The 55,162-nt window shown below is 63.1% G+C and carries 50 protein-coding genes and 9 pseudogenes (2 of these 59 running past the window's edge); 22 read left to right on the forward strand and 37 right to left on the reverse strand.

The genetic code is table 11. From position 1 onward, the window contains the following. Both LN139_RS05310 and LN139_RS05315 read right to left on the reverse strand, forming a co-directional pair. A pseudogene (locus LN139_RS05310) lies at positions 1–667 on the reverse strand (heavy metal sensor histidine kinase); it reaches 667 nt to the left of the window's first position. Further along, the gene (locus tag LN139_RS05315) at positions 664–1,344 is read right to left on the reverse strand and encodes a heavy metal response regulator transcription factor (protein ID WP_236359057.1); all 681 of its coding nucleotides are present in this window, start codon (positions 1,342–1,344) and stop codon (positions 664–666) included. The pseudogene LN139_RS05310 and the gene LN139_RS05315 overlap by 4 nt, the downstream one beginning before the upstream one ends. A gap of 83 nt (positions 1,345–1,427) precedes the next feature. On the opposite strand from LN139_RS05315, the pseudogene queF reads away from it, so the two are divergent. After that, positions 1,428–2,248 (forward strand): annotated as a pseudogene (gene queF / locus LN139_RS05320) (NADPH-dependent 7-cyano-7-deazaguanine reductase QueF). A gap of 3 nt (positions 2,249–2,251) precedes the next feature. On the opposite strand, the gene LN139_RS05325 reads toward queF, so the two are convergent. Beyond that, positions 2,252–2,518: a DUF4404 family protein gene (locus LN139_RS05325; protein WP_236359058.1), complete on the reverse strand. Its 267-nt coding sequence runs from the start codon at positions 2,516–2,518 to the stop codon at positions 2,252–2,254. 194 nt (positions 2,519–2,712) lie between these two features. Between LN139_RS05325 and LN139_RS05330 the strand changes: the two genes are divergently transcribed. Further along, entirely contained in the window at positions 2,713–3,360 is a 648-nt protein-coding gene (locus LN139_RS05330; protein ID WP_236360280.1) for an MlaA family lipoprotein, read from the forward strand. Between the two features lie 44 nt (positions 3,361–3,404). On the opposite strand, the gene LN139_RS05335 is transcribed toward LN139_RS05330, so the two are convergent. Next, complete coding sequence (locus LN139_RS05335; RefSeq protein ID WP_236359059.1) at positions 3,405–3,716, reverse strand: PilZ domain-containing protein; 312 nt, start codon at positions 3,714–3,716, stop codon at positions 3,405–3,407. A gap of 239 nt (positions 3,717–3,955) precedes the next feature. Here LN139_RS05335 and rssB point away from each other — a divergent pair, with 239 nt between their 5' ends. Both rssB and rssC read left to right on the forward strand, forming a co-directional pair. After that, on the forward strand, positions 3,956–5,140 hold the full coding sequence (rssB, locus tag LN139_RS05340) for a two-component system response regulator RssB (RefSeq protein WP_236359060.1): 1,185 nt from the start codon (positions 3,956–3,958) through the stop codon (positions 5,138–5,140). Next, a complete protein-coding gene (gene rssC / locus LN139_RS05345; RefSeq protein WP_236359061.1) occupies positions 5,137–5,619 on the forward strand; it encodes an anti-sigma factor antagonist RssC in 483 nt (160 codons plus the stop codon). Before rssB ends, rssC begins: the two co-directional genes overlap by 4 nt. 60 nt (positions 5,620–5,679) lie before the next feature. On the opposite strand, the gene tal is transcribed toward rssC, so the two are convergent. From tal to LN139_RS05415, 14 genes and pseudogenes are all read right to left on the reverse strand, one after another. After that, entirely contained in the window at positions 5,680–6,609 is a 930-nt protein-coding gene (gene tal, locus LN139_RS05350) for a transaldolase (protein ID WP_236359062.1), read from the reverse strand. 116 nt (positions 6,610–6,725) lie between these two features. Beyond that, entirely contained in the window at positions 6,726–7,721 is a 996-nt protein-coding gene (gene dusA, locus LN139_RS05355; protein WP_268944824.1) for a tRNA dihydrouridine(20/20a) synthase DusA, read from the reverse strand. 87 nt (positions 7,722–7,808) lie between these two features. Further along, positions 7,809–9,092: an efflux RND transporter periplasmic adaptor subunit gene (locus tag LN139_RS05360; protein ID WP_236359063.1), complete on the reverse strand. Its 1,284-nt coding sequence runs from the start codon at positions 9,090–9,092 to the stop codon at positions 7,809–7,811. Beyond that, complete coding sequence (locus tag LN139_RS05365; protein ID WP_236359064.1) at positions 9,085–10,569, reverse strand: TolC family protein; 1,485 nt, start codon at positions 10,567–10,569, stop codon at positions 9,085–9,087. The genes LN139_RS05360 and LN139_RS05365 overlap by 8 nt, the downstream gene beginning before the upstream one ends. Next, on the reverse strand, positions 10,562–11,812 hold the full coding sequence (locus LN139_RS05370) for an ABC transporter permease (RefSeq protein WP_236359065.1): 1,251 nt from the start codon (positions 11,810–11,812) through the stop codon (positions 10,562–10,564). Before LN139_RS05370 ends, LN139_RS05365 begins: the two co-directional genes overlap by 8 nt. Then, positions 11,805–12,507: pseudogene (locus LN139_RS05375) on the reverse strand (ABC transporter ATP-binding protein). Before LN139_RS05375 ends, LN139_RS05370 begins: the two are co-directional and overlap by 8 nt. Before the next feature lie 71 nt (positions 12,508–12,578). After that, positions 12,579–13,331: a hypothetical protein gene (locus tag LN139_RS05380; protein WP_236359066.1), complete on the reverse strand. Its 753-nt coding sequence runs from the start codon at positions 13,329–13,331 to the stop codon at positions 12,579–12,581. Positions 13,332–13,424: 93 nt separating this feature from the next. Beyond that, positions 13,425–13,691 (reverse strand): hypothetical protein, encoded by a 267-nt coding sequence (locus LN139_RS05385; RefSeq protein ID WP_236359067.1) that lies wholly within the window; start codon positions 13,689–13,691, stop codon positions 13,425–13,427. A 124-nt stretch (positions 13,692–13,815) separates the two neighbouring features. Further along, complete coding sequence (locus LN139_RS05390; RefSeq protein WP_236359068.1) at positions 13,816–14,229, reverse strand: hypothetical protein; 414 nt, start codon at positions 14,227–14,229, stop codon at positions 13,816–13,818. A 266-nt stretch (positions 14,230–14,495) separates the two neighbouring features. Continuing rightward, positions 14,496–15,101 (reverse strand): hypothetical protein, encoded by a 606-nt coding sequence (locus LN139_RS05395; RefSeq protein WP_236359069.1) that lies wholly within the window; start codon positions 15,099–15,101, stop codon positions 14,496–14,498. A 98-nt stretch (positions 15,102–15,199) separates the two neighbouring features. Further along, positions 15,200–15,652, reverse strand: coding sequence for a hypothetical protein (locus LN139_RS05400; RefSeq protein ID WP_236359070.1), 453 nt, complete (start codon positions 15,650–15,652; stop codon positions 15,200–15,202). Between the two features lie 1,117 nt (positions 15,653–16,769). Next, positions 16,770–17,549 (reverse strand): helix-turn-helix transcriptional regulator, encoded by a 780-nt coding sequence (locus LN139_RS05405; protein WP_236359071.1) that lies wholly within the window; start codon positions 17,547–17,549, stop codon positions 16,770–16,772. A gap of 57 nt (positions 17,550–17,606) precedes the next feature. Then, positions 17,607–18,188 carry an anthranilate synthase component II gene (locus tag LN139_RS05410; RefSeq protein WP_236359072.1) on the reverse strand — a complete coding sequence of 194 codons (582 nt, stop codon included), beginning with the start codon at positions 18,186–18,188 and terminating at the stop codon, positions 17,607–17,609. Next, positions 18,185–19,651 (reverse strand): anthranilate synthase component I family protein, encoded by a 1,467-nt coding sequence (locus LN139_RS05415; protein WP_236359073.1) that lies wholly within the window; start codon positions 19,649–19,651, stop codon positions 18,185–18,187. Before LN139_RS05415 ends, LN139_RS05410 begins: the two co-directional genes overlap by 4 nt. Positions 19,652–20,275: 624 nt before the next feature. Between LN139_RS05415 and LN139_RS05420 the strand changes: the two genes are divergently transcribed. The 6 genes from LN139_RS05420 to LN139_RS05445 are packed head-to-tail and all read left to right on the forward strand — an operon-like array spanning position 20,276 to position 25,313. After that, positions 20,276–21,628: a phenylacetate--CoA ligase family protein gene (locus LN139_RS05420; RefSeq protein ID WP_236359074.1), complete on the forward strand. Its 1,353-nt coding sequence runs from the start codon at positions 20,276–20,278 to the stop codon at positions 21,626–21,628. Between the two features lie 6 nt (positions 21,629–21,634). Further along, positions 21,635–22,180 carry an acetyltransferase gene (locus LN139_RS05425; RefSeq protein WP_236359075.1) on the forward strand — a complete coding sequence of 182 codons (546 nt, stop codon included), beginning with the start codon at positions 21,635–21,637 and terminating at the stop codon, positions 22,178–22,180. Between the two features lies 1 nt (position 22,181). Next, positions 22,182–22,865 carry an iron-containing redox enzyme family protein gene (locus LN139_RS05430; RefSeq protein WP_236359076.1) on the forward strand — a complete coding sequence of 228 codons (684 nt, stop codon included), beginning with the start codon at positions 22,182–22,184 and terminating at the stop codon, positions 22,863–22,865. 3 nt (positions 22,866–22,868) lie between these two features. Beyond that, entirely contained in the window at positions 22,869–23,486 is a 618-nt protein-coding gene (locus LN139_RS05435) for a flavodoxin family protein (protein ID WP_236359077.1), read from the forward strand. A 2-nt stretch (positions 23,487–23,488) separates the two neighbouring features. Then, entirely contained in the window at positions 23,489–24,397 is a 909-nt protein-coding gene (locus tag LN139_RS05440) for a DMT family transporter (RefSeq protein ID WP_236359078.1), read from the forward strand. Continuing rightward, complete coding sequence (locus LN139_RS05445; protein WP_236359079.1) at positions 24,384–25,313, forward strand: alpha/beta fold hydrolase; 930 nt, start codon at positions 24,384–24,386, stop codon at positions 25,311–25,313. The genes LN139_RS05440 and LN139_RS05445 overlap by 14 nt, the downstream gene beginning before the upstream one ends. Here LN139_RS05445 and LN139_RS05450 read toward each other — a convergent pair. Continuing rightward, positions 25,270–25,482 carry a hypothetical protein gene (locus LN139_RS05450; protein ID WP_236359080.1) on the reverse strand — a complete coding sequence of 71 codons (213 nt, stop codon included), beginning with the start codon at positions 25,480–25,482 and terminating at the stop codon, positions 25,270–25,272. The two genes, LN139_RS05445 and LN139_RS05450, sit on opposite strands and share 44 nt — an antisense overlap. Positions 25,483–25,610: 128 nt before the next feature. On the opposite strand from LN139_RS05450, the gene LN139_RS05455 reads away from it, so the two are divergent. Genes LN139_RS05455 through LN139_RS05470 form a run of 4 tightly spaced genes read left to right on the forward strand, consistent with a single transcriptional unit; the run spans position 25,611 to position 30,106 of the window. Beyond that, positions 25,611–26,282, forward strand: a complete 672-nt coding sequence (locus LN139_RS05455) for a hypothetical protein (RefSeq protein ID WP_236359081.1) — start codon at positions 25,611–25,613, stop codon at positions 26,280–26,282. 59 nt (positions 26,283–26,341) lie between these two features. Next, a complete protein-coding gene (locus tag LN139_RS05460; protein ID WP_236359082.1) occupies positions 26,342–27,949 on the forward strand; it encodes an NAD(P)/FAD-dependent oxidoreductase in 1,608 nt (535 codons plus the stop codon). Between the two features lie 25 nt (positions 27,950–27,974). Continuing rightward, a complete protein-coding gene (locus tag LN139_RS05465; RefSeq protein ID WP_236359083.1) occupies positions 27,975–29,801 on the forward strand; it encodes a M48 family metallopeptidase in 1,827 nt (608 codons plus the stop codon). Next, positions 29,744–30,106, forward strand: a complete 363-nt coding sequence (locus LN139_RS05470) for a peptidase M48, Ste24p (RefSeq protein ID WP_236359084.1) — start codon at positions 29,744–29,746, stop codon at positions 30,104–30,106. Before LN139_RS05465 ends, LN139_RS05470 begins: the two co-directional genes overlap by 58 nt. Positions 30,107–30,172: 66 nt before the next feature. Here the strand turns inward: LN139_RS05470 and pcsA are convergent, their stop codons facing one another. After that, positions 30,173–30,898, reverse strand: a complete 726-nt coding sequence (gene pcsA / locus LN139_RS05475) for a phosphatidylcholine synthase (protein ID WP_236359085.1) — start codon at positions 30,896–30,898, stop codon at positions 30,173–30,175. A gap of 205 nt (positions 30,899–31,103) precedes the next feature. Here pcsA and LN139_RS05480 point away from each other — a divergent pair, with 205 nt between their 5' ends. Then, positions 31,104–31,910, forward strand: a complete 807-nt coding sequence (locus tag LN139_RS05480; RefSeq protein ID WP_236359086.1) for an NAD-dependent epimerase/dehydratase family protein — start codon at positions 31,104–31,106, stop codon at positions 31,908–31,910. A gap of 3 nt (positions 31,911–31,913) precedes the next feature. Here the strand turns inward: LN139_RS05480 and LN139_RS05485 are convergent, their stop codons facing one another. Then, a complete protein-coding gene (locus tag LN139_RS05485; protein WP_236359087.1) occupies positions 31,914–32,810 on the reverse strand; it encodes a LysR family transcriptional regulator in 897 nt (298 codons plus the stop codon). A 111-nt stretch (positions 32,811–32,921) separates the two neighbouring features. Between LN139_RS05485 and LN139_RS05490 the strand changes: the two genes are divergently transcribed. Beyond that, complete coding sequence (locus tag LN139_RS05490) at positions 32,922–33,350, forward strand: VOC family protein (RefSeq protein ID WP_236359088.1); 429 nt, start codon at positions 32,922–32,924, stop codon at positions 33,348–33,350. Next, a complete protein-coding gene (locus LN139_RS05495; RefSeq protein ID WP_236359089.1) occupies positions 33,347–33,934 on the forward strand; it encodes a glutathione S-transferase family protein in 588 nt (195 codons plus the stop codon). Before LN139_RS05490 ends, LN139_RS05495 begins: the two co-directional genes overlap by 4 nt. Positions 33,935–33,980: 46 nt before the next feature. Here the strand turns inward: LN139_RS05495 and LN139_RS05500 are convergent, their stop codons facing one another. The 3 genes and pseudogenes from LN139_RS05500 to LN139_RS05510 all read right to left on the reverse strand — a co-directional run bounded on the left by LN139_RS05500 (position 33,981) and on the right by LN139_RS05510 (position 36,228). Beyond that, complete coding sequence (locus LN139_RS05500; protein ID WP_236359090.1) at positions 33,981–34,325, reverse strand: cupin domain-containing protein; 345 nt, start codon at positions 34,323–34,325, stop codon at positions 33,981–33,983. 113 nt (positions 34,326–34,438) lie between these two features. Further along, positions 34,439–34,887, reverse strand: a pseudogene (locus LN139_RS05505) (GNAT family N-acetyltransferase). Then, positions 34,844–36,228: pseudogene (locus tag LN139_RS05510) on the reverse strand (MFS transporter). Before LN139_RS05510 ends, LN139_RS05505 begins: the two co-directional pseudogenes overlap by 44 nt. 281 nt (positions 36,229–36,509) lie before the next feature. Here LN139_RS05510 and LN139_RS05515 point away from each other — a divergent pair. Genes LN139_RS05515 through LN139_RS25465 form a run of 3 tightly spaced genes read left to right on the forward strand, consistent with a single transcriptional unit; the run spans position 36,510 to position 37,506 of the window. Beyond that, the gene (locus LN139_RS05515) at positions 36,510–37,055 is read left to right on the forward strand and encodes a hypothetical protein (protein ID WP_236359091.1); all 546 of its coding nucleotides are present in this window, start codon (positions 36,510–36,512) and stop codon (positions 37,053–37,055) included. Then, positions 37,055–37,360 carry a hypothetical protein gene (locus LN139_RS05520; RefSeq protein ID WP_236359092.1) on the forward strand — a complete coding sequence of 102 codons (306 nt, stop codon included), beginning with the start codon at positions 37,055–37,057 and terminating at the stop codon, positions 37,358–37,360. Before LN139_RS05515 ends, LN139_RS05520 begins: the two co-directional genes overlap by 1 nt. Beyond that, on the forward strand, positions 37,291–37,506 hold the full coding sequence (locus tag LN139_RS25465; RefSeq protein ID WP_442964387.1) for a putative T6SS immunity periplasmic lipoprotein: 216 nt from the start codon (positions 37,291–37,293) through the stop codon (positions 37,504–37,506). The genes LN139_RS05520 and LN139_RS25465 overlap by 70 nt, the downstream gene beginning before the upstream one ends. Here the strand turns inward: LN139_RS25465 and LN139_RS05525 are convergent. The 7 genes and pseudogenes from LN139_RS05525 to gloB all read right to left on the reverse strand — a co-directional run bounded on the left by LN139_RS05525 (position 37,496) and on the right by gloB (position 47,258). Then, positions 37,496–39,092 (reverse strand): annotated as a pseudogene (locus LN139_RS05525) (ABC transporter ATP-binding protein). The gene LN139_RS25465 and the pseudogene LN139_RS05525 sit on opposite strands and share 11 nt — an antisense overlap. A 1-nt stretch (position 39,093) precedes the next feature. Then, entirely contained in the window at positions 39,094–40,083 is a 990-nt protein-coding gene (locus tag LN139_RS05530) for an ABC transporter permease (RefSeq protein WP_236360286.1), read from the reverse strand. A 27-nt stretch (positions 40,084–40,110) separates the two neighbouring features. Further along, positions 40,111–41,185, reverse strand: a pseudogene (locus LN139_RS05535) (microcin C ABC transporter permease YejB). Beyond that, positions 41,186–43,027, reverse strand: coding sequence for an extracellular solute-binding protein (locus LN139_RS05540; RefSeq protein WP_236359093.1), 1,842 nt, complete (start codon positions 43,025–43,027; stop codon positions 41,186–41,188). Then, positions 43,024–44,853, reverse strand: coding sequence for an extracellular solute-binding protein (locus LN139_RS05545; RefSeq protein ID WP_236359094.1), 1,830 nt, complete (start codon positions 44,851–44,853; stop codon positions 43,024–43,026). The genes LN139_RS05540 and LN139_RS05545 overlap by 4 nt, the downstream gene beginning before the upstream one ends. 105 nt (positions 44,854–44,958) lie before the next feature. Further along, positions 44,959–46,379: pseudogene (locus tag LN139_RS05550) on the reverse strand (LysM peptidoglycan-binding domain-containing protein). 99 nt (positions 46,380–46,478) lie between these two features. After that, complete coding sequence (gene gloB / locus LN139_RS05555) at positions 46,479–47,258, reverse strand: hydroxyacylglutathione hydrolase (RefSeq protein ID WP_236360288.1); 780 nt, start codon at positions 47,256–47,258, stop codon at positions 46,479–46,481. Between the two features lie 68 nt (positions 47,259–47,326). Here gloB and LN139_RS05560 point away from each other — a divergent pair. Together LN139_RS05560 and rnhA are read left to right on the forward strand one after the other, a co-directional pair. Beyond that, positions 47,327–48,109, forward strand: a pseudogene (locus LN139_RS05560) (class I SAM-dependent methyltransferase). Beyond that, positions 48,106–48,558 (forward strand): ribonuclease HI, encoded by a 453-nt coding sequence (gene rnhA, locus LN139_RS05565; protein ID WP_236359095.1) that lies wholly within the window; start codon positions 48,106–48,108, stop codon positions 48,556–48,558. Before LN139_RS05560 ends, rnhA begins: the two are co-directional and overlap by 4 nt. Here rnhA and LN139_RS05570 read toward each other — a convergent pair. The 6 genes from LN139_RS05570 to LN139_RS05595 all read right to left on the reverse strand — a co-directional run. Further along, on the reverse strand, positions 48,555–49,427 hold the full coding sequence (locus LN139_RS05570; protein WP_236359096.1) for a LysR substrate-binding domain-containing protein: 873 nt from the start codon (positions 49,425–49,427) through the stop codon (positions 48,555–48,557). The two genes, rnhA and LN139_RS05570, sit on opposite strands and share 4 nt — an antisense overlap. 20 nt (positions 49,428–49,447) lie before the next feature. Then, positions 49,448–50,887: a D-alanyl-D-alanine carboxypeptidase/D-alanyl-D-alanine endopeptidase gene (dacB, locus tag LN139_RS05575; RefSeq protein WP_236359097.1), complete on the reverse strand. Its 1,440-nt coding sequence runs from the start codon at positions 50,885–50,887 to the stop codon at positions 49,448–49,450. Between the two features lie 179 nt (positions 50,888–51,066). After that, positions 51,067–51,411 carry a YggL family protein gene (locus LN139_RS05580; RefSeq protein WP_236359098.1) on the reverse strand — a complete coding sequence of 115 codons (345 nt, stop codon included), beginning with the start codon at positions 51,409–51,411 and terminating at the stop codon, positions 51,067–51,069. A 77-nt stretch (positions 51,412–51,488) separates the two neighbouring features. Beyond that, positions 51,489–53,186, reverse strand: a complete 1,698-nt coding sequence (locus tag LN139_RS05585) for a cache domain-containing protein (protein ID WP_236359099.1) — start codon at positions 53,184–53,186, stop codon at positions 51,489–51,491. A gap of 56 nt (positions 53,187–53,242) precedes the next feature. Then, complete coding sequence (locus LN139_RS05590; RefSeq protein ID WP_236359100.1) at positions 53,243–53,590, reverse strand: Hpt domain-containing protein; 348 nt, start codon at positions 53,588–53,590, stop codon at positions 53,243–53,245. Next, positions 53,524–55,162: the 3' portion of a hybrid sensor histidine kinase/response regulator gene (locus LN139_RS05595; protein WP_236359101.1), read on the reverse strand. The gene runs 5 nt beyond the window's last position; 1,639 of the gene's 1,644 nt are visible here — the last part of the coding sequence; the start codon falls outside the window, past its right edge; its stop codon occupies positions 53,524–53,526. Before LN139_RS05595 ends, LN139_RS05590 begins: the two co-directional genes overlap by 67 nt.

A 55,162-nucleotide genomic window follows, 5' to 3' on the forward strand; every position in this document is an offset into this window, starting at 1 on the left:
CCCTCCAGGCGCGCCAGCATCGCATTGAACGCCTTGGCCACTTCCGCCAGCTCCGCCGGCAGGGCCTGCTCCGGCAGGCGGGTTGTCAGCGAGTGTGCCGAAACGCTGGCGGCGACTTCACCCATACGCCGCAGCGGCCGCAGCCCGCGCCGGGCGGCCCACGCGCCGAGCAGCGCGGTGGCCAGCGCAGAGAACGCCATGGTCAGCCAGATCAGCTGCTGAACCCGCGCCAGGAAGTGCTGGTGGTGGGTGATGTCGAGCCACAGCTGGGCAGTGGCGCCCTGAGTGCCGATGGGTTGTTGCAGGACGCGGTAGTCGGTGCCGTTATCCTGCACGCGCTGCAACCGGGTGGCGGGCGTGGCATGGGGTAGGTCGGGCCGCTCATCGAACCAGTGCTCATCGCCGGGGCCCAGCACGCGCAGGCTGAGGTCGCCCTGGTGGCCGAGGGCGGCTTGCAGGCTTGAGCGCAGTTGCAGGAGGTTGCCTTGGCCTGCGCCAGCCAGCAGCGGTTCGAGCGCCTCGAACCGGGCGCTGAGCAGTTGTTCATCCAGTTCCAGAAAGTGCGTTCGCTGGCCCGGGTGAACAGCACCCCTGCCAGCAGTGACACCAGCGCGGTGCAGGCGGCGAACAGCAGCGCCAGCCGGGTGCTCAACGGCTGGCGCATCACACGCCCCGCGCTTCAAGCACGTAGCCCATGCCGCGCACGGTGTGGATCAGGCGCTCCGGGTAGGCGTCATCGACCTTGGCGCGCAGCCGGCGGATAGCGACTTCGATGACGTTGCTGTCGCTGTCGAAGTTCATGTCCCAGACTTGCGAGGCGATCAGCGATTTGGGCAGCACTTCGCCCTGGCGGCGCAGCAGCAATTCCAGCAAAGCGAATTCGCGGGCGGTGAGGTCGAGCCGCTGGCCGGCGCGCTCGGCCCGGCGGCGCAGGCGGTCCAGGCGCAGGTCGCCGGCCTGCAGCAGCGCCTCTTGCGCTGGCGCACTGCTGCGGCGCAGCAACGTGCGCACGCGCGCCAGCAGTTCGGAGAAGGCGAAGGGCTTGACCAGGTAGTCGTCGGCGCCCAGCTCCAGGCCGTGTACCCGGTCTGCCACTGCGTCGCGCGCGGTGAGGAACAACACCGGCGTTGCCAGCCCGGCAGCGCGGACGCTCTTGAGGATGTCCCAGCCGCTGCGCCCCGGCAGCATCACGTCGAGGATCAGCAGTGCATGCTCGCCTGACAGCGCCAGTTGCTCGCCGCCCAGGCCTTCGCTTGCCCATTCCACCGTGAAGCCGGCCTCGGCCAGCCCCTGGCGCAGGTAATGGCCGGTGCGGGCCTGGTCTTCGACGAGCAGCAGTTTCATGGGAATGTCCGTTGAGTCACGCGGGCCTATTCTACCCACGCCGGGGCGGTACAATGGCCGGGTTTTTTCAATCAGGTTTTCTCATGCACGCCGAACACTCGCCACTGGGCAAGGCCAGCGAATACATCGCGGTCTACACCCCAGCCTGCTTTTCCCCATCCCGCGCGCGGGCAAATGGGCCGAGCTGGGCCTCACCGCCAGCACCTTGCCGTATCAGGGTGTGGACTACTGGAATTGCTACGAGCTGTCGTGGCTGCTGCCGTCCGGCAAGCCGGTGGTGGCCATCGGTGAGTTTGCGATCCCGGCCGATTCGCCCAACATCATCGAGTCCAAGTCGTTCAAGCTGTACCTGAACTCGCTCAACCAGACGCCCTTCGCCGATTGGGCGGCAGTGCGCGAGTGCCTGGAGAAGGACCTGTCGGCAACGGCTGGCGCACCTGTACAGGTGCGGCTGAAAACCCTCGCGCAGGCACAGGCCGAGGGTGTTTGGGCACTGCCGGGGCAATGCATCGATGATCTGGATGTGCAGATCGACCGCTATGCCGAGCCGGGCATCGGCCTGCTCGAAGCAGCGGCAGGGGAGGGTGAGGCGATCCTGCACAGTCACTTGCTCAAATCCAACTGCCCTGTTACCGGCCAGCCAGACTGGGGTTCGGTGGTGGTGGATTACAAGGGCAACGCACTCGAGCCTGGCAGCTTGCTGCGCTACCTGGTGAGCTTCCGCCAGCACTCCGACTTCCATGAGCAGTGCGTCGAGCGCATCTTCGTCGACCTCAGCCGATTGCTGGCGCCCGAGCGGCTTACGGTCTATGCGCGCTATGTGCGCCGCGGTGGGCTGGACATCAACCCTTACCGCAGCACCCATCCGTTGGTGCTCACAAACGCCCGCCTGGCTCGCCAGTAGAGGTCAAACGCCGATGTTGCCCAAGTGTTGCACGATGTTGCGCAGCACCCCGGCAACCTTGGGGTATTCGACTTCCAATCGCTCCACGGCGAGGTTCAGCCCGTCCGTGAGGCTGTCGGGCTGCTGAGTCGCGTTCTCCAGTTCTATGCGGGCTTCGACCTGCTGCATCAGCTCGCGCAGGTGCTCACGCTCCTCCAGCGACAGGGGCGGCTGTTGTTCCAGCTCATCGCGCAGGGCGGTCAATTGGGCTTGCAGTTCGCGTACGGGCATTAGGTTTCTCCTTCAAAAGCAGGCACTTCCATGGACCGCGCCAGCGCCCGAAAGGTTCTGGCAACTGCTGCGGATCAACCCCTATACTAGGCCGGTTTTCCGCTGCCACCTGGCCTTTGGCCGCTTCGAGGAGAAAGTTCATGCGCAACGACAGCGCGCGCCGCTTCGCCCATTGGGGCTCCGCCTGCCTGGCCATGGGCCTGGCACTGGCACCGTTCGCGGCACAGGCCGCTGAAAGCGACCCGTGGGAGGGCGTCAACCGCGCCGTGTTCCGCTTCAACGACACGGTCGATGCCTGGACCCTCAAGCCGATCGCCAAGGGCTATCAGTACATCACCCCGCAGTTTCTGCAGGACGGTGTGCATAACATGTTCAGTAACGCAGGCGACGTGACCAACCTTGCCAACAACCTGTTGCAGGCCAAGCCGGCCGCTGCGGGCAAGGACGTTGCGCGGTTGATCTTCAACACCACGTTCGGGCTGGCAGGTTTCTTCGATGTGGGTACCAAGATGGGCCTGCAACGCAGCGACGAAGACTTCGGGCAAACGCTGGGCTACTGGGGGGTGCCGTCCGGCCCGTATGTAATGCTGCCGCTGCTGGGCCCAAGCACGGTGCGTGACGCGCTGGCGAAATACCCCGACACCTACACCTATCCCTATCGCTACATCGACCACGTGCCGACCCGCAACACGATCTTCGGCATCGGCCTGGTCGACACCCGTGCCAGCCTGCTCCCTGCCGAAAAACTGATCAGTGGCGACAAGTACACGTTCCTGCGCAACGCCTACCTGCAGAACCGTGAGTTCAAGGTCAAGGACGGGCAGGTCGAAGACGACTTCTGACAGCGCTGCGCCGCAAGCCGGTTGCCTGGCTTGCGGCGCAGGCCTCAGGCGATCTTGATGCCGTCCATCTCGCGAATGCGCAGCCCCAGCAGCCACTGCCCGGGTTGCTGCGACTGATCAGCGCGGATCACTTCGCACAGGGCATTGAGGTCGGCAAGCTCCGGGTGGCGCGAGGGCACCAGCACGCTGAGCATCTCGCCTACCGGCACGTGGCAGCGAGTTTCCACCTGCATGCCGTTGCTGGAGAGGTCGCGGCAGATGCCGGTGTGCTTGCCACCAAGGGCGCTCAAGGTCACTTCGGAATCCATTGCCATGCGGATGAAGTCGCGTTTTTCAGAAAAATCTAATCGGCTCATACGGTCGTCCTGAAAATAGGGTTTTGCCACTGCGCTCTTATAACTCTGCGTCATTTGGGCTGTAAAGTCGGCCGGCGACCATCGGAGCATGCTTGAAACGGCCTTCGGATGGGAGTACCGTCAGCGCCTTGAAGGGTAGCCCGGCCGCGTTCGGGATTCCTGGCGCCAGACCACTCGGCGAGTTTTGCCCAGGCCCACCTTTCCTCTGCCAACCCATTGCTCCGGCGCCGTTTGCCCACATGCCCAACACCAGTGCAACGCTGCTTCTGATTGACGACGACGAGGTCGTGCGCGCAAGCCTTGCCGCTTACCTCGAAGACAGCGGTTTCAACGTGCTGCAAGCCAACAATGGCCTGCAGGGGCTGGCCGTGTTCGAAAGCCGCCAACCAGATCTCATCATCTGCGACCTGCGCATGCCACAGATGGGCGGCCTTGAGCTGATTCGCAAGGTCAACGAGCAATCCCAGGAAACCCCGGTGATCGTGCTTTCGGGCGCAGGTGTCATGAGCGATGCCGTCGAGGCCTTGCGCCTGGGCGCGGCCGACTACCTGATCAAGCCCCTGGAAGACCTTGCAGTGCTCGAGCATTCGGTTGCCCGCGCACTCGAGCGTGCGCGCCTGGTGCGCGAGAACATGCGCTATCGGGAAAAGCTCGAAACCGCCAACCGCGAACTGGAGGCCAGCCTGCACTTGCTGCAGGAAGACCAGAACGCCGGCCGCCAGGTGCAGATGAACATGCTGCCGGTGAACCCCTGGGTGGCCGACGGTTATCGCTTCGAGCACCAGATCATTCCTTCGCTGTACCTGTCGGGCGATTTCGTCGACTGCTTCAAGGTCGACGAGCACCGGTTGGCGTTCTACCTGGCCGACGTGTCGGGCCATGGCGCCTCGTCGGCATTCGTCACGGTGCTGCTCAAGTTCATGACCACGCGGCTGATGTTCGAATCGCGGCGCAACGGCATCCTGCCGGATTTCAAGCCGTCGCAGGTGCTCTCGCACATCAACCGCGGCCTGCTCAACTGCAAGCTGGGCAAGCACGTCACCATGGTCGGTGGTGTGATCGACCAGCAGGCCGGCACGCTCACCTACAGCATTGGTGGCCACCTGCCGTTGCCGGTGCTCTACACTGAAGGCCAGGCACGCTACCTCAACGGCCGCGGCTTGCCCGTCGGCCTGTTCGACGAGGCGAGCTACACGGACCTTGTGATTGAAATACCCGAGCGTTTCAGCCTGACAATGTTCTCTGATGGCATTCTGGACCTTTTGCCAGGGGATACGCTCAAAGACAAAGAGGCAGCGCTGCCGGAGATCGTCTCGGCCGCGGGTGGCAGCCTGGATGGCTTACGCCGAAAGTTTGGATTGGCCACCTTGGGCGAGATGCCGGATGATATCGCGCTCATGGTGCTAAGCAGGAATCTTGAATGAGTACCGGTAGAATCCAGTTCGCCGAACAGGGTGGCACCTTCGTTCTGAAGTTCATTGGCGAGGTGCGGCTGACGCTGTGCTCTGCGCTGGACGCGACGATCGAAAAGATCTTCACTGCGCTGGACTTCACGGCCATCGTCATCGACCTGACCGAAACCCGCAGTGTCGACAGCACCACGCTGGGCCTGCTGGCCAAGCTGTCGATCCTGTCGCGGCAGAAGGTCGGCCTGTTGCCTACCGTGGTCACCACCCACGAAGACATCACACGCCTGTTGCAGTCGATGGGTTTCGATCAGGTGTTCAACATCGTCGAAACACCGATCCCGTGCCCAGACTGCCTGACCGACCTGCCGTCGCAGGATCAGGACGAAGACGTGGTCAAATCCAAGGTGCTGGAAGCGCACAAGATTCTCATGGGGCTGAACGAGTCCAACCGCGAAGCGTTTCATGATCTGGTCAACGCGCTCGAACGCAGCTGATCAAACCGCACAAATGAAAAGGGCGGCCTGAAGAGGCCGCCCTTTTTCGTTCCGCTGCAATCAGCCTTTGTATTCGCTGATCAGCTTCTCGAGTTTCTCCTGGTCGCGAGCGAACTGGCGAATGCCTTCGGCGAGTTTCTCGGTGGCCATGGCGTCTTCGTTGTTCAGCCAACGGAAGTTTGCCTCGTCCATCGCAAGCTTTGGCTCGCCGTTCTGGTTCGGCGACAGCGCACGCTCAAGCTTGCCTTCGTCGGCAGCGAGTTTATCCAGCAGGTCGGGGCTGATGGTCAGGCGGTCGCAGCCGGCCAGGTGCTCGATCTGGCTGGTATTGCGGAAGCTTGCGCCCATTACCACGGTTTTGTAGCCGTGGGTCTTGTAGTAGTTGTAGATGCGGGTCACCGACTGCACGCCCGGGTCTTCAGCGCCGGTGTAGTCGGTGTTGTTGGCCTTCTTGTACCAGTCGTAGATGCGGCCCACGAACGGCGAAATCAGGAACACACCGGCCTCGGCGCAGGCAGCGGCCTGGGCGAAGGAGAACAACAGGGTCAGGTTGCACTGGATGCCGTCCTTTTCCAGCTGCTCGGCGGTGCGAATGCCTTCCCAGGTCGAGGCCAGCTTGATCAGCACGCGGTCTTTGCTGACGCCGTTTTTTTCGTACAGGTCGATCAGCGTATTGGCTTTGCGCAGCATCGCCTTGCTGTCGAACGACAGGCGGGCATCCACCTCGGTGGAGATGCGGCCAGGGATAGCCTTGAGAATCTCGCCGCCCACCGCCACTGCCAAGTGGTCGCTTGCCAGTTGCACGTCACCCTTGGAGCCGGCGATCACCTGCTTGAGCAGCTCGGCGTAGCCAGGCAGCGAGGCGGCCTTGAGCAGCAGGGAAGGGTTGGTGGTGGCGTCCTGAGGCTTGAGGCGCTTGATCGCGTCCAGGTCACCGGTGTCGGCGACCACAGTGGTGAAGGGCTTGAGTTGTTCCAGCTTGGAAGTCATGAGCGTTCTCGATCCTGTGGGAATTGCGACATTAACCCAGCGCCGCGCCGGGCCTCAATGACCCAGGCAGCGCTACCTTGAAGATATGCCGTTGGAGTGCCGCCGGGTGCAGATGTTCAACGGCCATCCAGCAGTTGCGCGGCCTGATCGTAGACGGTCAGCGGGTCGGCTGCCTTGTGCACGTCCACCGACAGCAACTGGCGAAAACGCCGCGCCCCGGGGAAGCCCTGCGCCAGGCCGAGCATGTGCCGGGTGATGTGGTGCATCACTCCACCCTCGGCGATGTGCGCCTCGATATAAGGGCGCATCTGCGCCAGCGCTTCGGCACGGGTGACCGCCGGCCCGTCATGGGCGAACAGCGCCGCATCCACCTGCGCCAGCAGGTAGGGGTTCTGATAGGCCTCGCGGCCCAGCATCACACCGTCGAAAGTGCGCAGGTGCTCAAGGCATTCGGCCAGGGTCTTGATACCGCCATTGAGCACGATCTCAAGCTCGGGGAAATCCTGCTTGAGCTGCGCGGCGACGTCGTAACGCAGCGGCGGCACCTCGCGGTTCTCCTTGGGCGACAGGCCTTCGAGAATGGCGATGCGCGCGTGCACGGTGAAACTGCGGCAGCCCGCCTCACGCACCTGCCCGACGAAGTCGCACAACTGTGCGTAGCTGTCGCGGCCATTGATGCCGATACGGTGCTTGACCGTGACCGGCACCTGCACCGCGTCACGCATGGCCTTCACGCAATCGGCCACCAGCGCCGGGTGCGCCATCAGGCAGGCGCCGATCATGTTGTTCTGCACCCGGTCGCTGGGACAGCCGACGTTGAGGTTCACCTCGTCGTAGCCGGCCTGCTCGGCGAGCCGGGCGCAGGCTGCCAGCGCCTGCGGGTCGCTGCCACCCAGTTGCAGCGCCAAGGGGTGCTCGCTGTCGTTGTAGCGCAGGTGGCGGGCGGCATCGCCGTGCAGCAGGGCGCCGGTGGTGACCATTTCGGTGTAGAGCAGGGCGTGCCGGCTGAGGATGCGATGGAAGTGGCGGCAGTGGCGGTCTGTCCAGTCCATCATCGGGGCAACGGAAAAGCGCCGGCTGGGGCCTGTAGAAGTCGATGCGTTAAGGGTCACGGGTTTACGGCCATCAGTGCAGAGGAGCGGGGCGCAAGTATAGCGTTTGTGGGCAGCTGGCAATACAAAGGCGCCCTTGCGCCATCGTCAGCCACTCGGCACCCACACATACCCAGCCCGCACCCCCTGTATCTCGACCCCTTGCGCGACGACCCGCCCCGGCTTCACGCTTTGCCTCACCGGCGCAGCCTCCAGGGAGGCGCGATACATGACATACGTCTTGCCGTCATCGTCCGCCTCCAGCGCCTCAGGCGGTACCACGATGCCTTGATCATTTTCATACAGAATGATGGCCAGCCGGGCGCTCATGCCCAGCCTCGCCTGCCGGGCCGCTTCGGCCTGCGGCGCATCGACCGACACCACCACGTCATAGTGAGCGGCGGCGCCCAGCGCATCTGTCGCGTTGCCCTGCACGGCAATCCCCGTGATATGCCCGTTCAGCGTTTGCCCGGCGAATCCATCGCCGGTGATGTGTACCGGCATCTGTTCATGCAATTGGTGCAGGTCCGCTTCTTCCACACGGGCCAGCACCTGGAGGCGGCCCAGCCCGATCACCGACAGCAGCGGTGCGCCTTGCGTCACCTGCACACCTGGCTGGGCGAGGGCGGCCTTGCTGGTGCCTTCCACCTGCGGGCGAACCACAACGCCTGCGAACGGGGCCTTGAGCGTTTGCCGTTCGCTTTGCCGGGCCACGGCCTCAAAGCGTGCCTGCGCATTGGCCAGCTCCATCTCGGCAATGTGCCGTTCCTCGCCGTCGCCACGGGCGCTGAGGGTGCGTAATTCGTCTTCAGCGCTGGTGAGCTCCTGGCGTTGCGCCTGCACTTGCTGCGCGAGCGTATCGACTTCCATGCGGGCGACAATGCCGCGCTCGAACAGCGCGCGCGTGTCACGCAGGTTGGCCTGGGTGGCTTGCAGGGCGGAGCCTGCGGTTTGCACGGTGCGCCGGGCGCGGGCCACTTCCGGGCTGTTGCGCCAGTGGCGGAGTTGGTGGGCTTCTCGCTCGGCCTTGAGCAATTGCGCCTGAGCCTGGCGCAGCTGGATGTGGATCTGCGCCGGGTCAAGGCGTAACAGCGGCTGGCCTGCTTCGACCACCTGGCCCTCCTGCACCAGCACTTCGCGGATCACCCCCTCGAACGGGGCGGCGAGCGTTTGCTGCCGCGCAGCCTGAATGCGCCCCACTAGCCCCAGTTGCTGTTCAATCCGTTGGGGCTCGATGAGCATCCAGCGGGCCTGTTCGGTGAGTGACGGTGCTGCGGCATTGGAAGGGCCGAATGCCCAATACGCGCTAGCCGCAACCAGCGGCACCGCCAGCTTCCAGGTGTGGCGGCGGATAAGGGCCAGGAGGCAGCCTGGCGGGCGACGTCTAGCCATTGAGCGTTATGTCCCAGCTTTGCAGTGTGGTGCCCAGGGTCTGGTCCAGTTCAGCCTGGGCGTTGAGGTAGCTGATCAAGGCATTGATGCGCGCATTTTCGACATTGCGCAGGTCGTTTTCGAAGCTCAGCACCTGGAAGTTGCTGGAGCGGCCCACGGTGAGTTTTTCGCGTTCAAGGGCCAGCTTGCGCAGGGAGAGGTCACGCGCACGCTGGGCAATTTCATACTGCCGCCAGCGGCTGTGGATATCGCGTACGGCGTTGGTCACGTCCTGCTCCAGTTGCTGGCGGGCCTGCGCCAGCTGGATTTCCTGGGTGCTCACGTTCACTTGCGCCTGCACCTGGGCCTGCCGTGTGCTCAGGTCGCCGATGGGGATTTCAACCTGCATCCCGGCATAGTTTTCCCAGCCGTGTGCCGAGCCTGCGTACGCATTGCGGTCGCGGACCTGGCTCGCACCGGCCACCAGCGAGACATCCCAGAGGCGGTCGTTGCTCGCCACTTTCAGGTTGATGTCGGCCTGTTCGCTGGCGATGAGTTGCGTGAGATAGGCTGGTTGAGACGCCTGCGCCTGGGCCAGGGCCTGCGCGGCATCCACATTCACCTGCTGCGCTTGCAGGGCCTCCGTCGCCACGAGGGGTGCGTGAAGGTTGAGGGCGAGCAACTGCAACAGCGCCAGCCGCGCCGTATCGAGCTGGTTGCGCGACTCTTCATAGGCCAGCTCTTGGGTGGCGACATCGGCCTGGGTTTGCACGATCTCGAATTCGGCCATGCGCCCGGCTTCGATCATGGCGCGATTGACCTCGATCAGTTGGCGCGCACGTTCCAGCGATTCCCGGGCGATCCTCAATTGCTCCTGCGCCTGCAGCAGCGTGCGATAGGCCGCGATCACCTGAGTGATGGCCTGCGAAACGGTCGATTTCAGCGCGAGCCGGTTGGCTTGTTCCGACAGGCGTGCAAGGCGCACCGGCGCTGTCGCAATGTCCCTGCCCGCGCCACGCAGCAGTGGCTGGATCAGCGAGATGTCTGCCCCGTCCTGCCGGGACAGCCCCGCCAGGCCGGCCCGGGTATGGCGATAGGCCCAGCCCAGGCTGACGCGGGTGCCGTAGGGTGTCAGCCAAAGTGCCTGCGGCGTGACGGTGCCTTGCCGGTACTGGTCATCCTGGCTGCGGTCGGCCATGTAGCTGCCGCTGAGCATCAGTTTGGGCGTGAACCGGTCTTCGGCCACGCGCAGGTCGAATTTCTGCGCGATGCGGTTCAGGTAGGCGCTGCGGATCGCGCGGTTGTCGCGCAGCGCCAGGTAGATGGCATCGCTGAGCGTCAGCTCGATGGCCTGGGCGTTGAGTGAGATGCTGGCGGCAGCCGGCGTCGGGTAGCCTGGCCGCGTGGCCTGGGAGGGATGCAACAGCGTTTGCGTGGCGGCACATGCCGCCATCGGTGCTGCCAGCATGAGCGCGATCAGCGCGGCGGCCTTAAGCATCGCGCAAGGCCTGCACAGGTGTGAGTCGCGCGGCTGCCATCGCAGGCGCCAGGCCAAAGAACAGGCCGGTCGCAAGCGCGCTGCCGATCCCCAGGGGCAAGGCCGTTGGCGACCAGGCAAACGCGGCCTCTCCCGAAACCTGGACGAACGCCCAGGCTGCGATCAGGCCCGCCGTGGCGCCAACACCTGCCCCGGCCGCCGCCAGCACCACCGCTTCGAGCAGAAACAGGATCGCGATGTCCTTGGGGCGAGCGCCCAGGGCCATGCGCACACCGATTTCCCTGCGCCGCTCGGCGACGTTCATCACCATCACATTCATGACGCCGATGCCACCGACCAGCAGCGCAAGGCTGCCCAGGCCCGCCAGCAGCCAGGAAAACAGGCGCGATTGCTGCGCCATGCCTTCGAGCAGTTGCCGCGGAATCTGCACATCCACCTCGTAGCCCGGCATCCTGGCGGCCAGCCATTGCTGCAAGGCGGGGGAGAGCTCTGCCAGCGATGCGCTGCTCGGGCTGCGCGCCAGGACACTGCTGATTTGCGGGTTCGGAACGATCCGCCGCATGCTCTCGGCGGGCAGCAAGATCGCGTCGTCCAGCGGTACCGGAAGCAACGGGTTCTGGCCTGCCGGCTGCAGGATGCCGATGACCTGAAACAGATAGCCAGCGATTTGGACACGATCACCAGGCCCTGCATGAATACCCGCGCGGTCCCACTCGGCGGCCACGTTCGCGCCCAGCACGGCATGGGTGGCCTTGGAATCGAACCGGCTCAGAAAACGCCCCTGTGCCAGCTGCAGAGCCAGCACGCGGTGCAGCTCAGCGTTACTGCCCAAAAGCGATGTGCTCAGGGCATGGCCTTTGAGCCGGGCGTCGGCGCTGGTGATGATCAGCGGGGCGGCGGCTGCGATGTCCGGGATGGCGGTGCGCAGTGCATCAGCCTCCAGGGCCGGGGCGGCGAGGGGCGCAGCGTTGCGGCCGTGGTCAGGGATGTGCAGGTTTGCCACGAGCAGGTCGCTGCCCATGCCCTTGAACACGTTCATGGCTTGCTGTTCGGCGTTGTGCCCGATCGTCAGCAGCGCAACCACGGCCATGCAGCCAACGGCGATACCCAGCAGCGCCAAGGCCGCGCGCCGGCCCAGTTGGCGCAGATTGTCCACCGGCTCGCGTAGCCGCTGCAGCCAGGAAGGGCCATAGCCCGGCTGTGCCAACGCAGGATGCGAGGGATCAAGAACGAGCTCAGCCATGCCGCGTGTCCAACACCCGGCCGTCGGTGACTTCAATGCAACGCGCCATGCGATCGGCGATGCCGCCGTCGTGCAGTGACCACCACCAGGGTGGCGCCGCACTCACGGTTCAGTGAAAGGAGCAGGCTGATGATGCCCTGTGCGGTGTGGCTGTCCAGGTTGCCAGTCGGTTCGTCCGCCAGCAGTAGCGACGGCTCGGCCACCAGGGCCCTGGCGATCGCAACGCGCTGGCGCTGCCCGCCCGACAGGTCGGCAGGGCGGTGGTGGCCGCGCGCGGTGAGGCCCACTCGCTTGAGTTGCTGGCGTGCCGCCTCCCGGGCCTGGTGTTGGGGAATGCCGCGATACAGAAGCGGCAACGCGACGTTGTCCAGGGCATTGAGCCGCGGCAGCAGGTTGAAGCTCTGGAAGACGAAACCGATGATCCGGTTGCGCGCGATAGCGCGGGATGCGGCACCCGCGCGGGTCATGTCCTGGCCGGCGAGCACTACGCGCCCTGAAGTCGGCTCGTCCAGCAGCCCGATGAGATTGAGCAGCGTGCTTTTGCCAGAGCCCGAGGCCCCGACAATGGCGCAACTTTGGCCGGCGGGGATGGACAGTGAAACGTCATGTAGAACGGCGTGGTGGGATGCGCCGGTTGCGTAGGCGTGGGTGATGTGTTCGAGGCGAATGAAGTGGGTGTTGTGGGGCGTGTGCATTCGCTTTCCAGAATAGGTGTTGTTGTTTTTTCTACATGTGTGGGGCGTAAGGATTTTCAGGAATGTGCTTTTTATATTGGTCTATCATTCAAGCGTTTTATCAACAGGTCGAATATTGATTCCAAGGTGTCACTGCCTTGGGAAACGTCAGCGCTGTTCTGGTCTATCAGAGTTTGCAACTGGACGTCGTATCCTTCCGAAATCTGAGCTTCTTCTATGGGAGGTAGCGCCTTGCAATAGTCGAGTATTTCTTGATAGGTGTTTGAGGAAACTCTCCCTTTACAGTTGTAATCGTCCATCATTTTTGCACATATTGCGCGTCTCCACACCTGATCTTGTGAGTATGATTCGCTCCAGGCTGCGTTGCGTTCATTCGTAGTGAAAGTTCCGCTTTCATCATAGGCGATCAGAGCAAGTTGATCCGGGGGTAAGCCTTTGAATGGATTGTTCCCTTTGCCATTCGTCCAATTCGTTGCTTGTCGAGCCTGGGCCAAGCGTTGGGGGTCTTCGGGGTTGGGGAGCTCAATGTCATAAGCAGCTTTGTTTTTCTTCTGGTCACTGCCAATAATCACTTTGTCAATAGTTGCCTGGGCGATTCTGGCAAGGTCATTGCGACTTGAGTTTGCATCTCTTTCAGCAGCACGGCTCGCCACATCACTCAATGCTCGGGAGAAAGAAGAAATTTGGTTTTCAGTGGTTGTAGATGATTGTGTAACGGAATTTTTGAGTGCGCGGTCTGGTGAAGTCGTTTTGTTGATTTCGCCTTGGCTGCTGATTCGTGGCTGCAATGCAGCTGGAGACGGAAGAGAGTTTATGCCGTTCATAAGTCGGTCCGTGATCAAGGATTGTTTTGTTGTTGGAGATTGAGAATGCAAACTGCACCGTAGATAGTGCACTCGATCATCACGTCCAGACTATTATTCACCACCGTTGCCTGCATGACTGGAGGCATGCGGGTTCAGTAGCGCCATATGTTTTTCCGTACGGTCATTCAAGCGTTTCATTATCAGGTCGAAAACGGATTCCAGCTCGTCCCCATTCTGGGAAGAATCGGGACCGTTCTGATCTATCAGGTTTTGCAACTGGACATCGTACCCTTCGGAAATTTGAGCTTTTTCTATGGGAGGTAGCGATTTGTAATGGTCAAGTAATTCTTGATAGCTTCCCGAGGAGATTTTGCCCATGCGATGATAATCGTTCATCATTTTTCACATATTGCCGTTCTCCATGCCAGGTCCTGCAAATACGACTCGTGCCTGGCTGCACGACGTTCATTGACAGTGAAGTTACCGCTTTCGTCGTAGATAATCAGGGCGAGTTGATCAGAGGGCATGCCTTCAAACGGGTTGTTTCCTTTGCCGTTTGAGAAATCAGTTGCTTGTCGAGCTTGCGCCAGACGTTGGGGATCATCGGAGGCTGGTAGCTCGATATCGTTAGCAGCTTTGTTTTTTGATAGCTGTCGCCACAAAGCTTCTCGAATGTGGCGTGCGCGATTTCGGCAAGTTCCTGGCGACTCGAGTTGGCATCCCTTTCTGCCGCTCGAGTTGCCGTATCACTCAAGGCTTTTGAGAATGAGGAAATTTGGCTTTCAGCGCCAGCGAATGATCTGGGAGAGGCAGCCTTGGGTGCGCTGTCTGATGAAGTGATTTTATTAATTTCGCCTTGGTCGCCGATTTGGGGCTGCTGTACGGTTGGCGCACAAAGATTATTGATGCCAATCATAGGTTGATCCGTTAAGAATAGCTTGCTTGAAATTTATCGGACGGTGCATTCGAACATCATGTTGGATTATTTGCTGTCTCCTTAGCCGAATGTGTTGCAGGCTATTTTGAGAGTGCCTCATGTTCTTTGTGGCAGGTAGTTCAAACGCTTCAATAATAAGTCGAATGCGGACTCCAGCTTATCGCTGTTCGGGCGCGGATCCGAACCGTTTTGACCTATTTCTGCCTGTAAGTCAGTCTCGTATCCTTCCAGGATTTGGGATTCTTCTATCGGGGGAGGGATTTATAGTAGTTTAATATTTCTTGGCAGAGTTCTGAAGAGGTTTTTCTGGTGCGATGGTATTCATCCATTACTTTTGCGCATACAGCTGTTTGCCATGCGAAATGTTGTGAATAGGATTCATCATAGGCCGCGCGTCGTTCATTAGTTGTGAATGACCCGCCTTCATCATAGATAATCAGAGAAAGTTGATCAGGGGGCATTCCCTTAAATGGGTTTTCGCCTTTGTTGTGAAGATAATCGGTTGCTTGTCGAGCTTGAAATATTCTTTGGGCATTGTCAGAACTAGGAACCTCAGCATCATCAACAGCCTTGTTTTTTTGATAGCTATCGCTAGATAGCTTTTCAATAGTGGTTCGCGCAATCTTTGCAAGTTCAGAACGGTTTGTGTTGGCATCTCTTTCAGCTGCGCGAATTGCCGCATCACTTAATGCTTGGGAGAAAGATGAAATCTGGTTTTCAGAGCCAGCAACCGGCCCATTTGGGGCGGTTTTTGGCGTGCGATCTGAAAAAAAATCATTATTGATTTCGCTTTTTCCAACAGCTTGGGGCTGCCGTACTGGTGCCTGAAAGAGAGGATTGATGCCGCTCATAGGTGTGCCCGTTATGAATAGCTGCCTAGTATTCTATAAATCAAATGCCTTTCGCGAACTGCAAAAGGCACTCGAATGTTTTTATTTCATCGTAAATTCTACGGCCCATGAAAAATCTGAAAAATTTTGCGATTTGATAGTGGCGTTACAGACTGCGCCACCGCTGGAAGTCGCATTTTTATTCCATTTTGGAATCTTCGTTGGGCCGCCAGGAAACAGCCCCCCGGAGCGACCTGGTTCACAAATGTAGTCATGAATACACAAGTCTTGTTACCCATGGTGTAACGCACATTCGCTGCGTTGGCATCAGGGTTAATGGGGATCTGCACGTAGTATTTATCGGTCTCACCTGCTCCTAACTCAGTCTTAGGCCGACCTGTCGCATGAGCATAGGTGAGGGCCTCGTTCTGGGTGATAACTTGATAGGTGGCCTTTTGCGTACCAAGATTTTTGAACGTGACCTCCACAGGCGGGCCAGCAAATGCAGCACCCGCAGCACACATCGTTGCGGCAGCGAGAGCAGCCATCATCATATTTTTTCGGATTTTCATTTAGAGCCTTCTTTGTGAAAGTTGAAGTCAACCCCGGCAGGGTTTTACGCGTTGCCTGTAAATCGCCGCCCAACCCCTCAGCAATACTTTCCCGTTGCCCACACGGGAGCAATGCACTAGTAATAGTCGCCCCGCGCAGGTATGAAAAAGCAGCGGATTAGTACCCGTCTGAACTCAAGGTTTATGCGTTAAAACGATCTCTTTTATTAAGAGGTACAGTTTTGTCTATGGCGTAGTGACGACAATCCAACCGTTGAAGCAGGTAAAAACTGTCGAAAAAGGCCTGTAGCCGCTACGGTGCTGGCCGACCGCTGAAGTGTAGTGACGGTGTTGATTTGAATATATTGATCCATGTCATCTTTCAGAAAGAAGTATGCTTTATAAAATCAAATCCATTACGTGCTTAATATAATAAAAGACTCTTTTCAAGCGGTTCTGGAAATAGCAGAAAAGGCTTAGTTTCACAGGGTATGCCTACTCCGAATCAGCGATTTTATAACCAGAATTTATATGCGCAGTGTTCGACCTTGTAATAACTCGATTTAAACCATCTCTACAAGTTCTGATCTTCAGTCGCTGATCTATCTACAGAAATCCCCCACAGCCACCGCCCTTAAGCCAGCGAGCGGCTCAGGCACAACTGCGTGTCCCACACTCCATATCAGATCAACAGCTCTCCACACGCTTTTTCGCAAACCAGCGTCCCGCAACAGGCCACACCCGTTCGATGAAGCTCTACCAAATGTCGGAAGGGCCTGCCATGCAGCCGAGCGCAATCCCGGCCTCGGCGTACGCCTAATCGCCAGGAGCAGAATCACAGGCTGCATGTGTAGCGGTCGCAGTACAGCCCTCGTTCATCGATGCGGACTTGCAAACGCTTGAGTCTCCGATCAAGCGTGACCTTGCTGCACCGATCACGAAAGCGTTGATAGGCCGTATATCAAGCCCGAAGCATCCAGGCTTGCCACGCCCGGCAGCGTTGTAACAGACAGAGCCCCGGAGTCGATCGGCGAGCAGGGGCCGATCATCTGCTGTGGGCTATCTCGACCATCGAGGCGCAACGTCGTAGAGCGCCTGAACGATCGCCTTGTGGCGCCAGCCCGGCGCTACAGGCTATTCAGTGAGCCAACCCGCCGGGCAGCAGCCCTCGCGCGGCGGCGGTACCGACCGCCTGCTGGCGGCTGGCCGAGCCGAGTTTGCGCCGGGCATTGAGCAGGTGGAAGTCGACCGTGCGCTCGGAGCGAGTGAGGATGTGGCTGATCTCCCAGGACGTTTTACCGGCGCTTGCCCAATACAGGCATTCCAGCTCGCGCGGGGTGAGGTCGTCGTTGCTCGGGCTCGCGGTTTGCAAGCGCCGGCCCAGGCCGGACACCAGGTAAGGCACCAGCATGAACAGCCGGGCCGCCGCCGGGTGAGCGAAACCATCATCTTCGTGAACACCGGTGCCATCGAAGGCCACACTCAGCGTGCCGCGCAGGCGTTCGTAGCGCAGCGGAATGCTCAAGCCGTGGCGCAGCCCGTGTTCTTCCCGGCGTTGCCAGAAGTGCCGGGTACGCCCACGGGCACGCCGGCCCTCCTGAGCCCAGAACATAGGCACCAGCTCTTGCCGGCAATGTTTGAGGATGGGGTCGATGTCGAGCAATCCGTCGCCGCAATAGCAGTCCAGCCAGGTGCGTGGAAAGGTCGTGATCACGCCCGCCAACGGGTTGCCTGTCCATGGCCGCGTCGGGCTCAGGCTGATCAGGTAGTGAGTGAACCCCAATTGGCGCAGCACCTTGCGCAGGTGGCGTTCCCAGTCGCAGGGATTATGTTCCCGGGCAAGCTCGTTGAACGCTTGCAACGGCGCCGACGATTCGCTGCGCCGGGCCGAAACACCCCGTGAGTCGTGCGTATCCATAACCGTGGTGTCGCTCCTGTTCGTTGCGAAAGAGGGGCTTTCGCCCCTCGGGTACGGCTATTGCACGTACTGTTTTATGAAGCTGCGAAACAGGTCCAGGCCGTTCTCGGTCAGGATGCTCTCGGGGTGGAACTGCACGCCCTCCACCGCCAGCTCCCGATGGCGCACACCCATGATGTAGCCGTCGCCCGCCGAGCGAGAGGTCACCTCCAGGCAATCGGGCATCGCCTGATCACTGATCATCAGCGAGTGATAGCGGGTTGCACGGATGGCATGGCCTTGGGTGTGGGCGTACACGCCCCGCCCATCGTTGCTGATTTCGCTGACCTTGCCGTGCATCACGTGTGGCGCCCGGCACACCTGCGCGCCGTAGGCCAACCCCAGCGCCTGGTGCCCCAGGCACACGCCCAGCAAGGGCAGGCGGCCTTCGAAATGGCGGATCACTTCGATATAGCCCACATCCGCAGGGTGCCCCGGCCCGGGGCCAAGCACGCAAAAGTCCGGAGCGAAAGCTTCGATACGCTCGATCAGGTCGGGCACGTCGTGCCGCTCGACCCGGGTTTCCAGGCCCAACTCTTCCAGGTACTGGCTGATGATGAAGACGAAGCTGTCGTAGGCATCGATCAAAAAGACTTTCACAGTGCGATCTCCTGGCCAGTCACCGCTCGATAGACCGAGCCCATTTTGTAAAGGGTTTCCTTCCACTCAAGCTCTGCGACCGAATCGGCGACCACCCCGGCAGAGGCGCGCAGGTGATAAGTGCCCTGATCGTGGACGGTGGAGCGGATGCACAGGGCGGTGTTGACGCTGCCGTCGAAGCCGATCAGGCCCAGGGCGCCGGCGTAGATGCCACGGCGGGTGTTTTCCATGCTTTCGATCAGCTCCATCGCCCTGACCTTGGGCGCACCGGACATGGTGCCGGCCGGGAACGAGGCCTTGATCACGTCGTAGGCATCCAGCCCCGGGCGCAGCAGGCCACGCACGTTCGAAACCATGTGGTAAAGGTGCGAGTACTCCTCCACCAGCATGAATTCGTCGACCTCCAGAGAACCAGCCTGGCAGACGCGGCCGATGTCGTTGCGGCACAGGTCGATCAGCATCAGGTGCTCGGCACGCTCTTTCTCGGAACGCGTGAGTTCAAGCACCAGCTCGGCAGGGTCGACGCCGGGCTTCTTGCCCACGGTGCCGGCGATCGGGCGCATCTCGATGAGGTTGTCCTTGATGCGTACGAACAGCTCCGGGCTTGCACCGATCAGGTCGATGCCGCCGACATGGGCCAGGTACATGTAGGGGAAGGGGTTGCGCTGGCGCAGGCTTTTGTAGACGTCGAAGGGTGCCACCTGCGAGTTGATGCAGATCTCGTGGCCCAACTGGATCTGGTACACATCGCCCGCGCGGATGTGCTCCATTGCAACCTCGACCCGCGCCTTGAATTGCTCGGGCGTTACGGTTCGGGTTTCCTCGAATACCTTGGGATAAACAGGCGCCGCCTGTTGCTCGTCACAGGCCTGTGCCAGGAACGGGTAATGCTCGGGTGTGCGCGCCGCCCACATCGGGTGGTTGTTGATCAGGGTTTCGACGGTGCCGTTGTTATGGAAGTACACCAGTGTCTGGTACACCGACAGCGCGATCAGCGGGTAGCTGTGGTTTTGCTCGGTCAATGCCGGCAAACGCTCGATCAGGCGCACGCAGTCGTAGGAAAAGTAACCGAAGAAGGCGAGGCTGGCCGGCGCATCCGGCGCCACCTTGAATGCAGCCTGGAGCTGTCGCAGCAGCGCCCACGCAGCCTCGCTGTCGGGCAATGGGACGGTAAAGTCAGCGCCCACTGCAACACCCTGGTCGCGCAGTACGCCGCTCAAGTGATCACACAGGGCCGCGTTGCCGCGCAGTTGTGCCTTGCCCTCGTCGATGCTCACTTCAAACAGCGGCTCCAGGCCTATGATGGTGGCGCGCCGGTCGCGGCTGGGGCCGGACAATGACTCGAGAATGAACACGGCCTCTCGGCCAAGTTGTTCGCAGGCGTTTGCATAGATGCTCAGTGCATCGGTAGAGCGGCGTTCTTCGAGGCGAAGAACATCCACGCACAGACTAGTGTTTTTCATCGGCAGTACCATTGTTCAGGGTGCGGCAGTACAGGCACTTCGAAAACAAGTGCCCACGAATATAAAGCGCTTGCACGCTTTGATGGAAAGTTTGGAATTACCCCGAGCAACTCTCAGGCACTGTCGAGTGCACATGAACTTCCAACCCACGGTCGGGCAGGCGAACACGGTTCGACATCGTGCGCGTTAGCGCCAGGAGAAATGGATCAGAGAAGTTGCCGGCAGGCGGCGAACGGACGCTGGCCCTCGCTGATTAGCGACGCCAGGTATTGCTTTTGAAGACGGCCAGGACGGCCCGGGAGCAGCTGTCGGGAGCGCTGAGCGAGGAGCGGATTGCACAGAGGTGATAGTACATTTCGAGACATCCCGGTCTTGATGAAACACTGGGGCTCAAGGCCACAGGCGGTCGAAACTACCAGCGTGCCTATAGAGTGTCAATCACCCTCTTTATGGAAAGGACGAATGGAACCGTTGCCGCCCGCAAGGGTGAGAAGCGATAACTTTCGCGCGTTAGCACTTTTTCACCTGCCCCGCAACTGAGGCATTCCACAGCTGGGCGCTGAGCACTTTGGCCATTAACTTGGCCGCCGCGCAATTGCAGCCCCCTCACTTGGAATGCCTGATATGAAAGAGCAACTAGACAGCTTCAAGAAACGTTATGACCCGGTTCACCGTGATTATTGGACGGACGTACTGACTGATTCGGCGCTCGCTCAATGGCAGCAACAGCAACTGCGCGATGTGGTCGACCACGTCAAGCGCACCTCGCCGTTCTATGGCAAGCACCTGGCACAGGTCGAGGCACACACCCTGACGCTGGATGACCTCGCCCGATTGCCGTTCACCACCAAGGACGACCTGCGTGAAGCAGGGTTCGATATTTTGTCCGGCCCTCTGGAAGACGCCATCTTCTATTACGAAACCACCGGCACCACCGGCCCGGCGACGCCGTGCCCGCGCGATGCCAAGGAGAGCCACGCCAGCAATCAGCAACTGGCAATGGCCTACCAGGCCGTGATCGAAAAGCACTTTCTCGGCGAGAAAACCGTCGTCGGCATCATGGGCCCGACCGAGGTGCATTCATTCGGCGACACGCTGGGTGATGTCTGCAAACAGCTGGGGGTGTGCAACGCCAAACTGTGGCCCCATTCGCCTGTCATTGGCTGGCCCAAGGCGCTGCAATTGCTCAAGGACTTGCGCATCGGTGTGCTCGCCTCGGCGCCTGGTCTGCTGCTGGCGATGGCCAAGGAAGCTGAGCGTCAAGGCCTCGACCCCCGCAAAGACCTCAACCTGCGCGCCTTCATGATGAGCGGCGAGCTGTGTACGCCGGCCCTCAAGAACAACCTGTTCAGCCTGTGGGGCGCCGAGGCTTACAACAGCCTTTATGGCTCTCAGGAAGCGATGATCATCGCAGCGTGCAACGCCAACGATCAGTTGATGCCCCACCGCCTGAACTACCTGATCGAGGTGATCGACCCTCAAACCGGGCAGAGCCTGGGCAGCACCGGTGACGGTGAGCTGTGCGTCACCATGCTCATCCCCGGCAGCAAGCCGTTGATCCGCTATCGCACCGGTGATCTCGTTTCGATTCAGTCACGCCCCGGCTACCCGCAGTCGATGCGCCAGACCATCAAGGTCGTCGGCCGGGTCAAGGATGCCGTACAGCTCAACGGCAAGCCGTTTTCCGCCGCACAGATCGAGCAGGCATTGCTCGAGGGCGTCGAGCAATGCCTGGGGTATCAGATCATCCTGAGCAACGCCAACCGCTGCGACACGGTGATCGCAAAACTGGAAATGTCGCGCTTTTTCGAGGGTGATCGCGCCCGCCTGGTGCTGTTGATCAAGGAGCGCCTGCGCGAGCGGCTGGGCGTCGAAGCCACTGTGATGGTGGTCGAGGACCTCGCTGACCACGTCAACCTAGGCAGCTGGTTCAGCTGGAAAGAGGCGCGCATCGTCGATCAGCGCCAGGTGGGGTGACTGGCCATGGGCTTTTCTGTGCGTGTGATCGACACCAGCAGTGAGCTGTTCAATGCGGTGCTGGCCCTGCGCAACCGCTACCTGGGGGAAAACCCCGCGCAAGAAGATGATTTCGAACGCCGTGAGCGCACCCGCGACGCCCTTTCGTACCACCTGGTCTACCTGGACCAGGGCCAGGTGGTGGGCACGATGCGTGCCACGCCTCTGGGCCACGGGCTGAGCTTCGTCGAGCGGGCAGTGAACGTGCCCGCGCATTTTGCCGAGCCAACCGACGCATTCGATGCCAATCGGCTGGTGATGGACGAGCGTTACCGCGGCGGCCGTCACCTGCGGGCGTTCTTGCTGGAAGCCGCGATCTGGCTCAAGGCCAATACCCACCTGCGCTTCATCTCGGCGCTGTGCCGTGGGCAACTGGCGGCCCTGTACGTAGGCATCGGCGGGCGCGTGCTGGTGGATGACCTGGCCTGGAACGGCGTGCTCAACGAACGCCGCTACAGCCTGGTGTACCTGGAACTCGAACATGTTTACCAAACTGTCAAAGGAGACAACTGAAATGGACGCATTTTTCAAAGAACTCGACGCCATCGTCGATGCCGGCTGGGCGCAGATCAAGCAGGGCAACTACTGGCAGCACAGCCTGGCCAACCCGACCTCCCCGTCGCTCTACCAGCAGATCATGCTGCAGGTGTACCACTACACCCGCTACAACTCGGTGAACCAGGCCGCCTGCGCGTTCAGCGCCGACCCTGAGCAGACCACGCTGCTGCGTTTCGTCTACAAACACGCGCTCGAAGAGCTGGGCCATGAGCGCATGGTGCTGCGTGACCTGGAGTCGGTCGGCCTGTTGCCGCAAGAGATGCCTGCGCCGCTGGCACCGACTCAGGCGCTGATCGCATTTCTCAACGATGTGGCCATCCGCAAAGGCCCGATCGCACGCCTGGGCTACAGCTATTGGGCCGAAGAGGTGTACGACCACATCCAGCCGATCCTGGATCGCTTCCGCCGCGACCTGAACCTCAAGGATGAACAGATGACGTTCTTCGTCGCCCATTCGAGCATCGATGAGAAGCACTCCGAGGAAGTGCGCCTGGCGATGCAGCGCGCCGTCAAGACCGAGGAGGACCGCCGCCAGATCAAGGAGGTTGCGCGGGTGACGCTGTGGCTGACCGGGCAGTTGATGGAAGAAGCGCTGCGCGCTCATCTGGCGAGCGAAGACGGCCTGCGAGAGGCCTGCTGAACCATGAAACTGACCGTCATTGTCGGCTCGAGCCGGCCATGCGGCGTCAGTGCTCGGGTGGTGGCGCTGGTGCGCCGCCACCTGGGGGCGCAGGCAGAGGTCGAGGAAATCTGGCTCAAGGATTACCGGATCGAATACTGCGACGCCGACAACGCCTGCGCCGCCGAGGACTGCGCTGTGCAGGACGATGTCGAGCCACTGGTGGCGCGCATCGCTTCGGCGGACGCGCTGCTCTACCTGCCGGTGATGCATGCCTATGGGTTGAACAGCCGTTTCCAGGCGTTTCTGGAGCGTGTGGGCTACGGCTTCATGCGCCCGCGGGAACGCCCACTGCGTGACAAGCTGGCCGCGATCGCCGTGGTCGGCCGGCGCTATGGCCACACCGCCGTGTTTTCCCAGGTCGTGCTCAACGTGCTGTTGAACAAGATGATCCTGGTCGGCTCGGGCTTCCCGCCTTGCTTTCAAACGCAGCTGGCGCATGACCCGGAGGCTGAGCAGGCACTGCGCGAAACCCTGGATCGGCTGGCCGAACACCATCAGCGCTTGCACCCCGCCTGGGCCCAGGCCGAGCCGCCCGCTCGGCCTTTGCGCCCGGTCCATATGCTCAAGGGAACTCGTTAGCCATGTCATTCAAAGATTCAATGTTGGCCCTGTTGGTCGCTTTCCTCTGGGGCGCGCAGGTCAGCGCCGTGAAAATCGGCGGCGCGGAGTTGCCACCGATCCTGATGGTTGCGATGCGTTACGCGATCATGGCCGTGGCGCTGCTGCCGTTGCTGCGCCGTTGCAAACGTGAACATCTGGGCACGATGACCCTGATCGCTTCGGTGACGGGCACGCTGCACTTCGGCCTGCTGTATTGCGGGATTGCCCGGGTGGACGCTTCGACCTCGGCGATCATCTACCAATTGGCGACGCCCTTCACCTTGATCCTGGCCTGCCTGGCCTTGGGCGAAGTGCTCAAGCTCAAGGTCGTGGCAGGCATCGCGCTGGCCTTCGCCGGTGTGTTGGTGTTGCTGTTCAACGGGGCAGCCATTGGCAGCCTGCCGGGCATGTTGCTGGTGGCGCTGGCAGCCCTGGCATTTGCCACAGGCTCGGTGCTTACCAAACGTTTGGGCCCGCTGGACCCACTGGCCTTGACTGCCTGGACGGCGGTGGTCGCTGCGCCGCAGTTGCTGTTGTGGTCGTACGTGCAGGAGCGTGATCAGTGGGGCAGTGTGCTGGTTGCCAGCAGCCAGGCCTGGTGGGCAATGCTCTACACGGCGCTGAGCGGCGGGTTGCTGGGCTTTGGCTTGTGGTTCTGGCTGTTGAGCCGCAACAGCATCCAGCAACTGAGCCCTTATCTGTTATCGGTGCCGCTGTTTGCCATCGGCGTGAGCCAGTTGTTGCTGGGCGATGGCTTTACTCCGCGCCTGTTGCTGGGCGGTGCGCTGACGCTTCTGGGCGTTGCTTTGTGCCAACTGCGCCTGCCGCAGCTCAGGGGGTGGGCACGCACTGCAAGGATGAGCGCGGGGGCAGCCGATGAGCGTCGTTGATCGCCTGCTCCTGGCCGGCTTGCGCTGGGTCAACCGCTTGCGCTTTGGCCTGAAGCTTCGGCGCCACGGGCGCCTGGCTTATCTGGAGAGCCAGCCTCGCAGCGGCCCGACGCTGGTCTGGCTCCACGGCCTGGGCGCCAGCAAGGATCAGTGGGGGCCGGCGATGTTCGGCCTGGCTCGCCAGCACCACTGCCTGTTCGTCGACCTGCCTGGCCATGGAGAGTCGCTCTACGATTGCGCGGCCGGGTATGGCCCGCAATCGCTGGTTGCGGAGCTTGAGCCGTTGCTGCAAGCCTTCGGTGATCGCCCGCTGGTGCTGATTGGCAGCTCGTTGGGAGGTTGCGTTGCGGCCTTGTACGCGGCGCGCCGGCGGCAAGCTGTCCAAAGCCTGGTGCTGCTGGCCCCGGCCGGGTTGGGCGAAGAGGCGCTGGGCCCGGCCCTGGCGGATGCCTTGAGCACCGGTGAGCCGTGCTTCGGCTACCGCAATGAAGAGGAGATGGGGCGTTTCTGGCGCCTGGTGTTTGCGCAACCTCCGAAGGTGGGCCCGCGGCTCGCTCGCGCTTTGGCTGCCTCCGGCGCACGCCGCTACGGCCAGGTGCAAAGAGTGGTCGATGATTTCAGGCAAGAAGGGTTAGGGCAGTTGGTCGAGCACCTGCCTGAGGTGAATTGCCGGGTTCAGCTGATCTGGGGAAGTTGCGACCAGGTGTTCCTTTCAAGTGCCCTCCCGCAGGCGCTTCGCCGCCTGCCGCACGCTACGGGACACCTGGTCGACGGCGCTGGCCACGTGGCTTACCTGGAGCGCGGCGACGAGGTAGCCTCGGCTATCAGGCGGCACTTGTCGGGGGCTGCCGGGATTAGGGAAACGCCGCTATCTAGCCCTCGAATTTCTTCAGCGCCAGGTCGCAGCGCGCCTTGAGCTGGTTCACGAACTCTGCATAACCCGCCTCATCCAGCTGCCCGGTGTCGCGCAGGGCGCCCAGGTAGCCTTGCGCGCTCCAGAACAGCTGGTGCACGGCGTCGAGGTGAAACGACTCGGTATCCACCCGGTCGATGGCATTGCGGGCGAGGGTGAGGGCGTCGGTCATGGCGGTGGCTCCTGGGTTTTCGTTCAATGAACAGCAGACCGCGAAGGCGCTGCATTGGTTTGAATTCACATCGCCTTCACGACCGCCTGTGCTACCGTGCCGGCTCGTTTTTCGGGAGCCCCCTGACCATGCTTCAACCCCGCTCATGGCTGTTGGCCGCGGCGCTGCCGCTGTTCGCCGGCTGCCAGTTGCTCGACTTCACATCCTCCTCCAGCACGCCACAGCCCCTGAGCGGGCAGAGCCGCATGCAAGGCAACCTCAGCGCTGAGGGCGGGCATCTGCTGTTCACCCCCTGCGACTCGCCGCGCACCTTTGTGGTCGCCGATAACGGCGACACCGGCATCACTCAGGAGGCCGCCACGCTGGCCAGCCTGAACAAGCCCCTCTTCGCCGACCTGCGTGGCCGTTTCGACGGCAACAAGGTCTCCGGCCAGCCCGGCGAACTCAACCTGCAGAAGCTCTATCGCATCGAGAGCTCAGCCACCGCCTGCCAGGACAGGAATTTCAAGCTGATGCAGTTCCAGGCCGATGGCCAGGGCTGGGAGGCCAGGGTCAACACCCAGGGCTTGCTGGTGGAGCGTGACGGCCAGGCGCCGTTCGCAGTGCCGTTCGTCGAGGAGCAAGGCCTGGACGGGGCAATCAACCTCACCAGCGATGCCAATCATCAGCACATCCAGCTATGGCTGGCACCGCAGCGCTGCGAGGCTGGCGCGCGGGTGAGCTTCATGGCCGCCGAACTGCGCGTGGGCGAGCAGGTGCTGCGTGGTTGCGCGTTCGTAGGCGGGGCGCGCGAGCAGTAACGCGCCGGGGCGCGTATACTCGCGCCCTTGTTTTTGCGCAGGCTTTTCTGGACCGCCCCATGCTACGAATCACCGAACTCAAGCTGCCTCTTGACCACTCCGACGACGCACTGCGCCCCGCCCTGGTGGCCCGGCTGGGTATCGCCGACAGCGAGCTGACCGGCTTCACCGTGTTCAAGCGCAGCTATGACGCGCGCAAGAAGAACAGCGAGATGCTGTTCATCTATACCCTGGATTTCACCGTGCGCGACGAGGCCGCGCTGCTGGCGCGGCTGGCCGATGATCCGAAGCTGGGCCCGGCGCCCGATACCACTTACCAGTTCGTCGGCCACGCCCCGGCGCCGCTGGCCGAGCGTCCGCTGGTGGTGGGCTTCGGCCCCTGCGGCATCTTCGCCGCACTGATCCTGGCGCAGATGGGCTTGCGCCCGATCGTGCTGGAGCGCGGCAAGGAAGTGCGCCAGCGCACCCAGGACACCTGGGGCCTGTGGCGCAAGAGCGTGCTCAACCCCGAGTCGAACGTGCAGTTCGGCGAGGGTGGGGCCGGCACCTTTTCCGACGGCAAGCTCTACAGCCAGATCCGCGACCCGCAGCACCATGGGCGCAAGGTGCTCGAAGAGTTCGTCAAGGCGGGCGCACCCGAGGAGATCCTCTACGTCAACAAGCCGCACATCGGCACCTTCCGCCTTACCAGCATGGTCGAGAACATGCGCGCCGACATCGTCGCCCTGGGCGGTGAGATCCGCTTCGAGCACAAGGTCAGCGACCTGTTGCTCGACGGCGAAAAACTGCAAGGCGTGATCCTGGAAAACGGCGAGCAGCTGCTCTCGCGCCATGTGGTGCTGGCGCTGGGGCACAGCGCCCGCGACACCTTCCGCATGCTCGACCGCCGCGGCATCTTCATGGAAGCCAAGCCGTTCTCGGTGGGCTTTCGCATCGAGCACCCGCAGTCGGTGATCGACAAGGCCCGCCTGGGCAAATACGCCGGGCACCCGAAGCTGGGCGCCGCCGACTACAAGCTGGTGTATCACGCCAGCAACGGCCGCTCGGTCTACAGCTTCTGCATGTGCCCAGGCGGCACGGTGGTTGCGGCCACCAGCGAGCCGGGCCGGGTGGTCACCAACGGCATGAGCCAGTATTCGCGCAACGAGCGCAATGCCAACTCGGGGCTGGTGGTGGGCATCGACCCCGAACGCGACTACCCGGGCCACCCGCTGGCAGGCATCGAGTTGCAGGAACGCCTCGAAACGCTGGCCTATGAGCTGGGCGGGCGCAACTACCAGGCGCCGGCGCAGCTGGTCGGGGATTTTCTCGCCGGCAAACCCAGCCCGGCGCTGGGTTCTGTGCAGCCGTCCTACAAGCCGGGCGTTACCCTGGTAGACCTCGCCCAGGCACTGCCCGAGTTCGCCATCACCGCCATCCGTGAGGCGCTGCCAGCGTTCGAGCGGCAACTGCGCGGCTATTCGATGCACGACGCGGTGCTCACCGGCCTTGAAACCCGAACCTCCTCGCCTGTGCGCATCACCCGGGGCGATGACTTCCAGAGCCTGAGCCTCAAGGGGCTTTACCCGGCTGGTGAAGGCGCAGGGTACGCCGGCGGCATCCTCTCCGCCGGTGTCGACGGCATCCGTGTGGCCGAGGCGGTAGGGCGCGCCATGCTCGGCGCCTGATCGCGCTTTCCAGGGAAGGATCCTCATGAAATTGTTGAAGCTGATCGCCATTCTGATCGTGCTGCCGTTGGCCTTGGCGGGCTACGGCGGCTGGCAGCTGCAGCGCGCCCACGAGCACGGGCAGCGCGACAGCTATGCCGCCTACCTGCAAAGTGTGGTGCCAGACCTCGAAAAGCTGGCCGCCGAGCCGGGGTTGCACTTCGTCGAGATGGGCGGCCAGCGCGAAACCGTCCAGATAGCCCTGGGCAAGATCAACTCCCTGCTCGACGACCTGAGCCTGCTGCACCGCATCGGCCAGGTGATGTCGGCCCTTGCCGTCGCGGAAGTTGCGCTGGGCGTACTTGCCGCCGCTGTCGGGCTGCTTGGGCTGTTCGCACTGGCCCGGGCCGGGCGGCAGGCGATGCATTCACGCGAACGGCTGCTGCAGAGTTTCCAGGGAGTGCGTGCCTGGCTGCCCTGGTTGCTGGTGTCGCACATGCTGTGCATGAGCCTGGCGGTGGCTGCGGGCATCAGCTTCGAGGGGCTGGGCATCTGGCACGAAGGGCGGATGTCGGCCGGTGAGTTCAAGGGCATGATGCTGCTGCTGGCCATGGCTGCCGGTTGCGTTTACTCGATGTGGCGCATGGGCAAGCATTTGAAGCTGATGCTGGCGATGTTCGAGCCAACGCCGATGGAAGTGCTGGGCGAGCGGGTGAGCGAAGCGCAGGCGCCAGTGCTGTGGGCCTGGGTGCGGGAGCTGGCTCAGCGGCTCGGCGCGCCGGTTCCGGATCACATCCTGGTGGGCCTGGAGCAGGGCTTTTACGTCACCTCCAGCGACATCGACCTGCGACCGGCCGGCACAACGCTGCAGGGCTGCACCTTGCATGTGCCCCTCAATTACCTGGGGTTGCTCGACCGCGATGAAGCCACCGCGGTCATCGGCCATGAGCTGGGGCATTTCGTCGGCGCCGATACCGAATACAGCCGCCACTTCATGCCTATCTACGATGGCATCGGCCGCAGCCTCGGCCTGATCGACCTGCATATTTCCGAAAGCGGCAAGCTCCAGCGCGTGCTGTTGCGCCCGGCATTGATGCTGGGTGAGCTGTTCATCGAACGCTTCGATCACGCGGTCAGCCATTGGAGCCGCGTGCGCGAGCTGGCGGCCGATGCCACCGGCGCGCAGCTGACCGGCGCGCCAGTGGCGGCCTCTGCGCTGCTGCGGGTAACACTGCTGGAGCCGCTGTTGTTTCAGGCTTTGCTGGAGCAGGTGCAGCACACGCTCAAGCATGGCGCTGCTGCCACACAGGACCTTGCGCGCGAACTCATCGCCAGCGTCAGCGCGCAGGCGCTGGTTGTGAGCGATGAGCAGATGGCGGTGCAACAGCCGCATCCCAGCGACACGCACCCCTCCAACGGCGAGCGGCTGGCAGCGCTGGGGGTGCCGGCCGAATCGACCATCGCCCAGGCGGCCCGCCCCATCGAGGCCGCTCAGGCATTGGCGCGGATGGACAGCTATTTCAGCGAACCCCAGGCCCTGCGGGCCAGGCTCACCTCGCACTACCTCGATCACCACGTGCGTGAGGACGCAGAGGCAACCGCCCATCTGCAAGAGCTGGCCAGCCTGGTGCAGGGTGAAGTGGTGCTCTGCGAGAACGCCCATGTACGCGGCTGGGTGTTCGCTGCACTCGGCTCAGGGCTGGCGCTGCTGGCCCTGGCGTTCCTGCTGGGGTGGATTACCAGCCACCGCGGGCAGGCAATGGAGTGGGTCGGGCTCGTGATCGCCTTTTTGCAGCCATCTGCCTGCTGGTCGGCGTGCAGGCGATCAACCGCTCCAGGCAACCGGCGCTGGTGCTGGGCGACGAGCACCTGAGGTTCCTTAACCTGAAGGCGCCGCTGCCGATCGCTGACATCGACGATTTTCGGATGAGCCTGCTTCACGGTGTGCGCCTCGAGTTCGTGCTGGCGGAGCAAGCCGCGTTGCCGGAATTGACCCAGCGGCGCTTGTTGCACGCCCAGGCGCGGCTGGATCGCAAGCGGCGCGTGCTGAGCTTGCAGCTGGCGAGGCTCTGCCGGGATGGCAAGGTGCTCAAGGCGCCTGAGCTGGCAGAGTTGGTCCTGCAATACCTCAACGCCGGCATGGCCCGGCGTGCTCTGGCCGAACGCGCGCAGCGCTGAGCGGGCCCATGAAAAAGGCGGCTACGTCATTCGACGTGCCGCCCTCGATGCTCTGGCAGGTGAGCCTCAGAAGCGCCGCGAAACCCCCAGCCGGCCCTTCCACTCAAGCGCCGTGCGCCATACGCAAACGCCCACGAAGTAAGCCGAGCAGGCCAGCCACAGGCTCAGCGGCACGGTGCCCAGCTCGGGGCGAATGATGATCAGCCACAGGCTCGTCAGCAGCCAGCCGAAGGTGACCGCAATGTTGATGGGCATGAAGCGGCGCACGCGGAAGGGGTGCAGGAACTTCATCGGGCTTACCGTCAGCACCGCCAGGCCCAGCACGGTGACCAGCGTCAGCCAGGCCGGTGGGGTGAGGATGTACAGGCACAGCGCGACGACGTTCCAGGCCGCAGGGAAGCCTACGAAATAGTTGTCGCTGCTTTTCATGTTGACGTTGCAGAAGCAGAACAGCGAAGAGATCAGGATCACCGTGGTGGTGAACAGCAGGGTGTACTGCGGCAACGGGATGTACTTGTAGATGAACAGCGCCGGAATGAAGACATAAGTGAGGAAGTCGATCACCAGGTCCAGCACGCTGCCGTCGAAGTGAGGCAGCACTTCACGCACATTCACCCGCCGGGCAAGGCTGCCGTCCACGCCGTCTACCAGCAGCGCCACACCCAGCCAGAGCAGGCAGGCCTGGGGTTTGTCTTCGAACAGGGCCAGGGTCGCCAGCAGCGCCGTGAACACGCCGGTCGCAGTGAAGGCGTGGGCGCTCCAGGCGGCGAAGGTGAGGCTGTGTCGGTTCAAGGTGGGTCTCCGGCAGGGTATTACAGTAGTGGCATATCGACCTGCCAGCGGGGGCAGGGTTCATCCGCGGCCCTGGCTATTTCACGATAGTGCAATATTCGTCGGGGCCACGGTTATTCGTCGGAGGCGATTCTAAGCCCCAAGAGCGGCTTGGGGCTACGCTGTCTGTTCAAACAGCCGTTTATCCACTCAAGGAACCCCGTCAATGGCCAAACCTTTCAAACGCCTGCTGATCACCGGCGCCGCCGGCCGCCTTGGCAGTGTATTGCGCCAGGCGCTGGCCACCCAGGCCGACACGCTGCGCCTTTCCGACATCGAAAGCCTGGGCCCACTGGCCGAACATGAAGAGGGTTGCCAGTGCGACCTGGGCGACTACGAGGCCGTGCTGCCACTGCTGGAGGGCGTGGATGCCGTAGTGCATGCCGGCGGTGTGCCGCTGGAAGACACCTTCGCCAAGCTGCTCAACGGCAACATCGTCGGCACCTACAACATCTACGAGGCGGCCCGCCGGCACGGTGTGAAGCGGGTGATCTACACCAGCTCCAACCATGCCATCGGCTTCTACGACCGCACCGAAGTGCTCGATGCCAGCGTGCCCCATCGCCCCGATACCCTCTATGGCCTGACCAAGTGTTTCGCCGAAGACCTGGGCCGGTATTACTGGGACAAGTTCGGCATCGAGTCGGTGAATATCCGCATTGGCTCTTCGTTCGAGCAACCGCTGGACCGGCGCATGCTGGCGACCTGGCTGTCGTTCGGCGACTTCGCCCAGCTGGTTGAGCGCGCCTTGCTGGCGCCGAGGGTGGCGCACATGATCGTCTACGGCATGTCGAACAACCGCGAAACGCTCTGGGACAATCATCAGGCGCGCTCGTTGGGTTTCGTGCCGCAGGACAGCGCCGAGGCCTACCGTGAACAGGTCGAAGCGCAGCACCCACCGCTGCGCCATGACGAGCCGGCGGCGCGCTTTCATGGCGGCAATTTTGCAGGTGCCGGGCACTTCGAGGATTGACTGTCAGCCTGGAGAGGGCAGGGCTGCCTGCAAGCGCGGTGCGGCCCAGTCCACAAATGCCTTGACCCGAGGCGCCAGCCCCAGCCCGTGTGGGTACACCAATTGCACTGGCAGGTCCTGCGGCTCGAATGCTTCCAGTACCCGCACCAGTTCACCAGTGGCCAGCGCCTCGGCGGCCTGATAATGCAACAGCCTCGCCACGCCCAACCCTTGCACGCATGCAAGCCGAACGGCGCGAATCTGGTTGCACCACAGCCGCGCCTCGACGGTTACCGCCTGGCTCTGGCCGGCCTGGCGGTAATACCACTGAGTGCCGTGGCCGGCGAAAGCGATGCAGGCATGCCGCGCCAGCTCGCTGGGGGCCACCAGGGGCGGTTGGCTGGCCAGGTAGGCCGGGCTGGCGCAGGTGAGCAAGCGTGTGGTGCCGAGGGCGCGGGCGACCAGGCCTGAATCCGGCAATTGGCCGATGCGCAGTGCCAGGTCCAGGCGCTCGTCGATCATCGGCACGATCTGGTCGTTCAGGATCAATTCCGCGCGCGCCTGCGGGTGTTCGGCGAGGAAGCCGTTCACCAGCGGCGCCAGGTAAAGCTGGCCGAACTCCACTGGGGCCGTGATGCGCAGCACACCGCGCACCTGGCCGTCGCGCCCCTCCAGTTCACGCTCCATGGCGTCGCACTCGGCCAGCATGCGTTGGCTGAAGGCAAGGTAACGCTGGCCTTCATCGGTCAGTGCCATGCGCCGGGTGCTGCGGTTGAGCAGGCGCACGCCCAGCTGGCGTTCCAGCGCCGCCAAAGAACGCACCAAGGACGCCACCGACTGCCCGCCGGCTTCGGCAGCGGCGCTGAGGCTGCCGTGCTCGACGATACGAACGAAGTGCGCCATTGCCTTGAGTTTGTCCATGCTCGCCTGGGGATCTGTGCCAAAAGTGCACAAGTATTGCCAGGTTCGGCCCATAGGTGAAGCCGCAACTGCGCGGCACACTGGGCGCCTCTTTCATGAAGGAGCCTACTCATGGCCCACACTTCGAATCCTGCCCGTTTGCTGGCCTACGACCATGTTGGCATTCGTGTCAGCGACAAGCGCCGCGCTGTAGCGTTCTACGAGGCCTTGGGCTTCACTGAAACCGCCAGCTTCCCGGTGCATGAGGCCAACGAGATGACCAGCGCCGACGGTGTGCGCATCAATCTGATCTTCAACGGGACTCGCTTGCCTCACGCTCACAACCCGTTGCTGGATGCGCCGGTCAAACTGCCGGGCATCACTCACCCGGCATTCGTGATCGACGACTTGCAAGCGCTGATCGCCTGGCTCGGCGAGCGGGGCATCGCCATCACCGAAGGCCCGCACCCCATCGGCCCGCGGCGGGTGGCGCTGTTCATCCGCGACCCCGATGGCAACGTACTGGAATTCAATCAACTCACAGAAGGGCACGCCCAATGAAACTCTACGACGCCACGCTTTCGGGCAACTGCTACAAGGTCCGCCTGTTCGCTGCCCTGGCCGGCATCGAGCTGGAACTGGCCCCGGTCGACCTGCCTTCCGGCGCTCACAAGCAGCCTGAGTTTCTGGCGCTCAACCCGCTCGGCCAGGTGCCAGTGCTGGCCGACGGCGAAACGGTAGTGCGTGATGCCCAGGCGATTCTGGTGTATCTGGCCGGGTTGTACGGTGGGTTGGCCTGGTGGCCGAGCCACCCGCAGGGCCAGGCCGACGTCATGCAGTGGCTGTCGTTCGCCAGCAATGAGGTGCAGCACGGGCTATGTGCGGCGCGCCTGGTGGACAAATTCGGTGTGGTGCTCGACAAACCCGCTGCGCTGGCCAAGGCCGCCTCGGCCCTGGAAGTGCTGGATCGGCACCTCGCCGAGCATCTCTGGCTGGCCATGGGCCGGCCAACCATCGCCGATTGCGCGGTGTACCCCTACGTGGTGTTGGCACCGGAGGGCGGGGTGGCGCTGGAGGGCTACAGGCATGTGCTGGAATGGGTGGAACGGGTCAAGGCCTTGCCGGGCTACCTCGCACAGCCCTGACCCCCTGGCGAACCGGCACGCACCCTTGGGGCGCGTGCTGGGGCGATCAGGCGAAAACGAAATACTTGCGGACCGTCTCGACCACTTCCCAGGTGCCTTTCATGCCCGGCTCGATCACGAATACATCGCCGGCCTTCAGGTGCATGGGCTGTTCGCCTTCCGGGGTGATGATGCAGTAGCCATCCAGGAAGTGGCAGAACTCCCATTTGTCGTAGTTGACCTCGAACTTGCCAGGCGTGCAGATCCAGGTGCCCATGATCTTGCTGCCGTCCTTGGAGAGGTAGGCATTGAGGTTGACGGTATGGGGGTCGCCGCCGATGCGCTTCCATTTGGTGGCGTCGACCACCGGGGTAGGGCAGGTGTTGCGCAGCACGGTGATGAAGTCGGACATGTTCGCTCCTCAAGGTGGGCCAAAGCCTTGCACCTTCAGGGGGCTGGCGCGTGGGGCAAGCGTCCAGCGGCGACTCGCACATGCTCGGCAGCGGCGCGGCCCGCCAGTACCGCTCAGGCCGGCTTGCGCATGTCCACGTGGGGGATGCCGTCTTCCAGATAGGTGTCGCCCTCGGCGACGAAGCCATAGCGCGCGTAGTAGCCGGTGAGGTGTGCCTGTGCCGAGAGGTAGAGGCCGCAGCTCGGCCAGCGCTGCTCCGCCTGTTCGAGCGCCTGGGCCATCAATTGGTGCCCAGGCCCCGGCCCCGCCCGGCGGGCGCGGTGATGACCCGGCCGATGGCGACTTCGCCCTGTTCGCGGGGCAGCAGGCGCAGGTAGGCGAGCATTTGCCCGCCTTCCTCACCCAGCAGGTGGTGGGTGTCACCGGCCAGGTCCTGGCCGTCGATGTCCAGGTAGGCGCATTGCTGCTCCACGATGAACACCTCGCAGCGCAGCTTCAGCAGGCTATGCAGCTGGGTTTTATCGAGCGCGCTGTGGTGCAGGCAGGTCCATGTCAGTGCCACGTTGGCTTCTCCGGCGATCAGGGTCGGGGATGATCGCACGGCCCGCCGCAGTGAGCGACAAGGCTTTTGTTTCAGGCGCCCAGGCGATCGAGATGATCGCACCCAGCAGCAGAATGGCCGCCAGCATGCCCATGGTCGGCATCAGCCCCAGCCCTGCCACGCTGATCGGCAGCAAAAAGGTGCTCAACCCCGAGCTCAGGCGGCTGCAGGCCGTGGCCAGGCCAATGCCGCTGGCACGCAGTTCGGTGGGGAAGCTCTCCGCCGGGTACACGCCCACCAGATTGCTCACCGCCGACAGCACCAGCGTGAACAGCCCGAACAGCCCCACCATCAACCAGGCAAGGTTCCCCGGCATGATCGTCAGCAGGAACAGCGACGCGGCAAGGATCAGGAACGAGTTGATCAAGAAGCCCCGGCGGCTGAACTTGATGGTGCAGCCAATGCCGATCAGTGCGCCGATCACCAGCAGAGCATTGAGCAGGATCTCGGTGCCCAGGCCCTCGGAGAGGTTCATGGTCTTGAGGATTACCGGCAGGAACGTGTAGATCGCAAAATACGGCATCACGATGCACACGAAGAACAGGCAGTTGAAGACCGTGCGAGTCAGGTACTCGCGGCTGAACAGCTGGCCGAAACCGGCATGCTCCGGCTCGCCGATCTCGTCGTCCAGCTCCACGTGCGGGCCCAGGTGCTTGTGCACGATGGCGCGCGCCTCCTCGATACGGCCGTGATGAACCAGCCAACGCGGTGACTCCGGCGTGCCGATCCGAAACACCAGCACCAGAAATGCCGGCACTGCCGAAGAGGCGAGCATCCAGCGCCAGGCGTCCGGCCCCCAACTGAGCATCAAGGTGCCCACGACGGTGGCCGCCACGTAGCCGAAGGTCCAGATCACGCTGAACGAGCCCAGCAACGTACCGCGATGGCGCTTGGGTGAGAACTCGGCGAGCATCGCGTGGCCGACGCAGAAATCCCGCCCAGGGCGATGCCCAGTAAAAGCCGGCAGATGAACAACTGCATGGGTGTGTCGGCGAAAAATTGCAGTGCCGAGGCCAGGGTGATGAGCGCGAAGCTTACGACGAAGATTTTCTGGCGGCCCATGCGGTCGGAGAGCCAGCCGAAGAACAGGCTGCCGGCGAACAGCCCGAACAGCGCTGAGGCTGCGACCAGGCCTTGCCAGGCGGGGGAGAGGTCCATTTGCGGGGTGATGAGGGTGAGTGCGATGCCGACCAGGCCGAGGATGTAGCCGTCTGTGAAGTGGGCGCCGAACGTAAGTGCGGCGATCTTGATGTGGAATCGGCCCACCGGTAAATCATCGATCTTGAGGGTTTGCCCCGCCATGCGAGTCTCCTGTTTTCTTGTTGTTATGCCTCAAGGCGTGGGCGGCACGCGTAATGCCCACAAGGCGTCCAAGGGTATGCAGGGGATGATCCCCCGCTCTGGCTCGGGCCTTCGGCCTGCACACGACGCGTTGGTGTCCGTGAGCGCCGTCTGCGCTTGAACAGGCTCGCAGGATGATTGGCTGCGAGCGCCTGGGGTGATGCCATTATTTTGCCTACTTGGAAGGCTTGCCCTGGGCCTGCTAGGGTGCGGCCCTCGTGAAGCAAGGAGAGGCACCTGTCATGTCAGGAAACAAGGAAGGCTCGCAACGGCGGATGACGCCGGGCGAAATCACCATGGCCCGAACAGTGTTCGGCCAGGTACTGCACTACAACAAGGTGTGGGTACACTGCGGCAGCTACCTGCCGTTCGGCCTGCAGGACAAGAACACCGGCATGACGCCCAACGGCGAGCTGTATTTCCGCGAAGAAACCTACCTGGCGGACTTCAGCGCGTCCCACCTCTACAACCAGCACTTCTTCATTCACGAGCTCACTCACGCCTGGCAGCACCAGCAGGGCATGTGGGTACGCACGCGTGGCCTGTTCAGTTGGGCCGCCAACTACCGCTACAACTTTGGCCAAGGCAAAGTGCTGCGCCAGTACAGCATGGAGCAGCAGGCCTCGATCGTGTCGGACTGGTTCCTGCTGGAAAAGGCCGGGTTCGCGACCTGGGCCAGTGAGATCGGCAATGTCGTCAATTATCAGGGCGCGGCGGAAGAGGCGTCGATCCGCAGCGAATTCGCCTCGGTGCTGGCAGAGTTCATGGCCTCGAGGAGTGCCGCTTGATGAAGAAATCGATTCTGCTGGCGGCGGTTGTGTTGGCCAGCGGCTGCCATGGGGGTGCCCACGCGCCGCAGGCTCACCGTGCCGCCGTCAGTGCTCAGGGCGGCCAGCTGTGCATTGCCCTGCCAGAGACGCGGCCCGGTGAATACCTGCGCTCGCTGAACGTGGAGGACGTGACCGGCGCCGTGCAACGACAAGTGCTGAGTTACCCTGGCAACCGAACCAGTACCAGCCCGCCGTGGCGGGACAGTGCGTACCCTTGCTGGGCTTTGCCTTCGCAGCAGGGCACCGTTACAACCTGGCAGTGACGGTGGCGGTGCCCGATGTTCATGCCGGCAACGGTGTTGACCGTGGGCGCTTCTTCAGTGCCTCGTTCCACGCTGCAGGGCAAACCCGGTGCCTGGCAGGTGGAAGCCCAGGGCCGCTGATCACGGCCATGTGCGTCACCCCTTGATGAACGCGGCCTCCAGCAGTTGCCGCGTGTAATCGGCCTGGGGTGCCTCGAAGATCTGCTGCGCTGGCCCTTGCTCCACCACCTTGCCGTGGTGCACCACCATCAACTGGTGGCTGAGCGCCTTGACCACCGCCAGGTCATGGCTGATGAACAGATAGGTCAGGTTGTGCTTCACCTGCAGGCTGCGCAGCAGTTCGACCACCTGGCGTTGTACGGTGCGGTCCAGCGCCGAGGTCGGCTCGTCGAGCAGGATCAGTTCGGGCTTGAGCACCAGGGCGCGGGCAATAGCGATGCGCTGGCGCTGGCCTCCGGAAAACTCGTGCGGGTAGCGGTGGCGAGTGGCCGGGTCCAGGCCCACTTCCTTCAACACCTCGATGATCGCCTGCTCCTGCTCTTCGGTGCTGCCGATGCCATGGATGCGCAGCCCTTCGCCGACGATCTGGCCCACGCTCATGCGCGGGCTGAGGCTGCCGAAGGGGTCCTGGAACACCACCTGCATCTGCCTGCGCAGCGGCCGCACTTGCGCAGGGTTCATTCCTTGCAGCGCTGCGCCGTTGAGCACGATGCTCCCTTCACTGCCCAGCAGCCGCAACAGAGCCAGGCCCAAGGTCGACTTGCCCGAACCACTTTCGCCAACAATGCCCAGCGTCTGCCCGCGCGGCAGGTCGAAGCTGATTCCATCGACCGCCTTGACGTGGTCGACGGTGCGGCGCAACAGGCCCTTGCGAATCGGGAACCACACTTTGAGGCCTTGCACCGCCAGCATCGTCGGCCCGGGCGGGTTCGCTGCCGGCGCGCCGCTGGGCTCGGCGCCGGAGCAGCTCGCGGGTGTAAGGGTGCTGCGGGGCGCTGAACAGTGCCTGGCAATCGCCTTGTTCGACAATGCTCCCGCGCTGCATCACGCACACCCGCTGCGCGACGCGCCGCACCAGGTTCAGGTCGTGGGTAATCAGCAGCAGCGCCATGCCCAGGCGCGCCTGCAGGGATTTGAGCAGCTCCAGGATCTTGAGCTGCACCGTCACATCCAGCGCTGTAGTGGGCTCGTCGGCGATCAGCAACTCCGGCTCGCAGGCCAGCGCCATGGCGATCATCACGCGCTGGCGCTGGCCACCGGAGAGCTCGTGGGGCAGGGCGCGCAGGCGTTTCTCCGGCTGGGGAATGCCCACCAGCTCCAGCAGCTCCAGCGTGCGCACCCGCGCCGCCTTGCCGCTCAGGCCCTTGTGCAGACCCAGCACCTCGCCGATCTGTTTCTCGACGTTGTGCAGCGGGTTGAGCGAGGTCATCGGCTCCTGGAAGATCATCGCAATGCGGTTGCCGCGAATCTTGCGCAAGGGGCGTTCACCCAGTGCCAGCAGGTTCTGCCCGGCATAAGTGATGCTGCCAGTGGGGTGGCTGGCCTGAGGATAGGGCAACAAACGCAGGATCGAATGCGCCGTCACCGACTTGCCCGAGCCGCTTTCGCCCACCAGCGCGAGGGTTTCGCCACGGCGGATCTGCAGGCTCACGCCTTGCACGGCCAGCGAACGCTGCTGGCCGTTGTCGAACGCCACCGACAGGTCGTGAATGTCGATCAGGGTGTCGTTCATGTCATTTCCTTGGGTCGAAGGCGTCGCGCGCCGATTCGCCGATGAACACCAGCAGGCTCAGCATCAGCGCCAGCACGCTGAAGGCGGTGATGCCCAGCCAGGGCGCCTGCAGGTTCGACTTGGCCTGGCCGACCAGCTCGCCGAGCGAGGGCGCGCCGGCGGGCAGGCCGAAGCCGAGGAAGTCCAGGGCGGTCAGGGTACCGATGGCGCCGGTGAGGATGAACGGCATGAAGGTCATGGTCGAAACCATGGCGTTGGGCAGGATGTGATGGAACATGATCGGCCCGTCGCGCATCCCCAGCGCCCGCGCAGCGCGCACGTATTCCAGGTTGCGCCCGCGCAGGAATTCGGCCCGCACCACGTCGACCAGGCTCATCCAGGAAAACAGCAGCATGATGCCCAGCAGCCACCAGAAGTTGGGCTGCACGAAGCTGGCCAGGATGATCAGCAGGTACAGCACCGGCAGGCCCGACCAGATCTCCAGAAAGCGCTGGCCGGCAAGGTCGACCCAGCCGCCATAAAAGCCCTGCAATGCACCGGCGATCACCCCGACGATGGAGCTGGCGATGGTCAGCACCAGGGCAAAGAGCACCGAGATGCGAAAGCCGTAGATCACTCGCGCCAGCACATCGCGGCCCTGGTCATCGGTGCCCAGCCAGTTCTGCGCCGACGGTGGCGCCGGGGCTGGTACGCGCAGGTCGTAGTTGATGCTCTGGTAGCCGAACGGTATCGGCGCCCAGATCACCGTGGCATCGTGGCTGGCCAGCAGCTCGCGCATGTACGGGCTTTTGTAGTTCGGCTCCAGCGGGAACTCGCCGCCGAAGTCGGTCTCCGGGTAACGCTCGAAGGCGGGGAAGAACCAGTGGTTGTCGTAGTGCACCAGCAAGGGTTTGTCGTTGGCCAGCAGCTCCGCGCCCAGGCTGATCACGAACAGCGCGCTGAACAGCCACAGCGACCACCAGCCGCGCTTGTTGGCCTTGAAGCGCTCCAGGCGCCGGCGGTTGAGGGGATAGCGTCATCAGTGTTTCCTGCTCTCGAAATCGATGCGCGGGTCGACCAGGGTGTAGGTCAGGTCGCCGATGAGTTTCACCAACAGGCCCACCAGGGTGAAGATGAACAGAGTGCCGAACACCACCGGGTAGTCACGGTTGATCGCCGCTTCGAAGCTCATCAGGCCCAGGCCATCTAGGGAAAAGATCACTTCCACCAGCAACGAGCCGGTGAAGAAGATGCCGATGAAGGCCGCCGGGAAGCCGGCGACCACCAGCAACATCGCATTGCGAAACACATGCCCGTACAGCACCCGCCGCGGGCTCAGGCCCTTGGCCTTGGCAGTGGTCACGTATTGCTTGCCGATCTCGTCCAGGAAGCTGTTCTTGGTGAGGAGCGTGAGGGTGGCGAAGTTGCCGATCACCAGCGCAGTGACCGGCAGTGCGAGGTGCCAGAAATACGTCGCCCACTTTTCCGGCCAGGCTCAGCTCGTCGAAGTTGTTGGAGGTGAGCCCGCGCAGCGGGAACCAGTCCAGATAACTACCGCCGGCGAACAGCACGATCAGCAGAATGGCGAACAGGAACGCCGGCACCGCGTAGCCGATGACGATCGCCGAGCTGGTCCACACGTCAAAGGCGCTGCCGTGGCGCATGGCCTTGGCGATGCCCAGCGGTATGGAAACCAGGTACATGATCAGCGTGCTCCACAGCCCCAGGCTGATCGACACCGGCATTTTTTCGAGAATCAGCCCGGTGACGCTGGCATTGCGAAAGAAGCTCTCGCCGAAGTCGAAACGGGCGTAGTTCTTGACCATGATCCACAGCCGTTCAGGTGCGGACTTGTCGAAGCCGTACTGGCGCTCGATCTCTTTGATCAGTTCGGGGTCAAGGCCTTGGGCACCGCGGTAGCTGGAGCCGGCGGTGGAGACCTCCGAGCCGCCGCCACCGATGCGCGCGGTGGCGCCTTCGAAGCCTTCGAGCTTGGCGATCATCTGTTCAACAGGCCCGCCGGGGGCAGCCTGCACGATGATGAAGTTGATCACCAGAATGCCGAACAGCGTGGGGATGATCAGCAGCAGCCGGCGCAGGATGTAGGCGAGCATCTAGGGGGCCTCCTTCTCGGCGGGCAGCGGCTGCTGTTCAGGCTCGGCGGCGCCCGGGCGGATCCACCAGGTCATCAGGCCGATGTCGTTGCTGGGCATCACCTTGGGGTGCTGCAGCTTGTTCCAGTAAGCCACGCGCCAATCGGTCACGGTCCAGTTGGGCACCACGATGTAGTTCCACAGCAATACACGGTCCAGCGCGTGGGCGTAGGTCACCAGGTTCTGCCGGGAGCCTGCGTTGATCAGGCCGTCGACCAGGGTGTCCACGGCCGGGTCTTTCAGGCCCATGGTATTGAAGGTGCCGGGGCGGTCGGCCGCTTCGCTGGTCCAGAACCCGCGTTGCTCGTTGCCGGGCGAGGACGACTGCGGCAGCGTGACGACGGTCATGTCGAAGTCCCGCGAGCGGCGGCGGTTGACGTATTGCGCGGGGTCCACACGGCGGATCACCAGGTCGATGCCCAGGTCCTTGAGGTTGCGCTTGAACGGTAGCAGGATGCGCTCGAACTCGGGCTGGGCCAGCAGGAATTCGATGGTCACCGGCTTGCCGCTGGCATCGGTCATGCGGTCGTCGACGACCTTCCAGCCGGCGCTTTGCAGCAACTGATAGGCCTGGCGTTGCTGGTCGCGGATAACCCCGCTGCCATCGCTGACCGGGTTCTTGTAGGGTTGTGTGAACACCCGCTCGGGGATCTTGCCGCGCAGCGGCTCCAGCAGCTTGAGTTCGTCGGCACTGGGCAGGCCGGTGGCAGCCAGCTCCGAGTTGCTGAAGAAACTGCCCGTGCGCTGGTAGGCGCCATTGAACAGCTGGCGGTTGGTCCACTCGAAGTCGAACATCAGGTTCAGTGCTTCGCGCACCCGAACATCCTGAAAAAGCGGCCGGCGCAGGTTGAAGGCAAAGCCTTGCATGCCGCCGGGGGAGCCGTTGGGGATGTTGTCCTTGATCAGCTTGCCTTGCTGCACTGCCGGTACGTCATAGGCGGTGGCCCAGTTCTTCGCACTGATTTCCTGGCGCCAGTCGATGGCCCCGGCCTTGAGCGCTTCCAGCTCCACGCCGCTGTCGCGATACACATCTGCGGTGATGGCGTCGAAGTTATACATGCCGCGGGTGACCGGCAGGTCCTTGGCCCAGTAGTCCTTCACCCGCTCCAGGCGCAACGAACGGCCGGGCTGTACATTGGCTACCTGATACGGGCCGCTGCCCAGCGGAATCTCCAGCCCACCCTTGGCGAAATCGCGGCTGGCCCAGAAGTGCTTGGGCAGCACCGGCAGTTGCCCGACGATCAGTGGCAACTCGCGGTTGCTGCCGGTCTTGAAATGGAAGATCACCTGCAGCGGGTTTTCGACCTGCACGTCTTTGACGTCGGCCCAGTAGTTGCGCCAGAACGGCGAGCCCTTCTGCATGAGTGTTTCGAAGGTGAAGGCAACGTCTTCGGCGCGCAGCGGGTGGCCGTCGTGGAAGCGCGCCTGCGGGCGCAGGTAAAAGCGCACCCAGGTGTTGTCCGGGGCTTTTTCGGCACGCTCGGCGATCAGGCCGTATTCGGTCAGCGGCTCATCGAGGCTTGAGTACATCAGGGTGTCGTAGACGTACATCACTTCGGCCGAGGGCACGCCTTTGTCCAACCAGGGGTTGAGGCTGTCGAAGCCTCCCACGTCGGCCAGGTGCAGGGTGCCGCCTTTGGGTGCATCAGGGTTCACGTAGTCGAAGTGCTGGAAGTTGGCCGGGTACTTGGCGGGCTCGTCGTACAGGGTCATGGCGTACTGCCCTGCGGCCTGGGCCGTGCCGGCGCAAGCCGCCAGCCAGAGGGTGCAGCCCTGCAGGAGCAGGGCACGCGCTGAAATCATGGGGTGTTCTCCGAGGCTTTGAGCCACCAGCTGTTGAGCCCCAGTGTGTAGGGGGGCGTTGCCAGGAAGGCGAAGCGGTTGCGGTAGGCCAGGCGGTGGTAGTCGATATACCAGTTGGGAATCATGTAGTGCTGCCACAGCAGGGTGCGGTCCAGGGCGCGAGCGGCGGCCACTTGTTGATCGCGGGTGTGGGCGCCGAGCAGGGCATCGAGTAGCTGATCCACTGCGGGATCGTGGATACCGGCGTAATTCTTGCCGCCCTTGACCGCCACCTGGCTTGAGTGAAAGTACTGCCACTGCTCCAGGCCCGGGCTGAGGGTCTGGTTCAGGGTCATCAGGATCATGTCGAAATCGTACTGGTCGAGGCGCTGTTTGTACTGAGCGCGGTCGACGGTGCGCAGGCTAGCCTGCACGCCGATTCGATTCAGGTTTTCCACATACGGCAGCAGAATGCGCTCCAGGCTCGGGTTCACCAACAGGATCTCAAGGTGCAGCGGCCGGCCTTGTGCATCGACCAGCTGATCGCCGCGGTAGCGCCAGCCGGCGCCCGCCAATAGACCGAGTGCGCGGCGCAGGGTTTCCCGCGGTACGCCGTTGCCGTCGGTGCGCGGCACGCTGAAGGGCTCGGTGAACAGACGCGCCGGCAGCCGCTCGCGCAGTGCCGAAAGCAGCAGCCATTCCTGGCCGCTGGGCAGGCCGGTGGCGGCGAACTCGCTGTTGGGGTACCAGGTGGTGGAGCGGCGGTAGGCACCGCTGAACAAGGCGCGGTTGGCCCACTCGAAATCGAACAGCATGCCCAGTGCTTCGCGGGTTTGCGCATCGCTGTAGGCGGCACGGCGAGTGTTGAAGAACAGGCCTTGAGTCTGGCTGGGAATCTGGTGCGGGATTTGTGCCTTGATCACATCGCCACGGCGTACCGCCGGGTAGTCATAGCCGCTGAGCCAGTTCTTGGCCTGGCTTTCGATGTACAGGTCGAACTCCCCGGCCTTGAAGGCTTCGAAGGCAACCTCTTTGTCCCTGTAGAACTCTACCTCGACCCGGTCGAAGTTATATTTGCCCCGGTTGGCGGGCAAGTCCTTGCCCCACCAGTTGCGCACGCGCTGGAACACCAGCCGCCGCCCTGGCACCACTTCAGTGATGCGGTAAGGCCCGCTGGTCACCGGTGCAGAGAAGGTGGTGGCCTGGAAGTCCCGCCCCTTCCAGTAGTGCCGGGGCAGTACCGGCATCTCGCCCAGGCGCAGGATCAGCAGGGGGTTGCCTGCGCGGCGCAGCACGAAGCGGATGCGATGGCGGCCGAGCACGTCCACCCGTTCCACCTCCTGGAGGGCCGTGCGGTAAAGCGGGTGGCCCTGCGTGAGCAGGGTGCGATAGGAGAACGCCACGTCTGCCGAGGTGATCGGCACGCCATCGTTGAAGCGCGCCTCGGGGCGCAGGTTGAACACCACCCAGCTGCGGTCGTCGGCGTACTCGACAGAAGCGGCGATCAGGCCGTAGCTGGAGGTTTCCTCATCGCCGGAAGGGTCGTAGGGGCCGGTGCCGACCATCAGCGGCTCGTTCAGCTCGCTCACGCCGTACTGCAGGAAGTTGGCCGTGGCGGTGGGGCTGGTGCCTTTGAAGGTGTAAGGGTTGAGCGTGTCGAAGGTGCCCAGGGCCATCAGGCGCAGCGTGCCGCCCTTGGGCGCTGCGGGATTGACCCAGTCGAAGTGGTTGAAACTGGCCGGATACTTGAGCGTGCCGAACTGTGCATAGCCATGGCTGACGGTAAGCTCGGCGTGAGCACCGCTGCAACAGGCAAGGCCAAGGGTGAGGAGAAAGGGCAGGCGCATCGAGGTGAAAGGGCGTCCGGGCAGTTGTACGACAAAACTGCCCGGTACAGTATCAGATACGCCGCAACTGAGCGATTTGACGAGATTTCAAAGTGTTCGGCTCGCTCAGCGATCCAGGTAGACGGTGAGCGTTTGCCCTGGCTTGAGCGCCTTGCTGGCGTCGGGGTTCCAACGTTTGAGGTGCTGGGTTTCGACATTGAAGCGCTTGGCGACCTGGTAAAGGGAATCGCCCTTGCGAACACGGTATTGGGTGGTGCGCTGTTTGGCCGGCTTGTTGGCCGCCAGCTTGCGCCCGCCGGTGGGGCGGTTGTCGCGCATGACCAGCGTTTGCCCGACCTTGAGCGTGTGGCCGGAAATCTTGTTCCAGCGCTGCAGGTCACGTACCGACACCTTGTTGGCGCGTGCGATCGAACCCAGGTTGTCGCCGCGGCGCACGGTGTAGGACGTGGCCCGGGCAGGTGCCGCGGTAGCGATGCGCTCGACGGCCGGGCGCATGGGGCGCAGGGCAACGAGCTGCCGGGGGTCGGCCAAAGTGGCCTTGACCAGCTGCGCTTTGGCCGTGGGCACCAGCAGGTGCAACGGGCGGTTGAGTGTTTCGCGTTTCTTCAGTGCGGGGTTGAGCTGGTACAGCTCGTCCTCGTCGATGTTGGCCATGGCTGCAACCCGCGACAGGTCGAGGCGCTGGTCGACATCGACCACCTGGAAGTACGGCTCGTTGGTAATCGGCTCCAGCTCCATCCCGTAGGCGGCTGGCGAGGACACCACTTCCGACAGCGCCAGCAACTTGGGCACGTAGTCCATGGTTTCCTGTGGCAACGAGAGGTTCCAGTAGTCGGTGGGCAAGCCCAACCGCTGGTTGCGCTCGATGGCCCGGCTCACCGTGCCTTCGCCTGCGTTGTAGGCGGCCAGTGCCAGCAGCCAGTCGCCGCCGAACATGTCGTGCAGTTTGGTCAGGTAGTCCAGCGCAGCGGTGGTGGAGGCAGTGACATCACGGCGACCATCGTAGAGGTTGGTTTGCCGCAGGTTGAAGTAGCGCCCGGTGGAGGGAATGAACTGCCACAGCCCGACGGCCTGCGCCCGGGACAGTGCCATCGGGTTGTACGCGCTTTCGATCACCGGCAGCAGCGCCAGCTCCAGCGGCATGTTGCGCTCTTCGAGGCGCTCGACGATGTAATGCACGTAGAGGCTGCCACGGTCGGCCGCGCCGTTCAGGAACGAGGGATTGCTGACGAACCAGAGGCGTTGCTGCTCGACCCGCGGGTTGACGTCCAGGCCGTCCTGCAGTTGAAAGCCCAGCCGCATCCTGTCCCAGACATCGTGTGGCGGTTGCTCGCGTTGGGCGTCGAGAAAACCGGCCTTGGCTTGGCCTGATGTACCAGCTTCGGCACCGGGGTTTTCACCGGCTCGCTAGGCAGCTGCGCGCTGCTCTGGCAACCAACCAGCACCATGGAACACGCCACGGCAATCGCTTGGGCCAGGCGTGTCAGCGTGTTGGCAGGAACAGTGATTTTCGAGGCAGGCGACATTGGGAAGTTGGGGTTTCCGGGTTCAAAAGTGCGGCGATTCTAGAAAGCGCACCCCGGTGGGTCAACCTCTCATGACCTGCGGGCATAACCCGCCCGCGCTTAGAACTGATCCTTCCAAGCTCTCAACACCCTGAAAACCTCAGTTGTAGAGGTGCAGGGAGTTCCATTACGTTCGTCGGCCTTTTGTTTAACGGATGTTTCAGCAATGCGTAAGAAGGGGTTGGTCGACCGTTCGAGTGCCAGGGTCGACGGCAGGCTGCAACCGTCCCGCTCGCGCAGTGCCGCAACGTGCTCCAGCCGCTCGGTGATTGCCGCATTGCCGGGCTCCACCGCCGCAGCGAAGCGCAGATTGCTCAAGGTGTATTCATGGGCGCAGTACACCAGGGTGCCATCGGGCATGGCTGCGGTTTTCGACAGGGACTGGTGCATCATCGCCGGCGTTCCCTCGAAAAGGCGGCCACAACCGGCCGCGAAAAGCGTATCGCCGCTGAACAGCAACGGTGCCTCATGGCCGGCGCAGTAATACATGATGTGCCCCAGGGTATGGCCGGGCACGTGCAGTACTTCGAAATCAAGCCCCAGCGCGCTGGCCCGGCTGCCTTGTGCAACCGCCACGTCGCGGCCGGGTATGGTTTCATCGGCAGGGCCGGTGACCCGCGCGCCGGTCAGCGTCTTGAGGGCCAGGACGCCGCCGACGTGATCGTGGTGGTGGTGGGTGATCAGGATGTCGGCCAGCACCCAGCCCGGGTTCGCCTCCAGCCATGCCTGAACCGGTGCGGCATCGCCCGGGTCGACCACCGCACACTGGTATGTGGCGGTATCCTGTAACAGCCAGATGTAATTATCGTTGAACGCGCGCAGGGGCTGGATCTGTATCATGTGGGCTTCCGCCAATCTTCGGTATGGCGACCATCTTATGCCCGTAACGGCCCCCTGGGGAGAATGCGATGCTCGAACGTCCCTTCGCGCAAGCCGATGCGCAGTGGCTGGAACTGATCGGTGAGGCCCGCGACTGGTTCGCCAGCCCATTGGGGCAGCTGCTGCTGAGCCAGGAACACACCGCGCTCACTGAAGAACTGCGCAAGTTCTTCGGTGGTTATCTGGTGCACTACGGCCCCCAGGCCGATGCGCCCGGTCGCCGAGCAGGTACAGCGTACGGTGCGCCTGGGTGCGCCGCTGCCGGGTGTGGAGATCGCCTGTGAAGAGCAGGCATGGCCGGTGGGCGAACACGCAGCCGACCTGGTGGTGCTGCAGCACGGGCTCGATTTCAGCGTTTCGCCCCATGGCCTGCTGCGCGAAGCGGCACGCGCGGTGCGCCCCGGCGGCCACCTGGTGGTGGTGGGAGTCAACCCCTGGAGCGCGTGGGGCGCGCGCCATGTATTCGCCCGCGACGCTCTGGGCAAGGCGCGTTGCTTCTCGGCGTCGAGGGTCACGGACTGGCTGGCGTTGCTGGGCTTTGCGCTGGAGAAAAACGCTTCGGCTGCTATTGTCCGCCGCTTGCCTCGGCCCGCTGGCAGGCCCGCATGGCCGGCTGGGAGCGTGCGGCAAGTGGCTGGCAGGGCATGGGCGGCGGCTTCTATATACTGGTCGCGCGCAAGCTGGTGGTAGGGCTGCGCCCCCTGCGCCCGCAACGCCGCGAGCCGATGGGCAAGTTGCTGCCGATGCCGCTGGCCAAGGTCAACCGTAATGTGGCCAGGATGGATGAAAGCCTCAAGGGCGGAGCTAAATGAGCGATACAGTCGAGATCTACACCGATGGCGCCTGCAAGGGCAACCCTGGCCCCGGCGGCTGGGGTGCGCTGATGGTGTTCAAGGGTGTGGAAAAAGAACTCTGGGGCGGCGAAGGCGCCACCACGAACAATCGCATGGAACTCACGGCCGCTATACGCGCGCTCGAAGCGCTCAAGCGCACCTGCCAGGTCACACTGGTCACGGATTCCGAATACGTGATGAAAGGCATCCGCGAGTGGATGCCCAACTGGAAAAAGCGCAATTGGCAAACTGCAGCCAAGCAGCCGGTCAAAGATGCCGACCTCTGGCAACAGCTCGATGAGCAGGTCAATCGGCACCAGGTCACCTGGCAGTGGGTGCGCGGGCATAACGGGCACCCTGGCAACGAGCGCGCCGATGCGCTTGCCAATCGCGGGGTGGATGAGGTGCGCAAGGCCAAGGCGGGTTAAGCCTCGGCCAGGAACACCTTGAATGCCTGCCACAGCGGGCTGCGATACCGCTCAGGGTGCCATACCAGGGTGAATGCCCTGCGCAGGTCCAGGGGTGCGTGCAGGGCCATCAATTCGCCGCGCCGGACCTCCGCTTCCGCCGCCAGGCGCGACATGCACGCCAGGCCGTAACCGGCTTTCACCGCTTCCTTTATCGCTTCCGGCTGGCTCAGCTCCATGCGCACGTTCAGCCGCACCCCGGAGCCCAGTGCGTTCTCCAGTACCGCGCGGGTCCCCGAGCCGGCTTCGCGCAGGATCCATGGCTCACTCGCAAGCGCCGCTTCGTCGATAGCACCTGCGCCAGCCAAACGATTGCCAGGGGCGCGAACAACCACCAATTCGTCTTCGCGCCAGTGCTCGGCGATCAGCCGGGGTTCGTGGGTACGGCCTTCCAGCAAACCGAGGTCGGCTTCCAGCTTCGGTACGTCACGCACTACATCTTCGCTGTTACGCAGCCGCAGCTGAATGTCCACCTGCGGGTGGAACTCGCTGAATCGCCCTATCAGGCCGGGCATCAACCAGGTGCCAACAGTAGCGCTGGCGCTGATTACCAGGCTGCCGTGCAAGCTGCCGTCCGGTTCGCGTGCCTGATCCACAAAGCGTTGCAGGCCATCGAGCAGTTGCTCGGCCTGGGGCAGTAAACGCCGGCCAGCTTCGTTGAGCAGCAGCCGCTTGCCGCTGCGCTCGAACAGTGCCACGCCCAGGTGCCGCTCAAGCTCGGTGAGGGACTGGCTGGTGGCGGATTGGGAGAGGTTCAGCTGTCGGGCGGCCTGGCCGATGCCGCCCAGGCGCGCAACATGAACATAAACCTGCAACTGGCGAAAACTCACCCAGGCAGCATGGCCGCCAATCAGTTCCAGGTATCGAGCAGGATCTGGTCGAGCACCTGCCGTGCGCCCCAGGGGCGTGGGTCGTTGACCACTGCCACGACAGCGTAGGTATGGCCTTCCTGGTCACGGGTGTAGCCGGCGATGGCGCGGACAGTGTTCAGGGTGCCAGTCTCGATATGGCCTTCCCCTACCAGCGCAGTGCGCTTGAGGCGCTTGCGCATGGTGCCATCCATGCCTACCAACGGCAGCGAACTCATGTATTCAGCGGCGTACGGGCTGCGCCAGCCAGCCTGCAGCAGGGCGGCCATCTCGCGAGCGCTGACCCGCTCGGCGCGCGATAGCCCGGAGCCGTTCTCCATCACCAGGTGCGGCGAAACCAGACCTTTACGCGCGAGCCACTGGCGTACCACCCGTTGGGCTGCCTTACCGTCGTCTGCATCGGCGTCAGTGCGGAACTGCGCGCCGATGCTCAGGAACAGCTGCTGGGCCATGGTGTTGTTGCTGTACTTGTTGATGTCGCGAATGACCTCGGCAAGGTCCGGCGAGAACGCCCGCGCCAGCAGCTTGGCGTTGGCCGGCACGGGAGCCTGGCGATCGCGGCCCTGGATGCTGCCGCCCAGTTCACTCCATATCGCTCGCACTGCGCCTGCGGTGTAGGTGGGGTGGTCGAGCAGCGAAAGATAGGTTTGCGAACTGCAGCCGCTGGCCAGGCCACCGCTGACCACCACGCTGACGCTGCCGTCGGCCTGGGTCACCGGGTTGTAGCGCACGTCGCTGCCGCATTTGTCGCCCGGCAGCGCCTTGAGCTGGTTGTCGATACGAATGCTGGCGATCGGCGGTTCGGCCGATACCACCAGCCGCCCGCTGTCGTTGCGGGCGATGAACCGCAGCGCCTTCAGGTTGACCAGCAGGGAGTCGGGGCTGACCAGAAACGGCGCACTCTCATCACCGCCGTCGTCGTCGAAGGCGGGCAGGCTGGTCGGCATCTTGAAGTAACTGCGGTCCAGCACCAGGTCGCCAGTGATCTGGTGCACACCGTTGGCACGAAGGTCACGCATCAGCAGCCAGAGCTTTTCCATGTTCAGCTTGGGGTCGCCGCCGCCCTTGAGGTACAGGTTGCCGTTCAGGATGCCGCCACTGAGCGTGCCGTCGGTGTAGAACTCGGTTTTCCACTGGTACGTGGGCCCCAGCAGCTCGAGCGCGGCAAAGGTGGTGACCAGCTTCATCGTCGAAGCAGGGTTCACCGAGACATCGGCGTTGTAGAGTGTCGGCGCGCCAGGCGCATCGAGTGGCACCAGGGCCAGCGACAGTGCGTCGGCCGGGAGCTTGTTGGTCTTGAGCGCCTGATCGACCTTGGCCGAAAGGGCGCCCGGGCTTTGCGGGGCAGCCAGGGCTGGCGTCGACATCGCCAGGGGTAGCAGGAGGCTTGCGAGGAACAACGGACGCAGGTGTTTTGTCATGGATCGCAGGGCCCTTGAGGCAAGGAGTTGAACGGCGAGGGCAATAGATTATGAGCGTGCTCGGCGTAAGCCTTCAAGCCGTAGCGGCCGCCCGTTCCCTGTGACGTGTACGCTGTGCATCCGTTCAGCACGCTGTTGAATGAAAAAGGCCACCCGACGGGGTGGCCTTGAGCGAGCGATCAGGCGCTGGCGTTGATGGCGTTACCTGGGTACCAGGCATCCACCAGCGGGCTGACTTCAACCTTGCTGAGCTCATCGCGGCCCTTGAGCCAGGCTTCTACGGCGCTGCGCTGCTCTTCGCTGACCGAGCCACGCTCGCCCAGGCAGACCATGCCGAAGTCTTCGCCGCCGACGTAGTCCAGGCCGTTGGCATCGATGGCATCGGCGAGGAAGTCGTCGAGAAACGCATCGATGGCTTGCTCGGAGAGGTCTTGCTTGAACTCGACGTTCAGCTCGAAGCCCAGTTCTTGGAATTCATCCACACACAGCTTTTTGCGCAGGCGGCGGGAACGGTTGGTAGCCATGAAACGGATCCTTACAGGTAATGACGCGGCGAAGTCTATCAGCTTGGCGGCGACACTGCCTGCTTACCGGCGGCCGATCATTGCAGCGATGCCGCAGGTACAGGCCCCATCAACGTGGCCAGCGCCACCAGCTGGCTCAGTGCCGCGTGCGCTGAGGCGGCGGGTGGTTCGCCCGTATCCGGCCAGAGCAGCAGCAGATGGGCAGCTGCTTCGGGCATTGGCACATTGAGCAGATACACCCGGGGCCAGCGTTGAGCCAGCAGCAATGGCTGCAACGCGGTGAGCGCTTCAAAGCCCCAGCCGGTGACCTGGCCTGGCTGCATCCACGGCGCCGCGCTGGTCAGAGGTAGAGGCGCAAGGCCCAACGCAGCCACGGGGATCGGCTGGGCATCTACGCAGGCGGCCACTGGCAGCAGGCAAGTGTGCTCCGGGGCATGCTGGAACAGCACGGCGGCCCTGGCCTGTGTGCAATCCGCCGCCTCGGCCAGCCACTGCATCCAGCGCGCCTTGCCGGGCGTAGCGGTGATGCGCGCCTGGGCCTGGGCCTGCTCGCTCAGGCTGTTTGCCAGGCGGCCCACGGCGCGATGCAGCAGGTGCACTTCCATGACCAGATGATTGTCGGTGTGCTGGCCACCTGGCGCTACGCCAGCTGCCAGATGAGTGATTTCGCGTGCGATGGCGCGCAGCGGGTTGACCACCAACCGTGCGCCTAGCCAGCCCAGGGGCAAGCACAGCAGCAAGGCCATCAGGGTCATCAGCGCGCCTTCCCAGCGCACCTTGAAAGCCTGGGCCAGCAATTCCTCCTCGGGCACCAGCACGGCCAGGCGCAAGCCTTCGTCGCCAGCCTCTGCCAGGTCGTGGCTGGCCACTATCCAGTCGCGGCCGTCGAGGTGAATCCTGCTGGCCGATGGCTCAGCCATGAAGGCAGCCAAGGCTGGGTGCAACTGGCTCAATCGTTGAAGTTGCGCAGTACCTCGCTCAATGATCAGCCGCTGGCTGTCGGGATAGGCGATCGCGTTGCCGAGGCGGTCGTAGAGCGCCAGTTGCGTCGAGGGCGTCACACGATGGCGTGCCAGGTCGGCACTGAGTTCGTCCAGCGTGATGTCGGCACCGACCACCGGCCCCAGGCTTGCCGCCTGTGCCATCGAGGTCCCCACGCGGCGGTCGGAGTAGAACACGTAGGGCGCGGTACTGATCAGGCCGTTCTGCTGGCGGGCTTGTTGGTACCAGGGCCGCTCCCTCGGATCGTAATAACGCCCCGATACTCCGCTCTGGCCTAGCTGCTTGAGCTGATCGTCGTAAAACTGCGATTCGGAAACCGCCTTGCCGGCCTCATGGGTGATGCTCCACACCTGCAAGCGCGCCTGGCTGGGCGCTTGCAGCGCGGCACGCTGGCTCGCGTTGCGCAAGGCGCGGACCATGAAGAAGTCGCCGTTGGCATAGCCGATATACAGCGATGCCAGCCTTGGCGCGCCACGCAGTGCCTGGTCGAATGCCGGCAAAAGCGCCAGGCGCTGGTCCAGGCTGGTAGCGCCGATACGCTCATCGACCGCCAGAAACCCCAGTGCTTGCCGGGCAGGCTGGAACGTGCTTTCAAGGTCGTGGCGGATGTCCTGCTGGACACCTTCGAACACTCGCTCGCTGCTTGAAAGGATGATGTCGGTCGCCTGCCGATAGCTGTTGTAGCCCATTGCGGCACCGACCAGCAGCAGGGCACCGGTGAACATGGCGCTGATGCACAGGTGCAAAGGCACTTTTCGGGGATGGGCGGGCATCGCATTCTCCTGATCGTGCGTCCTTGTGCGTCGGGAATATTGCGCCGGCGATGATGTCAAGTTGCTGCTGCGCTGGCAAGCTGGCCCGCATCGGTTCGCTGTGCGCAGCAGTGCTCCTGTTCCAGCAGTGCTCGGCCCAATGCACAGCGAGCAGCCTCGGCCGGCTCTCCCGCCTCCAGTGCCAGCTCCAAGGCAGTGGCGGCGCCGGCCAGGGCTTGCGCATCAATCATCAGCGCCATGCCTTTTATGCGGTGGGCCAGGTCTGTCAGCGCTTGCCGGGACAGGGGGGATGCCAGGCGCCGGCGATCCTCCTCGCAGGATGCTCGTACGGCTGCGTTCAGGGCTCGGCCCTGTTCAGGGCTGCCAGATCGACGCGATCGACGGGCAGCCAGCGCGCAAGGCATTTTCGTAAAGTGGCCAGGCCCACCGGTTTGCTCAGGCAGTCGTCCATGCCAGCGCCCAGGCAATATTCGTGCACGGCAGAGCCGCTGCGCGCGGTGTAGCCGATGATGGTGCTCGGTGGGTACTGAAGGCGCTGCTCCAGCCGCCGCAACGCGCGAGTGAAGGTATAGCCATCAGGGCCGGGCAAGCTGCAGTCAGTGATTACCAAGGGGTAGTGCGCGCTGCGATAGGCACGCAGGCCGGCGTAGGTACTGGCCACCGCCGTGGTGGCGAAGCCGAGTTGAGCCAATTGGCGGGCCAGCAGGAGCCGGTTGGCGGGGTTGTCCTCCACTATCAGAGCTCTGCCTGTTGCGCGATTGAACGCTCGCGCGTGCGCCGTGATGCCTTCGTCGGCCGAGAGTGCAGCCTGCTGCGTGGCAGGCAGGCGCAAGCGCAGCGCCAGGCAGGTGCCACGGCCCGGCTGGCTGCGCAGCAACAGGCGGCTGCCCAGCACGTCAGCCAGCTTTTCGCAGATCGCCAGGCCCAGGCCGGTGCCGCTACCTGGCCGTTGCGCAGCTTTACCCAGTTGCATGAATGGCGCGAATGCTCGTTTCTGGTCGATTGCCTCGATACCTGGCCCTGTATCACTCACACTCAGCCAGAGGCTTGCGGTCCCGCCTGAGCACGCGCCGAGGCTTTTCAAACGCACCCGGACCTGGCCCTGGTCAGTGAATTTGATGGCGTTGCCAAGCAGGTTGGACAGAATCTGGCGCAACCGATCGGGGTCGACGAAGAAGCATGCCTGTGCCCCAGAGGCGATGTGTACGCTCAGCTGCAATCCCTTTTGCCTGGCGGTGTGCTCGAAAAGGCTGCAGGTGGCCTGCACCAGTTCGCCCAGCTGTGCCGGGCGGGGATTGAGACGCAGCCGCCCGGCTTCGATGCAGGCGATGTCCAGGGCATCGTCGATCAGGGCGAGTACCGCCAAGCCGGCACTGTGTGCAGTGCGCAGGGTCGATGCATCGCGGGCGCAAGGGTCGTGGACGGCTATCTCCAGCAGCCCGGCCAATGCATTGAGCGGATTGCGGACTTCGTGGCTCAACGTGGCCAAAAATCGCGTCTTGGCTTGGCTGGCGCGTTCCAGCTGCTCTTGCAGGTCTTTGCGCTCGGTGATGTCTATCCACCCGCAGGCCAGCCCGTTTACCTCGCCTGACCGGTCGCGGAGGGGCCGGGCCCAGTGATGGAACGTCAAAGTGCGGGCGCCCATTTCCACCGTACGATCACCGGCCACGGCCTCGCCGCTGCGAACCGCCTGCCGGTAGAGCGTTTCGAAGGTTTGTGCTTGCGGGCTGTGGGCGAGCACGCTGGCACTGGCGGTGCGGCCAATGACACGCTCGCGCTCAACGCCCATGCTGTGCAGGTAACTCTGGTTGCAGTCAAGCAAGTGGCCTTGCCGGTCACGCAGGTACAAGGGGTGAGGGGTGCTGTCGAGCAACAGCCTGAGCCTGCGTTCAATCCCTACCAGCCGCTGGTTGCGAACCGCCAGCCAGGCGACCAGCGCCCACGCAAGGCCAGCCGCCGCCCAAGGCAGCCAAGGG

The organism is Pseudomonas sp. KNUC1026 (genome assembly GCF_021650705.1).
In the GTDB taxonomy this organism is placed as follows: domain Bacteria; phylum Pseudomonadota; class Gammaproteobacteria; order Pseudomonadales; family Pseudomonadaceae; genus Aquipseudomonas.

What these genes read in the sequence shown, in the direction of transcription:
- LN139_RS05500 (WP_236359090.1), bottom strand. Translation starts at nt 34,325, where the DNA reads ATGTCCGACTTCATCACCGTGCTGCGCAACACCTGCCCTACCCCGGTG.
- LN139_RS05495 (WP_236359089.1), top strand. Translation starts at nt 33,347, where the DNA reads ATGAAACTCTACGACGCCACGCTTTCGGGCAACTGCTACAAGGTCCGC.
- LN139_RS05380 (WP_236359066.1), bottom strand. Translation starts at nt 13,331, where the DNA reads ATGAACGGCATAAACTCTCTTCCGTCTCCAGCTGCATTGCAGCCACGA.
- LN139_RS05395 (WP_236359069.1), bottom strand. Translation starts at nt 15,101, where the DNA reads ATGAGCGGCATCAATCCTCTCTTTCAGGCACCAGTACGGCAGCCCCAA.
- rnhA (WP_236359095.1), top strand. Translation starts at nt 48,106, where the DNA reads ATGAGCGATACAGTCGAGATCTACACCGATGGCGCCTGCAAGGGCAAC.
- LN139_RS05370 (WP_236359065.1), bottom strand. Translation starts at nt 11,812, where the DNA reads ATGGCTGAGCTCGTTCTTGATCCCTCGCATCCTGCGTTGGCACAGCCG.
- LN139_RS05450 (WP_236359080.1), bottom strand. Translation starts at nt 25,482, where the DNA reads ATGACCGACGCCCTCACCCTCGCCCGCAATGCCATCGACCGGGTGGAT.
- LN139_RS05430 (WP_236359076.1), top strand. Translation starts at nt 22,182, where the DNA reads ATGGACGCATTTTTCAAAGAACTCGACGCCATCGTCGATGCCGGCTGG.
- LN139_RS05590 (WP_236359100.1), bottom strand. Translation starts at nt 53,590, where the DNA reads ATGCCTTGCGCGCTGGCTGCCCGTCGATCGCGTCGATCTGGCAGCCCT.
- LN139_RS05445 (WP_236359079.1), top strand. Translation starts at nt 24,384, where the DNA reads ATGAGCGTCGTTGATCGCCTGCTCCTGGCCGGCTTGCGCTGGGTCAAC.
- LN139_RS05330 (WP_236360280.1), top strand. Translation starts at nt 2,713, where the DNA reads ATGGGCCTGGCACTGGCACCGTTCGCGGCACAGGCCGCTGAAAGCGAC.
- LN139_RS05315 (WP_236359057.1), bottom strand. Translation starts at nt 1,344, where the DNA reads ATGAAACTGCTGCTCGTCGAAGACCAGGCCCGCACCGGCCATTACCTG.
- LN139_RS05455 (WP_236359081.1), top strand. Translation starts at nt 25,611, where the DNA reads ATGCTTCAACCCCGCTCATGGCTGTTGGCCGCGGCGCTGCCGCTGTTC.
- dacB (WP_236359097.1), bottom strand. Translation starts at nt 50,887, where the DNA reads ATGACAAAACACCTGCGTCCGTTGTTCCTCGCAAGCCTCCTGCTACCC.
- LN139_RS05520 (WP_236359092.1), top strand. Translation starts at nt 37,055, where the DNA reads ATGAAGAAATCGATTCTGCTGGCGGCGGTTGTGTTGGCCAGCGGCTGC.
- LN139_RS05580 (WP_236359098.1), bottom strand. Translation starts at nt 51,411, where the DNA reads ATGGCTACCAACCGTTCCCGCCGCCTGCGCAAAAAGCTGTGTGTGGAT.
- LN139_RS05440 (WP_236359078.1), top strand. Translation starts at nt 23,489, where the DNA reads ATGTCATTCAAAGATTCAATGTTGGCCCTGTTGGTCGCTTTCCTCTGG.
- gloB (WP_236360288.1), bottom strand. Translation starts at nt 47,258, where the DNA reads ATGATACAGATCCAGCCCCTGCGCGCGTTCAACGATAATTACATCTGG.
- LN139_RS05420 (WP_236359074.1), top strand. Translation starts at nt 20,276, where the DNA reads ATGAAAGAGCAACTAGACAGCTTCAAGAAACGTTATGACCCGGTTCAC.
- LN139_RS05335 (WP_236359059.1), bottom strand. Translation starts at nt 3,716, where the DNA reads ATGAGCCGATTAGATTTTTCTGAAAAACGCGACTTCATCCGCATGGCA.
- LN139_RS05390 (WP_236359068.1), bottom strand. Translation starts at nt 14,229, where the DNA reads ATGATTGGCATCAATAATCTTTGTGCGCCAACCGTACAGCAGCCCCAA.
- LN139_RS05465 (WP_236359083.1), top strand. Translation starts at nt 27,975, where the DNA reads ATGAAATTGTTGAAGCTGATCGCCATTCTGATCGTGCTGCCGTTGGCC.
- LN139_RS05325 (WP_236359058.1), bottom strand. Translation starts at nt 2,518, where the DNA reads ATGCCCGTACGCGAACTGCAAGCCCAATTGACCGCCCTGCGCGATGAG.
- LN139_RS05480 (WP_236359086.1), top strand. Translation starts at nt 31,104, where the DNA reads ATGGCCAAACCTTTCAAACGCCTGCTGATCACCGGCGCCGCCGGCCGC.
- LN139_RS05365 (WP_236359064.1), bottom strand. Translation starts at nt 10,569, where the DNA reads ATGCTTAAGGCCGCCGCGCTGATCGCGCTCATGCTGGCAGCACCGATG.
- rssC (WP_236359061.1), top strand. Translation starts at nt 5,137, where the DNA reads ATGAGTACCGGTAGAATCCAGTTCGCCGAACAGGGTGGCACCTTCGTT.
- LN139_RS05385 (WP_236359067.1), bottom strand. Translation starts at nt 13,691, where the DNA reads ATGGGCAAAATCTCCTCGGGAAGCTATCAAGAATTACTTGACCATTAC.
- tal (WP_236359062.1), bottom strand. Translation starts at nt 6,609, where the DNA reads ATGACTTCCAAGCTGGAACAACTCAAGCCCTTCACCACTGTGGTCGCC.
- LN139_RS05460 (WP_236359082.1), top strand. Translation starts at nt 26,342, where the DNA reads ATGCTACGAATCACCGAACTCAAGCTGCCTCTTGACCACTCCGACGAC.
- LN139_RS05425 (WP_236359075.1), top strand. Translation starts at nt 21,635, where the DNA reads ATGGGCTTTTCTGTGCGTGTGATCGACACCAGCAGTGAGCTGTTCAAT.
- rssB (WP_236359060.1), top strand. Translation starts at nt 3,956, where the DNA reads ATGCCCAACACCAGTGCAACGCTGCTTCTGATTGACGACGACGAGGTC.
- LN139_RS05405 (WP_236359071.1), bottom strand. Translation starts at nt 17,549, where the DNA reads ATGGATACGCACGACTCACGGGGTGTTTCGGCCCGGCGCAGCGAATCG.
- LN139_RS05515 (WP_236359091.1), top strand. Translation starts at nt 36,510, where the DNA reads ATGTCAGGAAACAAGGAAGGCTCGCAACGGCGGATGACGCCGGGCGAA.
- LN139_RS05540 (WP_236359093.1), bottom strand. Translation starts at nt 43,027, where the DNA reads ATGATTTCAGCGCGTGCCCTGCTCCTGCAGGGCTGCACCCTCTGGCTG.
- LN139_RS05415 (WP_236359073.1), bottom strand. Translation starts at nt 19,651, where the DNA reads ATGAAAAACACTAGTCTGTGCGTGGATGTTCTTCGCCTCGAAGAACGC.
- LN139_RS05490 (WP_236359088.1), top strand. Translation starts at nt 32,922, where the DNA reads ATGGCCCACACTTCGAATCCTGCCCGTTTGCTGGCCTACGACCATGTT.
- LN139_RS05435 (WP_236359077.1), top strand. Translation starts at nt 22,869, where the DNA reads ATGAAACTGACCGTCATTGTCGGCTCGAGCCGGCCATGCGGCGTCAGT.
- LN139_RS05400 (WP_236359070.1), bottom strand. Translation starts at nt 15,652, where the DNA reads ATGAAAATCCGAAAAAATATGATGATGGCTGCTCTCGCTGCCGCAACG.
- LN139_RS05360 (WP_236359063.1), bottom strand. Translation starts at nt 9,092, where the DNA reads ATGGCTAGACGTCGCCCGCCAGGCTGCCTCCTGGCCCTTATCCGCCGC.
- LN139_RS05585 (WP_236359099.1), bottom strand. Translation starts at nt 53,186, where the DNA reads ATGCCCGCCCATCCCCGAAAAGTGCCTTTGCACCTGTGCATCAGCGCC.
- LN139_RS05545 (WP_236359094.1), bottom strand. Translation starts at nt 44,853, where the DNA reads ATGCGCCTGCCCTTTCTCCTCACCCTTGGCCTTGCCTGTTGCAGCGGT.
- LN139_RS05485 (WP_236359087.1), bottom strand. Translation starts at nt 32,810, where the DNA reads ATGGACAAACTCAAGGCAATGGCGCACTTCGTTCGTATCGTCGAGCAC.